At 45.9% G+C, this 57,671-nt stretch carries 41 protein-coding genes, 8 tRNA genes and 3 pseudogenes (2 of these 52 running past the window's edge); 8 read left to right on the plus strand and 44 right to left on the minus strand.

The features are described from left to right. The 18 genes and pseudogenes from GN277_RS26875 to GN277_RS26960 all read right to left on the minus strand — a co-directional run. On the minus strand, positions 1-9,944 hold the 5' portion of the coding sequence (locus tag GN277_RS26875; RefSeq protein WP_159756039.1) for a prepilin-type N-terminal cleavage/methylation domain-containing protein. It extends 118 nt beyond the left edge of the window; only the first 9,944 of its 10,062 coding nucleotides appear in the window; the start codon lies at positions 9,942-9,944; its stop codon lies off the left edge, out of view. 9 nt (positions 9,945-9,953) lie between these two features. Next, positions 9,954-11,006 carry a type IV pilus twitching motility protein PilT gene (locus tag GN277_RS26880; RefSeq protein ID WP_159756042.1) on the minus strand — a complete coding sequence of 351 codons (1,053 nt, stop codon included), beginning with the start codon at positions 11,004-11,006 and terminating at the stop codon, positions 9,954-9,956. Between the two features lie 161 nt (positions 11,007-11,167). Beyond that, positions 11,168-11,896, minus strand: a complete 729-nt coding sequence (locus GN277_RS26885) for a LytR/AlgR family response regulator transcription factor (RefSeq protein ID WP_159756045.1) — start codon at positions 11,894-11,896, stop codon at positions 11,168-11,170. Between the two features lie 193 nt (positions 11,897-12,089). Then, the gene (gene tnpA / locus GN277_RS26890; protein WP_159751301.1) at positions 12,090-12,545 is read right to left on the minus strand and encodes an IS200/IS605 family transposase; all 456 of its coding nucleotides are present in this window, start codon (positions 12,543-12,545) and stop codon (positions 12,090-12,092) included. Positions 12,546-12,777: 232 nt separating this feature from the next. Beyond that, positions 12,778-12,858, minus strand: a tRNA-Leu gene (locus GN277_RS26895). Between the two features lie 44 nt (positions 12,859-12,902). After that, positions 12,903-12,975, minus strand: a tRNA-Lys gene (locus tag GN277_RS26900). A gap of 5 nt (positions 12,976-12,980) precedes the next feature. After that, positions 12,981-13,052, minus strand: a tRNA-Gln gene (locus tag GN277_RS26905). A gap of 14 nt (positions 13,053-13,066) precedes the next feature. Continuing rightward, positions 13,067-13,140 (minus strand) — tRNA-His (locus tag GN277_RS26910). 69 nt (positions 13,141-13,209) lie between these two features. Continuing rightward, positions 13,210-13,283: transfer RNA gene (locus tag GN277_RS26915), tRNA-Arg, on the minus strand. Positions 13,284-13,349: 66 nt separating this feature from the next. Beyond that, positions 13,350-13,420, minus strand: a tRNA-Gly gene (locus GN277_RS26920). A 7-nt stretch (positions 13,421-13,427) separates the two neighbouring features. Next, positions 13,428-13,502: transfer RNA gene (locus GN277_RS26925), tRNA-Pro, on the minus strand. A 116-nt stretch (positions 13,503-13,618) separates the two neighbouring features. Continuing rightward, positions 13,619-14,099: pseudogene (locus GN277_RS32250) on the minus strand (metallophosphoesterase family protein). 16 nt (positions 14,100-14,115) lie between these two features. Beyond that, entirely contained in the window at positions 14,116-14,730 is a 615-nt protein-coding gene (gene rdgB, locus GN277_RS26935) for an RdgB/HAM1 family non-canonical purine NTP pyrophosphatase (protein ID WP_159756048.1), read from the minus strand. 17 nt (positions 14,731-14,747) lie between these two features. Further along, positions 14,748-15,905, minus strand: coding sequence for a THUMP domain-containing class I SAM-dependent RNA methyltransferase (locus GN277_RS26940; RefSeq protein WP_159756051.1), 1,158 nt, complete (start codon positions 15,903-15,905; stop codon positions 14,748-14,750). A 637-nt stretch (positions 15,906-16,542) separates the two neighbouring features. Next, positions 16,543-16,995: a DUF1700 domain-containing protein gene (locus tag GN277_RS26945; RefSeq protein ID WP_159756054.1), complete on the minus strand. Its 453-nt coding sequence runs from the start codon at positions 16,993-16,995 to the stop codon at positions 16,543-16,545. 179 nt (positions 16,996-17,174) lie between these two features. After that, the gene (locus tag GN277_RS26950) at positions 17,175-19,286 is read right to left on the minus strand and encodes a glutamine synthetase III family protein (RefSeq protein ID WP_159756057.1); all 2,112 of its coding nucleotides are present in this window, start codon (positions 19,284-19,286) and stop codon (positions 17,175-17,177) included. Positions 19,287-19,460: 174 nt separating this feature from the next. Beyond that, the gene (gene fba / locus GN277_RS26955; protein WP_159756060.1) at positions 19,461-20,324 is read right to left on the minus strand and encodes a class II fructose-1,6-bisphosphate aldolase; all 864 of its coding nucleotides are present in this window, start codon (positions 20,322-20,324) and stop codon (positions 19,461-19,463) included. Between the two features lie 225 nt (positions 20,325-20,549). Continuing rightward, positions 20,550-20,621, minus strand: a tRNA-Glu gene (locus GN277_RS26960). Positions 20,622-20,835: 214 nt separating this feature from the next. Between GN277_RS26960 and GN277_RS32255 the strand changes: the two are divergent. Further along, positions 20,836-21,252, plus strand: a pseudogene (locus tag GN277_RS32255) (flagellin N-terminal helical domain-containing protein); the annotation flags it as partial. 388 nt (positions 21,253-21,640) lie between these two features. Then, positions 21,641-22,291: a flagellin gene (locus GN277_RS26970; RefSeq protein ID WP_244324933.1), complete on the plus strand. Its 651-nt coding sequence runs from the start codon at positions 21,641-21,643 to the stop codon at positions 22,289-22,291. 81 nt (positions 22,292-22,372) lie between these two features. Here GN277_RS26970 and GN277_RS26975 read toward each other — a convergent pair whose 3' ends face one another. From GN277_RS26975 to GN277_RS26985, 3 genes are all read right to left on the minus strand, one after another. Then, positions 22,373-23,734 (minus strand): MFS transporter, encoded by a 1,362-nt coding sequence (locus GN277_RS26975; RefSeq protein WP_159756066.1) that lies wholly within the window; start codon positions 23,732-23,734, stop codon positions 22,373-22,375. Positions 23,735-23,751: 17 nt separating this feature from the next. Continuing rightward, the gene (locus tag GN277_RS26980) at positions 23,752-24,831 is read right to left on the minus strand and encodes a nucleoside hydrolase (protein WP_159756069.1); all 1,080 of its coding nucleotides are present in this window, start codon (positions 24,829-24,831) and stop codon (positions 23,752-23,754) included. A gap of 78 nt (positions 24,832-24,909) precedes the next feature. Further along, complete coding sequence (locus GN277_RS26985) at positions 24,910-25,821, minus strand: ribokinase (RefSeq protein ID WP_159756072.1); 912 nt, start codon at positions 25,819-25,821, stop codon at positions 24,910-24,912. Between the two features lie 190 nt (positions 25,822-26,011). Here GN277_RS26985 and GN277_RS26990 point away from each other — a divergent pair, with 190 nt between their 5' ends. Continuing rightward, on the plus strand, positions 26,012-27,943 hold the full coding sequence (locus GN277_RS26990) for a PfkB family carbohydrate kinase (RefSeq protein ID WP_204162803.1): 1,932 nt from the start codon (positions 26,012-26,014) through the stop codon (positions 27,941-27,943). Positions 27,944-28,013: 70 nt separating this feature from the next. Here GN277_RS26990 and GN277_RS26995 read toward each other — a convergent pair whose 3' ends face one another. From GN277_RS26995 to GN277_RS32260, 8 genes and pseudogenes are all read right to left on the minus strand, one after another. Beyond that, the gene (locus GN277_RS26995; RefSeq protein ID WP_159756078.1) at positions 28,014-28,868 is read right to left on the minus strand and encodes a DUF6179 domain-containing protein; all 855 of its coding nucleotides are present in this window, start codon (positions 28,866-28,868) and stop codon (positions 28,014-28,016) included. A 44-nt stretch (positions 28,869-28,912) separates the two neighbouring features. Next, the gene (locus GN277_RS27000) at positions 28,913-29,443 is read right to left on the minus strand and encodes a DUF6323 family protein (protein WP_244324934.1); all 531 of its coding nucleotides are present in this window, start codon (positions 29,441-29,443) and stop codon (positions 28,913-28,915) included. A gap of 17 nt (positions 29,444-29,460) precedes the next feature. Then, on the minus strand, positions 29,461-30,822 hold the full coding sequence (locus GN277_RS27005) for an MATE family efflux transporter (protein ID WP_159756081.1): 1,362 nt from the start codon (positions 30,820-30,822) through the stop codon (positions 29,461-29,463). 45 nt (positions 30,823-30,867) lie between these two features. Further along, complete coding sequence (locus GN277_RS27010; protein ID WP_159756084.1) at positions 30,868-31,377, minus strand: GAF domain-containing protein; 510 nt, start codon at positions 31,375-31,377, stop codon at positions 30,868-30,870. 13 nt (positions 31,378-31,390) lie between these two features. Continuing rightward, positions 31,391-31,618 carry an aspartate dehydrogenase gene (locus GN277_RS27015; RefSeq protein ID WP_159756087.1) on the minus strand — a complete coding sequence of 76 codons (228 nt, stop codon included), beginning with the start codon at positions 31,616-31,618 and terminating at the stop codon, positions 31,391-31,393. Next, positions 31,593-32,432 carry a DNA-3-methyladenine glycosylase family protein gene (locus GN277_RS27020; protein ID WP_159756090.1) on the minus strand — a complete coding sequence of 280 codons (840 nt, stop codon included), beginning with the start codon at positions 32,430-32,432 and terminating at the stop codon, positions 31,593-31,595. Before GN277_RS27020 ends, GN277_RS27015 begins: the two co-directional genes overlap by 26 nt. 28 nt (positions 32,433-32,460) lie before the next feature. Then, positions 32,461-33,222, minus strand: a complete 762-nt coding sequence (locus GN277_RS27025) for a biosynthetic peptidoglycan transglycosylase (RefSeq protein ID WP_322101276.1) — start codon at positions 33,220-33,222, stop codon at positions 32,461-32,463. Positions 33,223-33,300: 78 nt separating this feature from the next. Then, positions 33,301-33,492: pseudogene (locus tag GN277_RS32260) on the minus strand (sensor histidine kinase); the annotation flags it as partial. 221 nt (positions 33,493-33,713) lie between these two features. Here GN277_RS32260 and GN277_RS27035 point away from each other — a divergent pair. Beyond that, on the plus strand, positions 33,714-34,208 hold the full coding sequence (locus GN277_RS27035; protein WP_159756093.1) for a QueT transporter family protein: 495 nt from the start codon (positions 33,714-33,716) through the stop codon (positions 34,206-34,208). 47 nt (positions 34,209-34,255) lie between these two features. On the opposite strand, the gene GN277_RS27040 is transcribed toward GN277_RS27035, so the two are convergent. From GN277_RS27040 to GN277_RS27055, 4 genes are all read right to left on the minus strand, one after another. Then, entirely contained in the window at positions 34,256-36,697 is a 2,442-nt protein-coding gene (locus GN277_RS27040; protein WP_159756096.1) for a hypothetical protein, read from the minus strand. A gap of 15 nt (positions 36,698-36,712) precedes the next feature. Further along, positions 36,713-37,849: a class I SAM-dependent methyltransferase gene (locus GN277_RS27045; protein ID WP_159756099.1), complete on the minus strand. Its 1,137-nt coding sequence runs from the start codon at positions 37,847-37,849 to the stop codon at positions 36,713-36,715. Positions 37,850-37,971: 122 nt separating this feature from the next. Continuing rightward, positions 37,972-40,557, minus strand: coding sequence for a sensor histidine kinase (locus GN277_RS27050; protein WP_159756102.1), 2,586 nt, complete (start codon positions 40,555-40,557; stop codon positions 37,972-37,974). A 12-nt stretch (positions 40,558-40,569) separates the two neighbouring features. Then, positions 40,570-41,265 carry a response regulator transcription factor gene (locus GN277_RS27055; protein ID WP_204162804.1) on the minus strand — a complete coding sequence of 232 codons (696 nt, stop codon included), beginning with the start codon at positions 41,263-41,265 and terminating at the stop codon, positions 40,570-40,572. 250 nt (positions 41,266-41,515) lie between these two features. Between GN277_RS27055 and GN277_RS27060 the strand changes: the two genes are divergently transcribed. After that, the gene (locus GN277_RS27060) at positions 41,516-41,863 is read left to right on the plus strand and encodes a sporulation initiation factor Spo0A C-terminal domain-containing protein (protein WP_159756108.1); all 348 of its coding nucleotides are present in this window, start codon (positions 41,516-41,518) and stop codon (positions 41,861-41,863) included. A gap of 323 nt (positions 41,864-42,186) precedes the next feature. Here GN277_RS27060 and GN277_RS27065 read toward each other — a convergent pair whose 3' ends face one another. From GN277_RS27065 to GN277_RS27075, 3 genes are all read right to left on the minus strand, one after another. Beyond that, a complete protein-coding gene (locus GN277_RS27065) occupies positions 42,187-43,878 on the minus strand; it encodes a methyl-accepting chemotaxis protein (RefSeq protein ID WP_159756111.1) in 1,692 nt (563 codons plus the stop codon). Next, a complete protein-coding gene (locus tag GN277_RS27070; protein WP_244324935.1) occupies positions 43,871-45,286 on the minus strand; it encodes a nucleotidyltransferase family protein in 1,416 nt (471 codons plus the stop codon). Before GN277_RS27070 ends, GN277_RS27065 begins: the two co-directional genes overlap by 8 nt. A gap of 94 nt (positions 45,287-45,380) precedes the next feature. Further along, complete coding sequence (locus GN277_RS27075; RefSeq protein ID WP_159756114.1) at positions 45,381-46,154, minus strand: cell division ATP-binding protein FtsE; 774 nt, start codon at positions 46,152-46,154, stop codon at positions 45,381-45,383. A 99-nt stretch (positions 46,155-46,253) separates the two neighbouring features. On the opposite strand from GN277_RS27075, the gene GN277_RS27080 reads away from it, so the two are divergent. Next, positions 46,254-46,967 carry a C39 family peptidase gene (locus GN277_RS27080; RefSeq protein ID WP_159756117.1) on the plus strand — a complete coding sequence of 238 codons (714 nt, stop codon included), beginning with the start codon at positions 46,254-46,256 and terminating at the stop codon, positions 46,965-46,967. Positions 46,968-47,130: 163 nt separating this feature from the next. Here GN277_RS27080 and GN277_RS27085 read toward each other — a convergent pair whose 3' ends face one another. Genes GN277_RS27085 through fliD form a run of 3 tightly spaced genes read right to left on the minus strand, consistent with a single transcriptional unit; the run spans position 47,131 to position 50,454 of the window. After that, positions 47,131-47,538: a hypothetical protein gene (locus GN277_RS27085; RefSeq protein WP_159756120.1), complete on the minus strand. Its 408-nt coding sequence runs from the start codon at positions 47,536-47,538 to the stop codon at positions 47,131-47,133. 12 nt (positions 47,539-47,550) lie between these two features. After that, on the minus strand, positions 47,551-47,922 hold the full coding sequence (fliS, locus tag GN277_RS27090; RefSeq protein WP_159756123.1) for a flagellar export chaperone FliS: 372 nt from the start codon (positions 47,920-47,922) through the stop codon (positions 47,551-47,553). Between the two features lie 21 nt (positions 47,923-47,943). Beyond that, the gene (gene fliD, locus GN277_RS27095; protein ID WP_159756126.1) at positions 47,944-50,454 is read right to left on the minus strand and encodes a flagellar filament capping protein FliD; all 2,511 of its coding nucleotides are present in this window, start codon (positions 50,452-50,454) and stop codon (positions 47,944-47,946) included. A 195-nt stretch (positions 50,455-50,649) separates the two neighbouring features. On the opposite strand from fliD, the gene GN277_RS27100 reads away from it, so the two are divergent. After that, positions 50,650-51,426, plus strand: a complete 777-nt coding sequence (locus tag GN277_RS27100; protein WP_159756129.1) for a ParA family protein — start codon at positions 50,650-50,652, stop codon at positions 51,424-51,426. 13 nt (positions 51,427-51,439) lie between these two features. Then, positions 51,440-52,372, plus strand: a complete 933-nt coding sequence (locus GN277_RS27105; protein ID WP_159756132.1) for a late competence development ComFB family protein — start codon at positions 51,440-51,442, stop codon at positions 52,370-52,372. Positions 52,373-52,444: 72 nt separating this feature from the next. On the opposite strand, the gene GN277_RS27110 is transcribed toward GN277_RS27105, so the two are convergent. The 5 genes from GN277_RS27110 to GN277_RS27130 form a co-directional block, all read right to left on the minus strand. After that, positions 52,445-54,094 (minus strand): methyl-accepting chemotaxis protein, encoded by a 1,650-nt coding sequence (locus GN277_RS27110; RefSeq protein WP_159756135.1) that lies wholly within the window; start codon positions 54,092-54,094, stop codon positions 52,445-52,447. Between the two features lie 160 nt (positions 54,095-54,254). After that, the gene (locus tag GN277_RS27115; protein WP_159756138.1) at positions 54,255-55,031 is read right to left on the minus strand and encodes a hypothetical protein; all 777 of its coding nucleotides are present in this window, start codon (positions 55,029-55,031) and stop codon (positions 54,255-54,257) included. A gap of 13 nt (positions 55,032-55,044) precedes the next feature. After that, a complete protein-coding gene (locus tag GN277_RS27120) occupies positions 55,045-56,292 on the minus strand; it encodes an EAL and HDOD domain-containing protein (protein ID WP_159756141.1) in 1,248 nt (415 codons plus the stop codon). Further along, on the minus strand, positions 56,292-57,206 hold the full coding sequence (locus GN277_RS27125) for a chemotaxis protein (protein WP_159756144.1): 915 nt from the start codon (positions 57,204-57,206) through the stop codon (positions 56,292-56,294). Before GN277_RS27125 ends, GN277_RS27120 begins: the two co-directional genes overlap by 1 nt. A gap of 60 nt (positions 57,207-57,266) precedes the next feature. Further along, on the minus strand, positions 57,267-57,671 hold the 3' portion of the coding sequence (locus GN277_RS27130; RefSeq protein WP_159756147.1) for a chemotaxis protein CheD. It continues 78 nt past the right edge of the window; the window shows 405 of its 483 coding nt (coding positions 79-483); its start codon lies beyond the right edge, outside the window; its stop codon occupies positions 57,267-57,269.

A 57,671-nucleotide genomic window follows, 5' to 3' on the forward strand; every position in this document is an offset into this window, starting at 1 on the left:
ACATCAGTGAGCACCGTGCCATTTAATGTGGTCAGGTTTTCCGCATCCGGCAGAATTAGCGTATACTTAAACCCATTTTGCCCATCCCATTCTACCTCAAGGCGGGTACTTAATGTCACTCTGTAGGCGTATGGAATCTCAGCCTCCGTATAAACTCCGTTCTCGTCCTTCGCCCAATAGTCCTCTAACGCAAACACAAGGGGCTGGTCTTCTTCTGCATTTACAGGCTCCCAGTATTCCACATCCTTGCCCTGCTGTTCATCAAATACTATGGTCTTCCTGTAGACAGTCACTCTCCTATTTCCTGTATCAAGCGCCGTCTCGTCTGCTTCCTCCACAATTCGATAGGTCTGCTCCTCAGAAACCTCTATTCCATCTGTGTCCGGATTCATTGTCCTTGGCTGCAATGTAATATAGTAGGAATCCGCCCACTCCACATTCTGCCAATCCAGAGCAATCCGGCTGGATTTCCAGGTTTCCGTTCCAAGAAGGTCTGGGTTAGAACCGGCCTCCAAAGTAATCTCTCTTTCCAGATTAGCAACAGACACCTCTGGCTGATCCAGTCTTACATAGGGAAGACGCACAATCTCACTCGCCGTCCACTTAGAACTAATCTGTCCGTTTCCGGAGGATATTCTGGTATAAAGCAGCAGCCATTTGCCCGCGTGCTGCGCCGACAGTCCCCGAATCGTACCGCTGTAGGTGTTGTTGCTGTCAGCCTCCATGGCAACTGGCGTCAGCTTCTCCCCGTCTGCCACAGGATAAGTCGCCAACAATCCAGCTACCCCCGTTACCTTTCCGGCTTCAATATCTGGCTTCGATGCCTCTGCCAGTTCCGGACTATCAAACACATATCCCTTGAACAGATAACTACTGTCGCCTGTGGGAATACTGTCCGGCATTGGCGTAATCTTTACGGTTAGCTTTCCTTCCCTTAATTCATCCTCTGCCTGGAATTCCTCCACAGACACAGGGAGGGTTCGGTCATATTCCCATCCCATCTCCCAGGTTACCTCAGGTTCTTTTATCCGCTGGGGAATTGTTAAGTCGTACGTAATTCCCTCCACACTGTTGACATACTGCGTACTGTCCTGCGCCGCCTGAGCCACAATATAGATTAGCACCCTCTGTCCTGCATATTCTTCAAGGTTCAACTCCTTACGGTAAATGTCAATGCTGCCATCCGCCAGTACCGGTTCATCCGGATTCAGGAGTACAGGCTCGCCTGGCGTCAGAACTCCGTCCTGTTCTTCATAACACCGTAAATATATACCATAGGATACACATCCTGTCTCATCCCGCACTCCGTCCGTCTTAATCGGCGCCCATTCTGCCGTATAGAACAACTCGTCAGCATTCGTATTCACTACATACGGCTGTTCAGGTTGTTTCAGACGCTGTTTCACCTGATAAATCTTTGTCGAAGTCAGTCCAATAGTCTGCTGCGTGCCGGATGCGTCGCCCTTACGGGTAACGGTAAGCTCTACATAGTCATATGTCCATTCCTCCGCAACCTTTGTCAGCTCATTTCCCGTCATCTCCTGTTCTGTTAAGATGGACACCTTGCTTTCCCCGTTGATTCCAGTCAGGGATACCACATAACGATTTCCAGCCTGATACTCACCGTCACCCTGATCCCACCGGAAGGTATACTGTAATTGCTGCTGCTCGTCGTATTCCGGCTCAAGCTCCGTTTCCTCCATCAGATGAGGGGGAGGGGTAATCCAGTCAAATAATTTGCCTGAAGTCCATCTGTATTCTGCAAAATAGCCATTGTCGTTTCCATCCAGCGCCGGACTGTTTCCATACTCCCATACTGGAACAAATGTCTCCACACCATCCACGTTCTGTTTTTCCACATCCTGGATTGTATAAATATTAGCGTCCTGCTCCTGGGCCAACCGGTATGTATATACCGGACCTAAGCCAGATTGTATATACCATACTCTAACCCTCAAATCCTTTGCCATGAATATATACTCCGGCAGATTAAAGCTCGCCACAGCCTTGCCGTTTGGCGCTGTCAGCATATCCTGGCTGGCAAGCACAGCATTTTTCTCTTTCTCGTCGTTACCTTCACCCCAGGTTCCCATAAGTTCTGCCCGATATACAGGCGGAGTCGTCACATTGCCCGAAGCCGATGTATCCAAGGTTACCGTGATTCCCAGATCTGTTACGCTCTCTCCGGAAACCGTACAGGTTACTCTTGGCTTCTGGTTCTGCTCAAAGAGAGCAATCGACGGCCGATATCTGGGCATATATGCCGGAATCGGAACCTTATTGGAATCCAAAACCTCTGTGTTCCCTGATACTGCCTGAATCAGTAATTGCTGTAATTCCTGGGTGAACACAAGCTCGCCATTTCCTTCTGGTATCAGATATCCCTCCGAATCTGGCCTGGTAAGAACTGCAACCGGCTGATCCATGAATTTCACAGCTATTCGATAATTTTCTTCCTGGGTGTAATCTTCTGCATTAACCAGTTTAAAACGGTATTGATAATCAGCCGGTCCATTCTCCTGCTTTGTAAGCTCAATCCGTATTTGGGGCTCAGGCAAAAGCCTGCCAAACGCCACATCCCCGATTACCTCCTCTGACGGAAGAATCCTTGGGTCCATACTGTACGCCCGAAGCTTCATTCTAAGCGTACTTCCTTTTCGGATTTCCTGCTCTGTCAAGTCTAAATCAAACTCCTCAGAGAAAAATTCAATCCTGTCTTTCACAAGGGTCTCGCTTCCATCCTCATTCACTCTATATAATGCTCCGATATACTGAAACGGGTCTGTTCCGGCTGCCGGCGTCACCTGTATATGCAGCTTACTCTCATTCATCTTAAGCTCGACTCGTTCCGGTTTCGGCATCTGGGACAGGTTTCCGCCTGTTTCTTTAATATAGAAGGAATTTCTCACATGTGTATCAAAATTACTGCCTGCATTTACCACTTTATTAATTCCGTCATACTGAACGCCATCCGCGGTTCCGTCAATCTCGAACAAGATACGTCCTACCCATTGGTTCCCTTCGTCAAGGAGGCTTCCATCCTCCAAAACCTTAAGTTTATCCACAGAAACAGACTTACCTGCCTCAAGATATGCATAATACTGCCTGCCATCCTTTGTAATATAGTGGAGAACATTGGTTGCCGCCCGTTTTAAATCATTGGAAATATCTGGTATAGTATTTCTTTTTCCGTTATTAAATAAATAACTGTTGCTGCCCGTTCTTCCATTTAGGTAATAATTCTCTTCAGCATGAATTTGTCCCGCATTATTTCTATTGGCAGTATTTACATAGGAAATTACAGGGTAATTCGCTTTATTATATCCAGCAATATCCACCGAATAACAATCCCGCAGAATCGTATTCTGTGAGCCTGTTGTACCGTAACGTTCCCCAAAAATACCTCCTACAAACTGGACTCCGTTCAAAACTGCCGCATAATTCCGGCATCTCTCAATGCGCAGGCTTATATTTCCCGTGGAACTCACAATGGGATTGTAATCAGGCCCGTCTGAGCAGGAGAAGAAGCCCACAACACCGGATGCCATGGAAGATGAATAAACCTCAACGCCTGGTCCGTTGACACAATCCAATACTTGAATCCGATAGCTCTGTCCGTTTTGTGCATTATTCGTCTTATATGCCGTGACATTTCCCAGGATTCCCGCGCTGTCGTTGGCACAGTTTGCACTATCTTTTCCAGTCCTTCCATAAATATTTCCAAAATTCTTGCAGCTAATAATATTGTATTCATTCTCCTCATAGGCATGGTAGAGCTGGGCCACGATACCGCCTGCTGCGCCTAACCATCCCTGCTGAAAGGTGGTCTGCAAATTGCCGTAATTCTGACAGTTTTCTATGGTGCCTCCGGTTCCGGTCCACTGTCCTAAAATTCCTCCTGAATAGTGCGTCCTCAGACAGTAAATGGTTCCGTAATTAACACAATTTTCTAGCTTCCAGCCGCTTAAGGTTGTATTGTTCTGGTTTCCAATAATTCCTCCGGCGAAACGGTCTGTAGCCCCAGACGCAAGCTCACGCCCTACGAACGCCTGGTTCAGCAGAAACGACAAGTCCTGCCCTGATTCGTTCATTCCGATTATGCCTCCGGTTCCCACTCCGATGGCATTGGATTTGTTATTCAGATACCAGTCTCCTGTTGCACAGTAATCGACGCCTCCTGTATTGTAGGCTGTAATTCCACCCACATTGCCGTTGGTTGACATAATCAGGGATAACTTTCTTCCTGAACTTACCTTGTTCTGTGTCCCGTTATACTTTAAAGTTTCTATGGATACATTATTTCCACCGTTCCATTCCACATACTGAGAATCTGCGGAAATATTACTCGCCTGTGCAGCGTCCGCCAGCTCTTGTACATTTCCCACTCTGCCTGTCTCCGAAAGCATCAACCCTGCTGCCGTCTCGTCACCGGACATCTCAATACTTCCTCCATTGTATCCGGCAATACCGCCAGCCATACCGCTGCCAGTACGTATTTCGTTACTCTTTCCTCCAATCACGCAGCCTGTAATTTCACCTGAATTTCCATTCTTTCCGGCAATACCGCCCACATGGGAGGACAGCGCCTCCTTTTCTTTTGCCGAGCTGGTACTTGTAGCTGTATAGATTCCAGTAATACTAAAGGCAAAATCTTCTACCTTACAGTTGTCAAGTTTTCCGTAATTATCCCCAACAATTCCTCCGTAACAATTTCCTGCCGCAGTACTGTCAGCCGTTTCTTTCATCGATCCCTCTGAGAAAATACAGTTCAAAACGGCTGCGCCCTGCTGATTCTCTCCGGCGATTCCTCCCAGATACTTATAATTGTAGAAGCCCTCAAACTTCAAGCCCTGGGCTTTGATACCAGAAATAATTCCTCCCTCCTGGTTTTGTCCTGCCACACTTCCTATGGTGAGATTTCCGGAAGACAGTTTAATCTGGGGCATACTCGTAATATCTTCTGTTGCGGTTCCTGGTCCTGAAGCTGTCATCCCCCCAATCATTCCTCGGTTCACTCCGGCGATTCCTCCGGCAGTTTGCGCTTCCCCATTCAAAGTCACATTATCATACAATGTACTGTCCTGAATCATTGCGCTTCCATGGTTTACTGCGCATACAGCACCAATTTCCTCGGTTCCCCGACTTGTGAGGGCAACAGTCTTCGGATTTGCTCCTGCGTATCCCACCGAACAACCTGCAATCGTCCCATAATTCTCCGCCGCAATTCCTCCGGCATATCCCTGGTCACTCGTTACGCTGCCCTGATTTTCGCAGTCCGAAAGCCCAACGCCAGCTTGGTTTACTGCTACTATTCCGCCTGCAGGACCGCGGCTTGCTGTTACCTCTCCGCTGCGGTTTATTGCCCTTCTGATATCTCCCTGCGCTTCTCCTGCAATTCCTCCGGCATACCCGTTAAGCGCATGGACTCTTCCTGCCCCGCAAACCAGATACCCTTCGTTCCCGCCATCCAATGACACCGAGCGTATACTGCCTGCATTGATTCCCACAATTCCGCCCACTTTACTGCGCCCAGTGACGCTTACTCCAAAATTAACGGCTACCACTTCGTCTGCCGCCCATGGCGCCAGGGATAGAACCTCTACCTCTTTCTTATTCACACCAGCAATTCCGCCGACTCCTTCGCCTCCGGTTCCAATAATGCTGCGGCTGCCTGTAAAGTCATCCTCTGCTGCCTGTATCTTTCCTTCATTGTATCCGGCGATTCCTCCGGCATAATCTCCTGCTGCGGTTACATTCGCCCTGCTGTAATTATCCTTCACAACACCGTCTAGCATATTATAACCAACAATTCCTCCCACATAGCTGTTTCCGGCAATCGTTCTTCCTGGGCGGGTGCTGCAGTTCGCAATGGTTCCGAAGGCGTAGTCTCTCCAAATACGTCCGTTTACATCGGTATATGTTCTTACCGCCCCACCGGCTCCCCCAACGTTCAGACCCGCAATTCCCCCGATATAGTCAAGCCCTGCATTTCCAAAGTTATCAGACAGCTCGCAGTTAAAAATGCCGCCTGAATTAAAACTTACGATACCGCCAAGCCCCACGAATCCGTTCATACTTCCGGAATTGGAGCAGTAATCAATAATCTGATTTTCCTGATTGACGCTGATGATTCCGCCTGCCATGGACACCTGCTCATCCCGTTCAAGCTCTGAGGCGGCAGAATCCATACCCTTGTACATCAGATAAGCCTTCAAAGAGACGCCTTCTGCCAGCCCACTGTCTGACCCAGAGTTTTTGGTAATATTTCCTGCATTTATACAGTTTTTAAGAACCAATCGGCTGTTCTTCTCACAATAGCCCGTCACCCCTCCTGTATAAAGCCAGGACTTAATCGGGACATTATTATTCGTTCTGCCGTCCATAGACACGGTCAGGCCATAAGGATTATCAGACTCCAGAACATTGGCAGGAAGATTTTTCCCCATGCCATCTTCATTTATCTCTGGAAGTACCGGAATAAGATTATCTTCCCCATCAATACCGCATACGGTTGCCAGCAGATAATCATGGATGGTCATACCTCCCAACTGCCCCTGGCTATAGGTTCTGTGATATCCAATCACGCCTCCCACAAAGGCGTCTCCCGTGATACTGCCAAGGCGGTTATCCGTCCGAAAGCCGTCCATTTGGATATCCGACTCTGGCTGTATGTACTCAGTCGTGTGGTCAATCATATCTACCACGTTCGCGCCGATACATCCGCCCACATAGTATGTTCCTGTGACGCTGGTTGGCTTTACCTCTAACTCGTTTTTCAAAAGCCCTGCTGATGCGTTCAGTCCGATGCAGCCGCCTACGGCATTTCCAAAGCCGTGAATGCGTCCTCCAATCAGGGTGTAGTTCTCACTTAAATCCTCGCCCACATTCCCGTGTATATCGTTAAACCCTATCATGCCTCCCACAAAATGTCTGCCGACCACCAGGCTGGCAACCGACTTCACCGTAACGCTGCCGGAATCACTAAAATAAATCTTTCCGTCATTATAGCCTGCCATTCCGCCCACACAGTCGCCCGTGTTCGCTTCCCAGGTCTTTGTTACCATACGGTAGACTGACTGATCATAGTCAGACAGATAGCTTGCACAGTCCTCCAAAACTCCGTACTGACCGTTATACCCGACGATTCCTCCGATATAACGTCCGTATCCGGCCGCCACTCCCTGGTTGACACAGTTTTGCATTGTAGAAGACGCGTCCTGCTCTCCCTCATTCTTTCCCACAATACCGCCCACATAGTTATTCCCAATAATATAGCTGGCATTGGTCGTCATAGTGATGGACTCATTTCCTTTGATGGCATACCGAAGATCATTGGAAAATCCACCTGCAATCCCTCCTACAAAGTCAGAACCCAGGATATATCCTCCCTTCTTCGTACTGCATCCCACAATCTGGCTGCTGTTTCCATAACCGATTATTCCGCCCACATACTTACCCAGAAGCATCTCGTCTCTCTTACTGATATCGTAGCGTTCACTGGCTAAACGGCCGGAAGCGCTGTAGGAAGTATCAATCCGGCAATTATTTCCGTATCCCAGGATTCCTCCGAAATACCGCCCTTCCATTTCCTGCGGCTGATTTGTGGTAGAGCTGCACATTACCAGACCGTCGCTGCTTGAGTCTTTCAACTCCGCGCTCCCCGAAGAATCGGACGGTTGGTAACTTCCGTCCAGATGCCCGCCAATCCCGCCTGTAAAAAGATTACCTTTTATGTCTGCATGGTTCTCACATGCTTCTGCTTTCACACCGCCCCTCAGATGGCCATAGCCGAAAATTCCGCCAATCCCGTAAAAATAAAGCTTTGCCTCATCTTCCACGTTTGTACCGTCATTGACAGCCTCCGGCTTTGGAAGCCGGCCTGTTACAGAGCCATTCATCTCAAGCCCGCTTATCTGGGGTATGGAATCTCCCGTCCCCGAACCGGTTAAAGCTGACCAGGAGCCATCGGCCTCCTTCTTCGCAAGAACACCGACAATGCCGCCAATTCCGCAGGCCTTCCTCTTGCTGTCTGCTATTTTCTCATCCCCATCGCGGACTGCCTCACTACTCTCATTTCGATCCCCAAGGAGTACCTCTACCGTCTTCTGATTCTTCTTCCCAGTTTGAACCGTAATGTCTGTAAGGCTTCCTTCGCTTCTGCCGCAGAGGATTCCCACTCCGGACAAATGCAAAAGCTTCCCTCCTTTTTCTTTCGTATCATCCAGGCTGAGCACAGGATCTTTCAGGGTTAGCCCGCTGACACTTCCCTCTACCTCACAGAAAACTCCCAGATATTCTGCATAGGGCTTCTCCTGGCCGGCGTCTTTATAAATCTTGTTGATTACATCGTCGCCTGCTACGGATTCAGAGCCTAGCTTTAGATTTGACAAAAGGGCTCCGGCTTTGCTTCCTACCAGCGTCTGTCCTTTACCGAGTACTCCTATGGACGGGAAATCCAGTACTTTTCCATCCTCTTGACTGTTGACCTGCTTCCACCGTATAGTCTGTACTGACCTGACGTCACCGCCCACAGAGTTTAATTCTTCCAGATCAAACAATCCGGTTCCGGCTGCCGTCCAGTCCATATTCCGGCTGTCCAGCCTAAATATTGCTTCTTCACCGCAGTATCGTATATTTGACAGGTGACGGAATCGGGTGACCTTTGCCTCCAGACTGCCTCCCTCCGTCTTCGCTACACTTGCAAACATGGTATTCTCCACATTGGAGGTCACAGGGCTGCTTGCATGATACTCCCTGGCGTCCAGGTCCATATTTCGGTAGGTTGGCTGCACTTTTATCTCTGCACAAATATCCTGAGGACGGGCCAACTGCGCAAGCTCTGGTATCTCGCTTCCAGCCTTTGACAGCCCTGCATATCTTGTGATACTGGTGCTGTACTCTCTAAGCAGAGCCAGGCCGTCATCTCCCACACCCTGAGTGTCCGGCGTTTCTGCTTTTAGACTCTCCATAAGCTTTGCTGACATCATACCGTCAAGCACCAATGAAAATCTTCCGTTCTGTCCTGTTTCCTGATATGTAAGGGGAAATGCCCATTCGCCAAGGTCTTTGTTTTTCCCTGTCCCTGCATCCTCCTGTCCTTCCAGCTTCAGATGCACCATGGTATTTCCGTCTTTCCCCAATCCTTTTCCTCTAAGCTCTGACCTGTCAATCACAGTGGAAAACAGCCGCTCTCCCTTTGCCTTATCTCCTTCCTTCTTATAAAATGTAATATGGAACTCTACATCAAGATTATCATGCCTGGAATTGCTGGACCAATTCAAAGACAACGTCTCACTGTTCACCAGATTGATTGCCGTGACTTTGAGCCTGACAGGTTTTAACTCCACTACATTGGCGACATCCTCCACAGAGTAATATCCCAGAAGCCTGTCTCTGCGGTTGTCATAGCTGCGGTTATCTCCTGCTGCCGTGATATTCAGAATCTCATCATCGTTTCCGTCGTATGACAGGCCGTCACATCGGGTCGCATAAAACGCTGAATACACCTGGCCTGTCTCTATGTCAAGCTCAATGGTAATGGAAGCATTCAGGAAATCCTTATCATAGGAATTATCTTCCAAGAGCTTAAGCACCAGCTCTCCTGAACCGGCATTTTCTTCCCTGCTCTCTTTACCGCCTAAGGTAATGGCGTAAATACGTCCTTTTAACTTATCCTTCCTGGCATCGTCAAATGTATCGTTACGTTTTCCCTCACGTACCACCTCTTTGCGGAAATCTTTCCATTTTCCAGAAGTACGATACCAGGTCAGTTCCGACTCTGCCGCCAGATATATGGTTTTGGCGTTGGCTTCATTTTCCCGAAACTCTGCCAGCTTCATATATTTCATAGCAAACGGAATCGCAATCCCGCCAATGATGGCTAGAATAACCAGAACCACCACCAGCTCGGTTAATGTAAACCCCTTCCTGCTGTATTTCCTCATAAATTCACCTTACAATTTACTTTCTATGGTATCCGGCTCTTGTGCAAATGCCGCCGCCATCTCTCTTGTAATCTTTCCCTCTTGGTATAATTTAACGATTGCGTCATCCATGGCAATCATACCCAGTCTGCGGTTAGTCTGCATAATGCTCCCAATCTGGTGTGTCTTCCCCTCTCTGACCAGATTACGAATGGCCAGGTTCGCATGAAGCACCTCAAAGGCCGCAACCCTTCCTCTGCCGTCTGCCCTTGGAATCAACTGCTGTGAAATCACCGCCTCTAGTACATTTGCCAACTGGACACGAATCTGCTGCTGCTGATGGGGCGGAAATACATCAATTACACGGTCAATCGTACTTGCCGCACCAATGGTATGAAGGGTGGACAGTACCAGATGCCCTGTTTCCGCCGCGGTGACTGCCACGCTGATGGTCTCATAGTCGCGCATCTCGCCCACCAGTATGACGTCCGGATCTTCTCGGAGAGCCGCGCGCAGCGCATTGGCATAACTCTGGGTATCCAGTCCAATCTCCCGCTGATTCACCATACTCATCTTATGCTGGTGAATATACTCGATGGGATCCTCCAGTGTAATTATGTGTGCATCCCGAAAGGTATTTACCTTGTCAATAATTGCCGCCAAGGTCGTTGACTTCCCGCTGCCCGTAGGTCCGGTCACCAGAACCAGCCCTCTCTTGCGCTGATACAAATCTATAATAGAGGCTGGTACTCCCAACTCTTCCGGAGATGGAATGTTCTCTGACACCAACCGAAACACCATAGCAACATTCCCCTGCTGTCGAAATACATTGACGCGGTAACGCCCCTGACCGGAAATTGAGAAGGCCATGTCATATTCTCCCTTTTCCTCAAATATCCCCATCTGTTCATCGCTCATGATACTTCGCGCAATCTCCATGGTATCCTCTGCTGTCAGCGTCTCAAAAGGAAGCGCCGTCAGACTTCCGTTCTGCCGCATCTTTGGCGGTATCCCTGTGGTAATATGTACATCGCTTGCCTGTGCCCATGCCGCATGGGTTAATATTTCTTCTATCTTCTGCATGTGAAATCACTCCTGTTCTGACCGATTTTGCGAACATTATAGCAGATAAATGCACGATATAATAATATAAAAGAACATAATCCGCACTTTTTTCGGTATACTTCGCACTGAAAAGAGTGTTTAATCCATAAAAAAAGACCGCCCAAAACAGGCAGTCTCTTTCATCTGTCATCACAATAATACTTAAAATACCGTTCCTTCAACGGCTGATAAGAGCCTCGCGGCAGGTGGATATTCGTCTCTGGCTCAATGACTAGTTTGCGTGCATTCAAACTTACAACACAATCCAGATTCACAATATATGAAGCCCCAACCTTCACAAATTGCGGATAATCTGACAACAATCCAAAGATTTCCGTCATTGTCATATGCAGCAGCAATTCCTCCCCGTCTGCAAGATGCAGCTTCTGGTTTTTGCCCTGTGCCTCACAGAATACAATCCGGTCAATGGCCACCCGACTGACCCGTCCCTCTGTCCTCAACACCAAATATCGCAGCGTCTCCCGTCTCTCCTCTTGCAGCAGGCGATCCAATATCTGAAATAACTCCTCCTCCTTGACTGGCTTTACCAAATATTGGGCGGCCTGCACTCGATACGCTTCCAGCGCATGGTCCTGAGACGAAGTAATAAAAACAATCTGACTCTTATTCCCCATGCTGCGCAGCTCCTTCGCCGCTGCAATCCCAAACTCCTTTTGCAGATATATATCCAGCAGCAGTAAATGCGGCTCATAATCCTGTTCCCTGACTCTTATTAGTAAAGCCTCTGCACTTGCAAAACACTCTATCTCTAATTCACAGTCCGGCCGCTGCTCCTGGTACATATCCAGCATATCTCTCAGATTTTCCAGATGTACAGCTTCATCATCACAAAGCGCTACTTTATACAATATTCACCACTCCCCTACCCCAAATTGTATATACGAAATTGTATAAATCATGACCACCCGTCAAACGGGTGGTTTGCTCTGCGGCTATAAGCCGCTGTTACCGGCCAGCGCCTAAAGACGCTGGCTTTCACTTCGTTCAAGCCACTACGCCCTTGACTCGTCGCCGCCCTTCAAAGGGCGTTCGTAATACCGGCTACCCCTTGAAGGGGTCCTCGTATTCCTTCACGCTCAACTTGTCCTGCATAACGTCACTTTTCTCCTGATCCTGAATATACTTCTTTATTGTTGCCTCGTTCAGACCTACTGTGCTGACATAATATCCCTCCGCCCAGAAATGCCGGTTCCCGTATTTGTACTTCAGGTTTGCGTGTTTGTCAAATATCATCAGAGCACTTTTCCCTTTCAGATATCCCATAAAGCTTGACACGCTGTACTTGGGTGGTATACTTACCAGCATGTGGATATGGTCGGGCATCAGATGTCCTTCGATAATCTCCACTCCCTTATATCCGCAGAGCTGTTTTATAATGTCACGTATACTTTCTTTGTATTGATTATAAATCGCTTTTCGTCTATACTTGGGAGTAAAGACAATATGGTACTTGCACATCCATTTCGTATGTGCCATGCTATTCGTCTTGTTAGCCATAAAAATCACCTTTCCTTTCGTTATGTAGTAGCTTGAACAACTCTATCATAACGGAAAGGTGATTTTTGTGCTATAAGCACTTGCTACACCACCCGCATAGCAGGTGGTTTTTTGTTTCGCACGCCTCCGTTTTTCGGAACACGAAAAACTCCGCCGCACTCAACCGGCTAAAGCCGATAAAAAAATCCGAAACCGTCCCCAATCGGGCTGGTTTCGGAGCATTATTATCTAATGCGGATGACAGGACTTGAACCTGCACGGGAAGCCCACTAGATCCTAAGTCTAGCGCGTCTGCCAATTCCGCCACATCCGCATAAATGCTATCTAAGGAATCACTTCCAAAGATAGCATCTTACATGAGCGTGCGGGGATTCGAACCCCGGACAACTTGATTAAAAGTCAAGTGCTCTACCACCTGAGCTACACGCCCATAACCTGGGCTAGTTGGATTCGAACCAACGAATGCAGGAGTCAAAGTCCTGTGCCTTACCGCTTGGCGATAGCCCAATAAAAGAAAAAAGGGTGGGTAATGGGACTCGAACCCATGATATCCAGAACCACAATCTGGCGCGCTAACCAACTGCACCATACCCACCATATATATTACTTATCGAACTACTCATTGTCCAACTAAGTATCACCTTATTCAATTTTGTGGTTCTAACGAGCCTGGGGGGATTCGAACCCTCGACCTACGGCTTAGAAGGCCGTTGCTCTATCCAGCTGAGCTACAGACTCATAAGACTAGCTCACTAGAACTATCTTTCTTAAAGCCCAAAGACTTTTGCCTTATGGCTTTAAAAAAGCGGGTGATGGGAATCGAACCCACGTATCTAGCTTGGAAGGCTAGTGTTCTACCATTGAACTACACCCGCATGGATATCGGGGTGACAGGATTTGAACCTGCGACCTCCTGGTCCCAAACCAGGCGCTCTAGCCAAGCTGAGCCACACCCCGTTCCTATACATTTCATATGCCTTTGAATTCTATCTCCGTGGCACAAAAATTATTATATAGGAATATGCATTACTTGTCAACAATTTTTTTAAATTTTTTGTCAACTTTTTCATATACTATAAATACTCCTGCAAAATCTCCACATTCCCATCCTCATCCAACTCCATAACCATGTAGCTGGGCCTTCGCCCCTCCTGCCTGGGATATGCCACACTTCCCGGATTCAGCGTAATCAAATCCACATCCCGCGTCAGAGACGGCCTATGGGTATGTCCGTACATCACAATATCCGCCCCCCGCGCACGGGCCTCCTCCTTGAGCCTCTCCTCACTCATAGCCACATAGTAATAATGTCCATGGGTAATAAAAATATGATGCCCCATAACCTCAAACTCCTCCTCCTGGGGAAGCTCAGAAAAAAAAATCATTATTCCCCCTGACAATATGGGAGGGACAGTCCGCCAGCGCCGCGATATCATCCTCGCCGCCCTCCGTATCCCCAAGATGAATCAACAAATCCACCGGATGAACCTCCTTAAGAATCCTCTCAAGATTCCTGTGAGACTTATGTGTATCGCTAACAATCAATATTTTCATAAGATCCCTCTCACCCTTACCTTTTCTCCAATATCTCCCTCATCTTACGCAGCCCTTCTCCTCGGTGGCTCAGCTCATTCTTCTTCTCAGGCGTAAGCTGCGCGCTGGTACATCCAAATTCCGGCAAAAAGAAGATTGGGTCATAGCCAAATCCATTTTCCCCCACAATCTCGTATCCAATTATCCCCTCCATAGTTCCTCTAACCACCTTGCTGCTTCCATCCGGAAATGAAGCCGCAATCGCGCACACAAACCTTGCTGTGCGCTGTTCATCCGGCACTCCATATAGACGGTCGATTAGAGTCTGGTTCTTAATGTCATAAGAGGTATCCTCCCCCATATACCGCGCCGAATAAATTCCCGGCTCTTTATTCAGATAGTCGATTTCCAATCCAGAATCATCCGCCAGAACAACCGCATCCTCAAATCCGGATAATCTCCTCGCCGCCTTCCCAATCTCAGTGGCCTTAATCAGAGCATTCTCCTCAAAAGTGGTCCCATCCTCCACAACCTCCGCTTCAATCCCAGCCTCCCGCTGTGAAAAAATCTCCGCCCCAAGGTCCTCAAGAATCATCCGAATCTCTACCATCTTATGCTCGTTTCCTGTGGCAAAAATAATCTTCTTCCCCATGTCCTCCTCCTATATCACTATACCGCATCCCTCGTCCGTTTCGGCGGTTTTGGACCCTGAAACTGATAGAAATACGTTTTCAGCATCCCATTATAAATCTTACGGTTCTTGTCTGCCTTCCGTCCAAAATACTTTTCCGCTTCTTCATAAGAAGTAATCATGTATGCTGACCAGGAATCAAGCCTACAAAAGCCTTCTCCGAAGGCCCTATACAGCTCTGGCAATGCCGCCTTCTCCTCCAACCGTTCCCCGTAGGGCGGATTCGTAATCACAAAACCGAACTTTTTGGGATGGTTCAGCTCTCTAACGTCTCTCTCCTGAAAATGAATCAGATGCTCCACACCTGCTTCTTTTGCATTTCGTCTGGCAATCCTGATTACTGAGCGTTCCACATCATACCCTTGGATATCCACCTCCACATTATCACGGATTCTGTCTCCAGCCTCCTCTACTGCGTCATACCACAGCCTTTTGGGAATCAGGTTCGTCCACTTTTCCGCAGTAAAGGAACGATTCATCCCTGGTGCGATATCCGCTGCCATCATCGCCGCCTCAATGGGGAATGTACCGCTTCCACAGAAGGGGTCCACCAGTATCCTCTCCCTCCTCCATGGCGTCAGCATAATCAACGCCGCCGCCAAAGTCTCAGTAATAGGCGCTTTTCCGGAAACCTCCCTGTAGCCCCGTTTGTGAAGGGAAACTCCCGACGTGTCAATCCCCACTGTAACCTCATCCTTCATCAGAAATACCCGAACCGGATATGGCGCGCCGTCCTCAGGAAAATGCTCTATGCCATAGTGATTGGCAAGCCTCCTGACCATGGCTCTTTTCATAATGGACTGTATATCAGACGGACTAAAAAGCTTACTCTTGACAGACGCTGCTTTCGTGACCCAAAACTTCCCGTTTCGGGGAATAAATGTCTCCCAGGGCAGCTCTCTCGTTCGCTCAAACAACTCCTCAAAGGTAACAGCCCGAAAGCTTCCTACTTTCCACAGGATTCTCTCCGCTGTGCGAAGGAAAATATTGGCATAGCAAACTGCTTCTGCATCCCCGTAAAAAGTCACTCTTCCATCCTCTACTCTGGCAATCTCATATCCTAAATCCAGAATCTCTCTTTTCAGCACCGCCTCCAGCCCGAAATGGCAGGGTGCGATTAACTCTATTTTATCCATATGGCTTCTCCAACTTCTTCTGTTACTTGTTACTTCTCCATCTTACTTTTTTCCCTATCTCTTGTCAATAAAAAGAACGCCGCATAAGACGATTTCTTATGCAGCGCACTTTTTCGTTTTTCTTTCTCTCTCTAACACAGGTATCGTCCCAGGCTTTCCTAAGCCCATTGACTGAATTTCTAAAAGGTACAGCCAAGAACTGTACGCGAAACCCTCTTAGTAGTTATCGCTGTAGTTTGTGCTGTTAGAATTTGTGCTGTTTGAGTTCTTGTTCTTTGAAGTTGTGTTGGACGCATTCTTGTTAGATGCGTTCTGGTTGGATGCGTTCTGGTTGGATGCATTCTGATTAGATGCATTCTGGTTAGATGCGTTTTTGTTAGATGAACTATAATTCTTAGCCATGTCAATTCCTCCTAAATCATTTTTGTTACATGGCTATTATGTCCGCACCCTTCTAAGATTATGTATTATTTTTTTTATTTTTTTGAAAATTTTGTCTTGCAATTTCAGCCATACTATACTATACTAAGATGTGTAGAAAGGATACTTTCTACAACCCCTTATTAATTATTTATACTCCCCTCAAAAGAACGATGGCTCCCCCATCGTTCTTTTACTTTTATTATCAAACATTCTTTCATCGCCGTCTCCCTCCAATCAGACGAACAATAAACATTACAATAAGAAGCGGAACAATGACAGGCGCAAGAAGTGAGAAGATTCCTCCGACCACAGCCACCACCAGCATAATGATTCCCAATACCCCTAAGATAACCAGCAGCTTCTTCCACCAGGAATTCACGCCAATCACACGCACTCTGGAGTTCTGCCCGTTCTCATATCCCCGCTGGACGGGATCATATGTATATCCATCCTGCCCATTACCTGCATTTTCTACAGATTCTATAATCGTCCTGGCAATCGCCCACGGGTCACCCAGCTCGTCAATCACAGCCTCCTCCCTTCGTCCCTTCCTCACCTCGTCGCTGATATACCCGTCATAATAATTAATATTATCCTGTACCACAGAACCGCTCAAGTCGTTGGCCAAGGCATGTCTCATCTTTTCCAAAAATTCTTGTTTTGTCATGGTAATTCCCCCTGAGTCAGATTATTTTCACTTATTTCATATGCTTGCCATTACTGCGGGCATAAAAAACCTTGCACTTAGAATATCACATACCTGATGTTATTCCAAGTACAAGGTTCTTAAAATTTCCTAATATCTTTATGAAGGATTGTCTGTCTCAATCAGAAACGTCAGGGAAACTACACTTCAAACATCAAATCACCATAGGACGGCATTGGCCACGCTTCTTTGTCCACAATCATCTCCAGTCTGTCAACCGGTGCGCGAAGCGCCTCCATGGCAGGAACCACGTCGAAATGATAGAATCTTGCCTGCGCTTCACCCTCGCTCATTGCCGCCGCCTGGTCTGTAAGACGAATCAACTCCTCCAACGCCTGCTTCGTCTTGGACAGCAGACCCGAAATTTCACCCAGAAGCTCGGCCTGGACCCCTGCGTCCGCACCGGCCTCCTTCACGGCAATCACCGTATCTGCCAGCTCCTTCGTATACTTGATAACCGCCGGAATAAACTGCTTGCTCGCCATATCAATCATGGTGCGGGCCTCGATATTGATTGCCTTTGCATAATTCTCAAACTTTATCTCCGCACGGGACTCAAGCTCAGTCCTTGTGAATACTTTGAATTTTTCAAACATTGCTACTGCCTTATCTGTCGTCAGCGCAGGAATCGCCTCCACCATAGAGCGAATATTGGGCAGACCGCGTCTTTCAGCCTCTGCTACCCATTCGTCAGAGTAGCCGTTGCCGTTAAATACAATCCGATAGTGCTCGGTTGCATATTTCTTAATCAAATCATGCACAGCTAATCCAAAGTCCTCCGCGCTCTCCAGCACGTCGCACGCCTCTGCAAATGCCTCTGCCACAATCGTATTTAACACCACATTCGGTCCTGCAATCGAATCACGAGAGCCTACCATACGGAATTCAAATTTGTTTCCCGTAAATGCAAATGGTGACGTCCGGTTCCTGTCCGTTGCATCCTTCGCCAAATCCGGCAGGGTCCTGACACCGGTTTCCAGCTTACCGCCCTTCAGACTGTGGGTCGCCTCTCCTGTGCTGATTAGCTGTTCAAGCACATCCTCAAGCTGCTCGCCCAAAAAAACTGAGATGATTGCCGGAGGAGCCTCGTTGGCTCCAAGCCGGTGATCATTTCCCGGATCGGAGGCAGACTCACGAAGCAGGTCCGCATGCTCATCCACAGCCTTCAGCACACAGGTGAGCACCAGTAAAAACTGAATATTTTCATGAGGGGTCTTGCCCGGATCAAGAAGGTTCTTCCCATCATCCGTGGTAAGGGACCAGTTGTTATGCTTGCCGGACCCATTTACTCCGGCAAATGGCTTCTCATGAAGCAGACATTTCATTCCATGCTGGCAGGCAACCCGCTTCAATGTCTGCATCACCAGATGGTTATGGTCAACCGCCACATTGGCCTCTGCATAAATTGGAGCCAGCTCGTGTTGTGCCGGCGCGACCTCGTTATGCTGAGTCTTTGATGTTACTCCAACCCGCCAAAGCTGCTCGTTCACATCCTTCATGAAGCCTGCAATCCTTTGACGGATGGTTCCAAAGTAATGATCATCTAACTCCTGACCCTTAGGCGGCATGGCGCCGAACAAGGTACGTCCTGTATAAATCAAGTCTTTTCTCTGCTGAAACTTTGCTGCATCTACAAGGAAATATTCTTGCTCCGGACCAACCGACGGAGTTACTTTCTTTGACGTTGTATTTCCAAACAGACGAATCAGACGCAGAGACTGGGCGTTGACTGCCTCCATGGAGCGCAAAAGCGGGGTCTTCTGGTCAAGCGCCTCCCCTGTGTACGAACAGAATGCCGTAGGGATACAAAGCGTCGCGCCTGCCGCGTCATGCCTTACGAATGCCGGAGAAGTACAGTCCCATGCTGTGTATCCTCTCGCCTCGAATGTGGCGCGAAGTCCGCCCGACGGAAATGAAGACGCATCTGGCTCTCCTTTAATCAATTCCTTACCGGAAAAGCTCATCAGTACCTTGCCATTCCCCATCGGCGCAGAGATAAACGAATCATGTTTTTCGGCTGTCACTCCCGTAAGCGGCTGAAACCAGTGGGTATAATGGGTCGCCCCCTTCTCAATAGCCCACTCCTTCATCTCGTGCGCGATAACGTCGGCTGTTGCAAGCTCTAACTCCTTGCCTTCCTCAATGGTCTTTTTCAGATCCTTGTACACCTTCTTAGGCAGACGTTCCTGCATAACTGTATCATTAAAAACATCTTCCCCGAAAATATCAGCTACATTTAACAGTTCACCCATATGTTCTATAATTCCTTTCTTGAAATGTATCAACTTAAGCCCCATAATACAAACAGGAAAGCAAGTTGACATTAAGAAAAGGCACCCCGACCTCCGGTCGGAACGCCTTTGTTCTCTCTACGCCTGTTAGTATACCTCAATCAGCCAAAAAAGGCAAGTAAAATTTCTTACTTCTTACGCTTTTCCTACTGAACCGAATAATTCCATCTTCTCCTTAACCTTTGCGATGATTGCTTCATAGCCAGGCTTAAGCAGCTTACGAGGATCGAAGCCCTTGCCTTCGCGGTCTTTTCCAGCTTCAATGTACTCACGGGTAGCGTCTGCAAATACAAGCTGACACTCTGTATTAACGTTAATCTTAGCAACACCAAGGTCGATTGCCTTCTTAATCATGTCGTCCGGAATTCCTGTACCGCCATGAAGAACTAATGGCATATCGCCTGTAAGCTTCTGGATAGCATCCAGCGTCTCAAAGCTCAATCCTGCCCAATTCTCAGGATATTTGCCATGGATATTACCGATACCCGCTGCCAGCATGTCCACGCCAAGGTCAGCGATCATCTTACATTCGTTCGGGTCTGCGCACTCGCCCTGTCCGACAACGCCGTCTTCTTCTCCGCCGATTGAGCCTACCTCTGCCTCCAGGGACATTCCCTTCTCACGGCAGATAGCGATCAACTCTTTTGTCTTGGCAACATTCTCTTCGATTGGATACTTAGAGCCGTCGAACATAATAGATGTAAAGCCTGCCTCGATACATTTCTTGCATCCGTCATAGGAACCGTGGTCAAGATGTGTAGCAACCGGAACAGTAATTCCCATCTCCTCAACCATAGCGGCTACCATGTCCTGAACTGTCTTAAAGCCGGTCATATACTTTCCTGCGCCCTCAGATACGCCTAAGATTACCGGTGACTTTGTCTCCTCGGCTGCTGTCAGGATTGCTTTTGTCCACTCAAGGTTGTTGATGTTGAACTGTCCTATTGCGTAGTGGCCTGCAACTGCTTTTTCAAGCATCTCTTTTGCTGATACTAACATATTAATTCCTCCAATTCCTTCTGCCCTTCCAGATGCTTAGGCATCCCTTGGCATGTTATAATTTTCACTAAGCTTTATTATATATCATATTGGAGGAAAAAACAATGATAGAATTTATAGAAAGCTTATGGTATACTTTCGTCAAATTTCACAAAATAAAAGGAAATGCTAGCTTTTCTACAAAAAAATTCCTCTCAAAGATTACTCTTCAAGAGGAATTTCCAGTGACTCCAAGGGGAATCGAACCCCTGATTCCAGCGTGAGAGGCTAGCGTCTTAACCGCTTGACCATGGAGCCGTATTTATATTGTCTCTCTGTTTCGTACTTGCTTATTATAGCAAAGTCAATTCAAATATGCAAGCACTTTTTTCATTTTTTTACAAATTTTTTTACAGCCCAACTCACGACCAATATCTGAACTTATATAATTATATAAAGTTAGAATAATATTGAAAATCTTTAATTTTATAGTATACTATAAACTGTAGCATTACTAAGGAAGGATAATATAATGAGAATCCAACATAATATTTCATCACTAAATACATATGAAAGCTTAAAGAAATCTACCTCTCTAATAGGTAAAAACCTGGAAAAACTGGCTTCCGGCTATAGGATTAACAGAGCAGGGGACGATGCGGCAGGACTTGCAATATCAGAAAAAATGAGAGCGCAGATTACCGGTTTGGAGCAGGCAGGCGATAATGCTTTAGATGGAATTTCTCTGATTCAGACAGCCGAGGGCGCTATGGAAGAAATCCACAGCATGCTCAACCGTATGATGGAGCTGTCCGTTCAGTCATCAAACGGTACGTATTCGGATGAAAACCGCAGCAGTATGCAGGATGAAATCAACGCTATACTGGATGAAATCCAACGTATTGAAAAAAACACGAATTTTAACGACATTCCTCTATTGCAGGGCAACGACGCTAAACTGCCTCCTGTAGCAACGATTAAAGGCGGCATGCCGGTATGGGTTGACATGCCGCAAAAAGATAGTAATGGACTAACAGGCTCATATATAACGACAGAAACCTATACAGACGCCAGCGGCGCCCAGCAGCAATACCAGGTAGAGCATGCCGCAGCATATATGGATTTCAGCCAATTGAATGCCGGAAATATTAATGACTTGCTCAATGAAAATACTGGTATATACACGACCTGCTGTACATGTGAGGCACATTATAGTATTAAATTTACAACAGGAACTTCTCTCTAACACAGGTATCGTCCCAGGCTTTCCTAAGCCCATTGACTGAATTTCTAATATTTATTCTATAGGTATAGATGGTGTCAGCACAGGCGCTGAGTTGATTAACAGGATTATACAGGCTACAAAGGGCAATCCTAACAACCACTATACAATGCTTGCAGCAGATGCAGCGAACCCATCTCAACTGGTAATATATGATGACAGGGCATATCCTGGAAAGATTCCGTCAGTACCAGCCGGTGGGAAATGGGATAATTGGAAAAATCCCTACACAGCCTCCCCTTCGGTATCGCAGGGTAGAGGATTATTCGGAGAAGGCGTTGCATATAAATATGAGCCGAAACTTGTAGGTGATGTGGTGCTGCATGTCACAGAAACATCAAATGAAGACGGACAGCTTTCCCTTCTTCTTCCAGAAATGGGTTTATCCCAAATCGGAATTAGTAATCTCTCCATATCTACCGCGGAAAACGCCAAGTCGTCTATCGGCAGAATCCAGCATGGAATTGATTATGTAAGCCAAGAGAGAGGACGAATGGGCGCCTATCAGAACCGTCTTGAACATACTGTCAATAATCTAAGTGTTATGAAGGAAAATATAACCGCTTCAGAAAGTCGTATTCGAGATGTTGATATGGCAAAAGAGATGGGTGAATATACCAAAAATAATATTCTTATTCAATCTGCCCAGGCTATGCTAAGCCAAGCGAACCAAGTCCCAAATGCAGTTCTCCAACTGCTGCAATAACATATATTGACGACAAAAAACACAACAGGATTGTGGAGAGACATTACATCTTTCAACAATCCTGTTTTATAATATAACCTATTATGCGCTCTCTCCCCTGCGCGCCTTCAGTTCCTCCGTAATCTTAGCATACTCCTTCTTCGTCAGCGGATAAATCAGCATAGGGATACATGCCAATATGCCTATAACGCCTGGAATGATGGATTCCATATAGAAAAATGCTTTCAGCGTTCCCTGGGCCTGCTCCTGATTCGGAACATATCCAAGAGCCGCGATTAAAGCCAGCACACTTGAATTTGCAATCGCAACGGCAAGCTTGGAGATAAATGTCTGTGTAGAAGTGATAAACCCTTCATTTCTCTGACCAAGTTTAAGCTCTGCATATTCAATCGTTTCCGCAGTCATGGTAGACACAAGGACCATTCCCGCCCCACAGTAGAACAGGAAAAACAGGTTGTTGATGAAAAGCGCAACTGCATTATTTTCAAAAAAGAACAGAAACAGAGAGTCAACAAAAAACAAAATATTTAATCCAACCGCAACATATTTTGCCTCAAATTTTTTAACCAGCAGCGGTGCTACGGCAGAGCCGATAAGCATACCCGGCACACCCGCCAGGCCCACAATCGCAACGAGCTGGACATTTCCAAGATTATAAGTGGCATAATACATATTCAAACTGGTTTTTCCCACAGATACCAACTGCAGAATAAACCCGAAAATCATAACCATCAGAAGCGGTTTGTTCTGCCCGATTGCCTTCATGGTCATTTTAAAATTAAATTTAGGTTTATCCACAATCGTTCTTTCATGGACATGTTTTACATTGAACAGATACAGGATGCAGGATACCACGCCAAACAAAATCGCGGTGTAAAAATATCCCTTCTTCATATCCCCTTTTCCAAGCATAGTTACGCAGGGAATAATCAGGATACCCGTAACTGCCATCGTCATACCTGTGCAAAGTCTTCCGATTCCGAACATGGATGCACGCCTGTCTGGCTTGTCGGTCATAACCGTCGGCAGACTGAAATAAGATACGTCAATAGTCGTATAGATCATTCCGAACAAAATATATGTAACAACTGCATATATCAGATTCCCCGTTTTTCCAAAGGAGGGAACCGTAAAATTCAGCACCATAGCAATCGCAAGGGGTACTGGGGCAAACAATATAGCATTCTTAAATCTTCCATACCGCGTTTTCGTCCGTTCAATCAAAAGTCCGATCATAGGATCATTGACACCGTCCCAGACTCTTGCCACAAGAAACATTCCCGATATAAACATTGGCGCAAGCATAAATATATCTGTATAGAAGTACATCATCTGACCGTTCCAGAGCGTGAACATGATACACTGTGCCACGCCCAACATTCCAAAATGGAAGATTTCACTCTTTGTCACATCTGCCGTGACTTCTTTTACTTTATTATTCATAACATTTTCTCCTAATTTTATCTACTCTCTCCATTTCCTGTCAGGCAGGCAAACAGATCACCAAAAATCAAATCTCTGTAACAGTAATTTACCACACGTATCTCATGTCTTGAACCGTCAGGCTCTCCCCAGGTCAGATCGTCGTTTAAGACCGGAGAAATCTCCAATGTAGACGGTGCCCAGGTAGGATTCTTCAAAAATGCGATTGTCGCCACATCCCAAATAATCCGAGAACAGGCAACATGCTGACTCTGAAACTGCTTCAGATACTCCTCGTCCTGATCCTCCCGACGAAGCAGATAGCTTTTCCGGTACATGGCCGCCGCAAAAATGGCAGCCTGCGGATTCGTAAACGCATCCAGTACATTTTGACCAAGGTAATCTCCAATCTCAGTAGCTCCCATAAGCCGCCTCTTAACCTCATCCTCCGTCACCGCAAGCAGGGACGCTACATTCATGCATGGAATATAGACCAGCGGAACGCCGCTGTTAAAAAGCACCTGAGAAGCAGCTACATCCTGCATGAGATTGAATTCCAATGCGTGGTCGAAATATAAAGGCTGCCCGCCTAACCATACCACCACAATCTTATTGACAATCTCAGGCTCTATCAAAATGGCAGACGCAATGTTCGTAATCGCACCAAAGGCAGCCACATAGAGTAAGCCTTCCCCGTTCATCGCCCTGTCAACCAGATCTAACGCCGCTTCGCTTTCCACCGCGCCTCCCTGGTCTGCAATATAGCTGGCAGAACCGCGAAACACCTTATTTTCGTGGGAAAGCCCCAGAAGCTTGTATAATTTGCAGATTTCTTCATAACTTTCCTCCATGCCTGTCCCTGGCGCTTCGGCGTAGGTAAAGCCTGCCGCGTGCTCAATCTTCTCTCCTGTAAACATTGCTTTCAGACAGTCATGGGAAAAGGGCGCCGCATAAACCGCCTCCACCTCAAATCTATCCGTTGACTTAAGCGCCCATGCGATTGCAAACTGATCGTCAATCTCATTTTTCGCGTCCGTATCCAGCACCAGGCGAAGCTTCTCACAGGGGACAGATAATCTCTTTCTTCTCTCCCCTTTGGACATACTTGTTTTTTCCATAATTAAGTACCTCATCCTTATTCTCTCAATTCAGTTATCCTAGACTTCATCCTTATTCTCTCAATTCAGTTATAAGTCCTATTCTTTATATTCGGTTATCTTCGAGAAATCAGCCGAATGAACCTCCTTCCTGCCAGGAATAGACTGGGCCGCCCCGCTTCTCGAAACCGCTATCCCACTTGCCACCGCTGCTGTCTCCAACGCTTTTTTTATCCCCTTCCCTCGCAAATACTCGGCAAGAAAATATCCGGCAAATGTATCTCCCGCTGCGGTAGTATCAACCGCCCTGGTTTTCCAGATTCCACACACCTCCTTCCTCCCGTCGTTCGCCATACAGACTGCGCCTCTTTCACCCAATGTCAATATAATCGTCTGATTACTCCATCTGGAATGAAGCTCTTTTAGGATTCCTTCTGCGCCCTTCTGTCCCGAAAGAGCTTCTCCCTCGCCTTCATTGATGAACAAATAATCCACATGAGACAAATCACACTTTGTAATCCTGTCATTCATGGGAGACGGGTTAAATGCCACCTTCATCCCTCTCTTGTGAGCGCTTTCAATCAGGTAATCAATATGCCCAATTTCATTCTGCAGGATCAGAACATCCTCCTTCTCAAAGTGTCCCAGAACCTCATCTATGTATTGATGGGAAATGTCACCATTCGCCCCCTCCACAACCATAATACAGTTCTGCCCTGAAGCGTCTACCTGTATGACAGCGTGACCGCACATCTTCTCAGAATGCCGCAGATATGACGCATCTACCTCATATTCCGAGAAAATCTTCTCAAATTCCTGCCCATCCGGACCAACTGCGCCTGCAAAGAAAATCTTCTCTCCTGCTTTCGCCATCGCCATGGCAAGATTGAAGCCCTTTCCCCCGCAGGAATCCGAATAAGAATGAACGGCAACCGTCTCCCCTGGACGTACAAACCGGTCCAAATGATAGGTTCGATCAATATTTAGTGAACTAAACACAATTTTTCTCATACACACCTCACTTTTTTCATTCACTTTGTTGGTTTACTTGTTTACTAAAATTGTTTCATTGCGTTTATTATATATTTGTTCTAAAAATATGTCAACAAAAATCACTGACTTGATTTTTTTTTGTTTAAATAGTACAATAATGAAAATTGCTTTTTGGCGAAATCTTACAGTTTTTGAAGGGGAAATAACGATGACCATCCGTGACATAGCGAAAGCCGCAGGCGTATCTGCCGCTACCGTATCCAGAATCATCAACCATAAAGACGAAAATATCAGCGAGGAAACTCGTAGGCGTGTATTACAAATTATTGAAGAGCATGAGTATGTACCCTATGCCAAAGTCCGTGACCGGCTGCTTCAATCTAACCGTACCATCGGTGTAATCCTGCCGTCCCTTGGCTCACCTTTTTTTGCATCATTTATTGAACATATACAGACATTAGCTGCCAGCGACAACTATACCCTGTCGCTCTATCTCACTCAGAACAGGCCAAAGCTTGAAGAACAGGCAATTCTCCACTTCCTGGATATCCACGCCTTAGGAATTCTGTACTTTCCGGAATCCGACAACGGGATCGCCGCATTAAAGCACAGCCAGGACCAACTACGAAGCGCGGTCCTTATGGACTGCGAAACTCCAGAATTTCCATTCCCCCAGGTTTACCGTGATTTTTTCAACATTGCCAAAACTGGAACAACTGCTCTCTTAAAGCAAAATAACCGACGTCTGGTCCTTCTCCTCTCTGGAGAAGGTAGCTTTCGTGTACATGAGCAACTGGCAGACGGATACCGAGAGGCCATGCTTTCCTATGGAATCACTCCCGATGACAGTACAATTCTCAAAGCAGACGACAGCTTTCACACAGCATTTGAACAACTGACCGACGCCGGAATCGACGGCGTGATCTGCCAGAACGCTTACCTGACAAGCGAAGTTTACTGTATTGCCAGCAGAAAGCATTTCCTAATACCCTCCGATTTGTCGGTACTGTGTCTGGAGGACTCCATATCGCTGGAGCAACTGCTGCCTCCGGTGACTGCAATACGCACAGACATTTCCCAGATGGCGAAAACAGCATACCATACTTTGCTCAGTCAGATTAATGCCAAAAAGAATGTATTCCCATCCCAGACGGCAGCTTTTAGCCTCATACAGCGCAGAAGTATCCAAGCCCATAAGGAATTTGCCACCAAGATTATGATTGCCGGCAGTTTAAATATGGATATAACGCTGAAAGTGCCTCACCTTCCCCACATGGGAGAGACGCTGCTTGCGTCCCATCTGGATTACTGGACGGGAGGGAAGGGCGCCAACCAGGCAATCGGCGTAAGCCGTTTTGGCGCTAATGCATATATGCTTGGAAGGCTTGGCATCGACCCCTACGGCAGACAATTATATGAACAGCTTTCCAACGAAAATGTGGATATGCAGGGAGTTTCCTTTGTCAACAGCCACCCTACAGGAACCGCCTATATCACCGTACAGGGAAACGGCGGCAATACGATTGTAGTCAATCCAGGGGCTAATGCCACCCTGACTCCCTCCTACGTGGCCGAGAACCAAGCTCTGTTTTCCGGCGTCCTTTACTGTCTGGTGCAGATGGAAATCCCCTTTCCGTCTGTGGAGAAAATTTTTGAAATCTGTGGACAGATGAATATAAAGGTGATATTAAAGCCTTCTCCGGCTCAGATACTGCCTCCGGCCATCCTGCAGGAGCTCTTTCTTCTGGTTCCCAACCAGGAGGAAATGGCTGTCCTCTGCCCGAATGAGAACACACCAGAGCTGCAGGCCAGAACAATGCTTTCTAAGGGTGTACAAAATGTGATTGTAACTCTGGGAGACAAGGGATGTATCTATGTAAACCATGAAGGAACAATGCATTTTGACGCTTATCCCTATCCTTCCGTGGATTCCACAGGGGCAAGCGATATCTTTATCAGTTGTCTTGCGGCGCAGCTTGCAAATGGATGCGATATGAAAAAGGCCATTGAATTGTCTACGTTGGCGGCTTCCTTTAGTGTGTCAAAGGAAGGGGTGCAGAATGCGATTTTGAATAGGGAAATGTTGTATGACTTATATGAAAAGAAATTTTCTATTTCGGTGAACCAGTTAGAAGAATAGACGGTATAAAAAAGGCTGCTGCATTAAGCGTAAAATAATTCCGCTTAATGCAGCAGTCTTTTATCATCCGTTACAGGGAATGAATCAGCCTCACCGCAATATTGTCACATTCCCCTTTCAGATACTGCCACATCTCCCCGTCATTTCCGTAAAATTCCTCGATAAACCTCCTCACACTTTCACGAACCAGCGCCTTTGCCTCATCTTCCGAATACATACCAAGCAAAGCCCGTATCCTGCCGCGTTCATATTCCCCGATACCGTCTCCGTCGAACTGCTTCTTTAACAGAATATGCCCCGCCACATCCCCAAGAAGAATCCCACAGAGATTCTCGAACATTTCCTCATACTCCTCTGAGAAACTGCACAACGTCTGGGTCACATATGCTTCTGGAAACTTATTGAGAAACCTCTGCTCTATAGAAACACATCTTACAAATTCATATACAGCGTCAATCCCTGTGCCCACCTCCTTCAAAAGCGGATAATCCAGCGTCAGAATCGTATCCTGAGGCGCATACCGAATGTCGTACCATTTCAGAAACTCCGGAACCGCATTTACCGTATCCTTCAAGGCTATATTTCCATAAGAATGGAAATCCCGTATCAAGGCATGGTACAACTCTTTCATTGCATGAACCTTCGCCTCCACAAGCTGACACCCCAGTCTGTACGCCTCCTTTGCAGTTACTTCCTTAGCTGTCATGACATTTCCGGCAGACATTCCCTCCTTTAATAGAGAATGACCACCCACTCCACAGCCACCTGCATTGCAAGGCCCTCCATGAAGATACTCGTCAATACAGTAAATAACTGCCTCCATCAACTGATTCGCCTTCTCATAAGTAATCGACGTGCTCTCATATCCTGTGTATTTCTCCGACAATTCCGCTACAATCGGAACCAGTTCTTCCATCTCATACATAGCTTTTCCTCCGTCAGTTATACCCGTTCTATACCACACCGTTCCTACTGTAAGTCCTTTAAAGCCTCCATATAAAGCTGCGCATCCCACCTCTGAACCTCGTCGAACTGCCCATATTCCCCCCTTCCCTCTGTCCGCTTGTATCCCCGATAGCCTCTTCGCACCGCCTGGGCAAATATATCCAGACATGTCTCCTCCAGATAATCCAAATCTCCATAACAGACACTCTCAAACTGCTCCTTCATAAAATGAATTAATTCCTGGTCCGTCAGTTCATCCTGCATTTCATTTTTATAGAGGAAAAAAATCTCTTGAAGCCTGACCATGGTATCCGCATAATTATCCTGATTAATATAGTCGGAATCACAGAATTCGTAGATCAGACGGGGCAGAATACTCTCACCGAATTCTACCCGCTTCTGCTCTTTCAGCGTGTTTCTTCGCTCTGCAACAATGACCTGCGCCTCCTCCTCGCTTAACGTAAGACCATACTTCTGCGCATACTGATTTGTCTCCATCACTTTCCCAATCTGGGTCTGATTTACTACTGCTTCTAACCAGTTTCCTTTACTCAAAGCACATTCCTCCTATTTTACCCTTCTTCAAACAGACCGTCTCTCGTAATATTATTCAGCCATTTCATACTCCGGTAATGCTTCAATACCCAAGGCCATTTGGCAAATTCATCCGTACACAGTAAAAAATATACCCACAGTACAGGAAGCTTCAAGATAAAAGCTGCAAAAAAGCCAAGGGGCACAGCGTAACACCACATAGTAATGGTATCGCAGATAAATCCAAACCGGCTGTCTCCTCCTGCACGGAAAACGCCTGCAATCAATGTGGTATTCACAGCCGCCCCAAGCACATAATAAGTATTAATCAGCATCATATATTTCAGATAATGCATTGCCTGTTCCGTCAAGGTTGCATATCTTAGCACAATGGGCATTGCCCCAAGGACAATCAGACCTCCAATAATACCTGTAGCGACAGTAAGCTTCATAACCTTTCTTGCGCCGTCTTTGGCTTCCTCAAGCTTATTCATTCCGATTATATTTCCAAGGAGTATTCCGCCAGCGCTTGCGGTTCCAAAACATAGAATGGTTCCAAAATTACGCACCACAGTAACAAAGGAATTGGCCGCCACAGCATCTGTCCCCATATGTCCCATAATCACAGAATACATGGAAAACGCCACACTCCAGGCAATATCATTTCCAAGGGCAGGCAGAGACAGTCTGACAAAATCAGAAAATAACGCCTTGTTTTTCACAAACATATACCGAAAATCCAGTTTGATATCCTTACTTAAAAACGACACCACAAAGCAGGCAAAAAGCTCAATCAGCCTGGATATGGAGGTCGCCAGCGCCACACCCATGGCTCCTAGCTTCGGCGCACCCAACAGCCCGAAAATAAATACTGCATTCAGGAAAATATTCAGCGAAAATGCAAGCACATTCATCGCCGTACTGATTACCACCCTGCCGATACTGCGAAGAATGGCAAGATATACCTCCGTAATCCCCCAGCACAGATAGCTGACGCTCATGAATCTTAAATAGGAGGCTCCTATTGTAATTAGCTCTCTGTCATTGGTAAAAATCTGCATCATTGGCTCTGGCACAAGCAAGGCCAGGCAGGCAAAAAGCAGAGCAATCAACAGTGAAAACCGAAGGGCAATCCCTTCAATCACCTGAATAGCTTTCATATCCCCTTTGCCAAAATACTGGGCGCTCAGCATAGTCGCGCCTGTTCCCAAACCATAAAACACCATAAACAGGATATTTGCATACTGTGAGGCAAGGGATACAGCCGAGATGGAGGACTGCCCCACATAATTCAGCATCACCACGTCAGCCGAGCTGACCGCCGCGCTCAGAAGATTCTGAATTACAATCGGCAGCACTAATTTAAATATTTGTTTGTAAAATGTATCTTTATTTGTCATATTTGTTCTTTCCTGGAATTCATCCTTTCCTAATTTTTCTGTCCCTTAAACGGACGAAGTCCGCTTGTCAAACGTCAACAATACCTCCAATATCCGCACCAATTCAGACAGCCCTCTCTGATCCTCCTCATCAAACCTTGCAAGGTGAGGGCTGTCGATATCCAGTACGCCAATCACCTCTTTTGCATTATGTATCGGAATAACAATTTCTGACAGTGACGCGCTGTCACAGGCAATATGCCCAGGGAATTCATGGACATTCTCTACCCGCATGACTTGATCCTGGACTGCCGCCGCGCCGCACACACCCCGCCCAACCTCTATCTCTACGCAGGCAGGCTTCCCCTGGAAGGGACCCAGGATTAACCGCCCCTCCTTCATAAGATAAAATCCCATCCAGTTAATATCTGTCAATGCCTGATTCAAAAGAGCAGATACATTTGCCAGATTGGCGGTCAAATCTGTAACCCCGTCTACTAAACCTTGAAGCTGCGTTTTTAAGAGCCTGTATAACTCTTTCTTTTCTGTGGGATATGTAATAAGCGACGCCTTCATTTCATATAACCTCCTAAAATTCTTTTGTTAGTTCAGTAACGCCATATTGCTCTTTGAAAGCCTCTAAATCCTTTTCATTCCTGATTAACATTATATCGGTAAATTTACCGGTGTGCAGGTCTTTAAAGCCTGCCACCTGCTCTCCGGTGCAAATGCTGCACCGGAGGACAGGCTTCTGAATATTCGGGTCATACTTTTCTGTTACAGGATTGATTTTAGTTTTTCTGAATAAATGAAACATTGCCCTTCTCCCCCTTTAACTCCCAGTAAAACACATACTGCTGCATGACGCCCTCGTACCCCTTATACCTGTTCTTCGGGAAACCTCTCTTATAGTGCTTCTTCAAAGCCTGCAATATATGTGTATCCACAGGAAATGCTTCCAGATGATGCAATCCAAAAAGGCAGATACAGTCCGCCACCTTCTCGCCCACTCCATACAGCTTCAAAAGCTCTGCCTTAGCCTCCTTATACGGCATATTCCTAACAGCCGCCAGGTCCATCTTACCCTCCGCAATAATCCTGGCAGTCCGAACTACATATTTACTTCGGTATCCCAGATTACACTCCTTAAGTTTATCCTCCGGAAGAAACGCCAATACCTCCGGCTGCGGAAACATATAATATCTCTCTCCACGAAAATTGACCCTCTCCTCCCCGTACTGCTCACAGATGTTCTGGATACATTTACGGATTCTCACAATATTATTCTGCTGTGATATTAGAAATGACGCTGTCATCTCCCATAAATCCTGATACAAAATCCGTATTCCCTCTCCAAACCGGATGGCCTTCACCAGATACTCATCCTTGGGATTCGCCGTCTCCATATACGCCCCATAATCCCTCTCCAGGTCAAAATATCCCTTCCAGTATTCCTCGAATTCTTCCTCCCCGCAGGAAAACATACACTCTTTTCCACTCTGCTCAATCTCAAGATACCGCCCCGCCGCAATGACGCTGTATGTACGCGCATCCCTCTGAACCATCCGAAAGCATTGACCCGAATCACAAATCTGCCTTATATCGAAATAATCCATTGTTTTTCTGACCATTTATCCTACCTCATATATACCTTGTCACTCACATCATTCCATCCATCTCCGCCTGAGTAATGACTTCATTCCTCACCATACTCCGAAGTACCTGCTGCGCTCTCAGAGAAACCAGCCCTTCATCCACCCCCGGCGCATACACAGAAGGCGCATTGGGCACCCCCGCCAGCACAACCGCCTCGTAATCCGTCAGCTCTGACGGTATTTTCCCAAAATATCCCGTGGAAGCTGCATAGATTCCCTCATAGCCGCTGCCAAAGCTGGCGGTATTCACATACAATTCAAAAATCTCCTCCTTGCTGTATTCTGCCTCAATCTCCATCACGGCAAATACCTCCGCCGCCTTGCGCTCAAGGTTCTTATCCTGAGTAAACAGCAGGTTCTTGGCAAGCTGCTGCGTAATCGTGCTGCCGCCCTCCCGAAAGGACATTGACCTGATATCAGCCCAGAAGGCCCGACACAGTGCGATTAAATCAATCCCCTTATGCTCTCTGAATCTGTGGTCCTCCACGGAAATCACCGCATTAATATAGAAATCTGTCATCTCAGAATACTTTGTAAAATCTTCCTCTCCCCTTATCTTATCAACCCTGTCTTCAATAGAACTCAGGGAAATAGCGTCCTGATACATCTGATATCCCTTCACTCCATAGAAAATGCCGACTGACATAGCCGCACACAGCATAAGAATCAGCAGCACGCATATTGTTTTTCTCACAGGATGTCTTTTCTTCATTGTCCAGCCAACTCCTTTCTGCCCTTCGATTCTGCGAATCAGATATTCCTTCATTTGTTATAATTTTCGACCATATATACCTCTTTCTCAAGCCCTGGCGCATATATTTATAGAAAAGATAATATATATGGTTTATTTGGGGAAACGTATGGTAAAAACTGCACCGCCCTGGGGATGGTTCTTTGCACTGACCGTCCCCCCTTGTCTGACAATAATTCTTTTGCAGAGCGCAAGGCCGATTCCGTATCCTGCAGCAACGGAGCTCTTTCCACGATAAAACCGTTCAAACAGGTTTTGCAGGTCCTCCTTGGCAAAGCCCGCCCCATATATTCAGCTCTGATGACATTTATTATATTTCTTTCGTCACAAATATACAACCTGCTTTTTTCAGGCAATTTAATCCTACTTGCTTTTTCTCCCTCCCCATGCTATACTACTCGTTGCAAAGTCTGTCTAAAACCAAGGTCTATAGGACTTTGCTATCCGCTAAGGCGCGTGTGTTCGAGACCTTCCACACGTAAAACAAAACTAAAGGAGAAGAAACAATGAAAAAATCAAACACAGCTTTTCTAAGCCAGGCAGCCATGATTGCTGCCGTCTACGTGGTGCTCACCTATGTATTCGCACCATTTTCCTTCGGAGAGATTCAGGTAAGAATAGCCGAGGCTCTTACCATCCTCCCACTGTTTACCCCCGCCGCCATCCCCGGCTTGTTCATCGGGTGTCTGCTGGGCAATATTTTAGGGGGTGCAATCCTTCCAGACATTATCTTTGGAAGCATCGCAACCTTAATTGGAGCATTCGGTACATATATGCTGCGCAATAACCTTCCCCTACTGGCGCCCCTGCCTCCAATCCTGGCAAATACAATCGTGGTGCCCTTGGTACTGCGCTTTGGCTACAGCGTTAATCTTCCCATACCGTTCATGATGCTGACGGTAGGCATTGGAGAGATTCTTTCCTGCGGCGTACTTGGAATCATACTATATGCGGCTCTGCGAAGATATAAAAATATCATCTTCGTTCCAGCCCAGAGATAATAAGAAACTGTCTGAAAATGAAATTTGTCATTTTCAGGCAGTTTCTTTTATCCTATATATGTGTTTCCGCTTCCCGACGTCATCTGATCCACCTCTCCAATCGGGGCAGCTCTGCGTTCCCCGCTGTCTGCATCAATATAAACCACGCTGCCTTCTGTATATCCTACCAGAATGACCGCCCGCTCTGCATCTAACATCCCAATCACTGGATTATCTCTGTCAATCAAATACAGAAGCATCTCCACCGAACAGCCTGACATGTCTAAGATTCTGCCATCGTTCATCTCCTTCAGAATATCCACCGGCGCCTGCCTTTGTCTAAGCCGCTCCCCAATATTCTGTATCACCTCATCCTTTCCGGCAATGAAATGCTGCTTGCTTCGATTCCCCTGTTCCCAGACATAGGACTGATTGGAGTCCACCACACATCCACTATATGGCTCAGCCGCTCGGATTGCCTCGCCTGCACGGTCGTAAACGCCCTGCAGCTCTCCATAACCATATACAAAAAATTTCCCCCCATAGCTGATATCATCAAAATTAATGTCGCCTGTATCCTCCGTCAAAATCTGCTTAGGCTTCAATACCTTTGGTTCACGGTCTGAAATCCCGTCATTATAAACCAATCTCATCTGCGTCTCTTTCAGCTCAGTGGTATAACTCTTAAGGTCGATATTGCTGGCCTCTTTTTCTCGGTTATTCGTAATATAATCGGCAGTCGTGCTTGTATACGTCTCCCCTGACTTCGTCGCCCGATTCAGTGTAATCATATTCACGTCAAATGTGGTATCCAGCACATAAATTCCGTCCACCTGATAGGTTTTCACAATCTCTTCCTTGCCGTTCTGTATCTCAATCTTATACATGGGAACCGCCACCTCGCCAGATACAGTTCTCCCTGTATCTGCCGTCTTTGCCACCCCATATACAAAATCATTCTTAACAAATCCAAGGGGGCGTACGCACTCATCCCCTGCACTCTCTGCCTTCCTTGCCTTTCCGGTTTCAAGATTCATCACAGTAACCTTAGTGGCCTCATTCAGCTTTTCTCCTTCCTGCCACGCAACTAAATGGCCGTCCTCTGACACCACATACTGTTCATCCATAAGCCCCTCCACCAGAGTATTGCTCTTGTTCTTTGTCAAATCGAATTCATATAACGTACCTTCCAGCATAACATACAGATTATTCTGCTTCATACTGTAATAGACCATGCTGCTCAGCTCATTGATTGCGAACCCATAAGACTTATTACTGGAGATAAACGCCTTCTCCTCCACAGAATTCTTTTTGGCGCTGTATTCATAAATAGCAACCCCTACCTCGCCTTCATGGGAGCCGCGGCTCATATATCCGCTCACAGCAAACATGGTAAAGCCTGCCCCGTCGGTTCCAAGAAGTTTAATCTCATGGTGGGGAATCATGTTGCGCACATCACTGTTCTCCACATCGGTAAAACTAAATACCAGTGAAATCTCATCCGTATCCTTGCTGTAGTTCCACAGTTCATTTGCCACTACGAAAGAAACTTCACTCCCATTTTCATTGACCAGATAGGGAACATCCGGCGGCACAATTCCAAGCACAATGCCATTTTCATTGAGCATCTTCTTTGTCACGTCAAAAATCTGCTCCATCGTCCGGTCATAATCCAAAAGATACGTGGTCTGGCTTCCCGTCACATGCCTGACTCGAAAAAACTCCTCCACATGGTACACATCCGACTCATTCTCCTCCCCCTTACATCGGACGCGATACTCCAAACGCACAGAAATTGAGTCCCCGTTCATCTCTGTAATATCCCAGCGTTCCCCCATCTCCACCATTGGCTCTAACTCTCCCCAGGAAACATGATCATAATCCGAATGAATCGTCACATGCTGAAACGTGGTATTATTGGCGCTTTCGTTAGGCTCAATGGCAGCTCCGACGCCGGCTCCCTCCACCTTATTCATTGCATTCTCATGGAAACCGCGGATATAGTCCAGGCTCTCCGCCACACCCAGATCCGCTCCGTCTGCAATTCTGGTGTAGAAATAGACGTCATTTTCACCGCCGATATTCAGCACAATCTCAAGTACATGCTCTCTGCCTGCTGTTACTGCATCGCTAAGCTCTACTGTAAAGCTGTCGCCGTTTCGGCTAAGCTCTCCCTCCCCCATCTTCTCTTTTCCGTCCAGCGTGTAAATCGTATAGCTGGCTTTTTTAATCTGGTTCTCGTAAGGCTGAATGGTGCCTTCCACCATTCGGGCATTCGCAGGCGTAATGGTATCCCGCATGGCGGTAATATCCATTGCCCGCGCAAAACCGCTCAGCGTGTTTAACACATATCCGTTATAAGAAAATGAAATCTGCGGATAGGTAGCTGAGCCCATATCCGCCGTCATATTGTCGTTCCCTTTATTCGTATAATAGCTGAAGCCAATGACCGCAGCGATAAATATCAGGACCAGAATTGCCGTATCCCTTAGTTTCTTTATCCAATTCATCTATGACTCCCCTTCTTATTCTAACAGACGTCCAAGGGTGGGTGACACATGCAGGAACTCCTCGCACTTTTTAACCGCCTTCTGGTTCTCCCCCTTTTTGCCGTTTTTGACCCCGCGGATTAAAATATTCTTAGGCGTATGTTCCATATCGATAAACTCCAAAATCTGTGTATCGTACCCCGCACACTCCAGATACTCCGCCCTCAGTCCATCCGTCACAAGCGCCGCCATTCTCTCCTTAAGCAGCCCGTATTTCAAAATAGGCTTTAGAATATCATTTTCAATCTGCCCGTTTAACTCATGCTGGCAGCAGGGCACAGATAAAATCACCTTTGCCCCCCACCCAACAGCCTTAGCCAACGCATAATCCGTCGCCGTGTCACAGGCATGAAGGGTGACTACCATATCCGCATGGTCAGCCCCCGTGTAGCCTGCAATATCTCCCTCCAAAAAGGTCAGCTTCTCATAGCCATACTTCCTGCCAAGCTCGCTGCAATGTCGGATGACCTCCTTCTTTAAATCCAGGCCGATAATCCTGATGTTATACCCTTTACACTCATGTAAATAATAATACATTGCAAAAGTGAGATAGGATTTGCCGCACCCAAAATCTATAATGGTCACCTCTCGGCTCCAATCAAGCTCTGGTAAAATATCTTCGATAAACTCCAGAAAGCGATTAATCTGTCGAAATTTGTCGAATCTGGATTTTACAACCTTTCCCTCCTCGGTCATCACCCCCAGATCTAACAGAAACGGAACAGGTACGCCTTCCTCAAGGATATAATGCTTCTTCCGGTTGTGGCTTAAGTCAATCTCCTTTCTCTCGCATGCTAAAGCCTTCTTCTTTATCGTCACCTTACCCTTTTTGCTCACCAGAACGGTATACAGATGCCTCCTTGTCTCTATCTGCATCTGCCGCATATTCTCCATGGCTTTTTGAAGAAGCCGACACGCCTCCTCTGGTTCTACGTTCCTGTGAAATGCCTGGTGATTACGAAATGTCTCAATCTGGAATAATAATTTTTCCTTCTGAAGCAGGGGCCGCACCTTGATTTTCTCTGCCGCCTCTTTCTGCCGCGGGTTACTTAACACAGCAGAGCGAAGCTCTATATTCAAATTATCCTGTAGTAATTCTTTTAATTTATCCATAGTATTTACTATTGTAATGTTTTTTCCCCATAAACGCAAGTAGAGACATCAGTATTTTCTTATATATACTCCCTGAAAACAAATCAAAGCACAGAGAACTCCATGTGCTTTGATTCCATATACTAGATATTAACTTTTGGGAAAGTAATCGTAACACGGAACAAATCACCGTCCAGGTACAATTCAAAATTCCCTCCCTGCATCTGGGTAAGCGTCTTGGCAATCGACAGCCCAAGGCCGCTGCCCTCCGTTCCTCTTGAGATATCCCCCCGTATGAACCGCTCAGTCAGTTCATCCGCCGAAATATTAAGAGGCTGGTCAGAAACATTTTTCAGGCTGAAAACAGCCGCATCCCCAATGGTGTAGAGGTCTGCATATACCCTGGTCCCCTTCATAGCGTATTTGGCGGCATTATTATAGATATTTGCCAGAACCCGCCAAAGCCTTCTTCCATCGGCACGTATGATAACCTCATGCTCTGGAAGCGACATCACCTCCGTAAGCTCATTCGCCGTAAACTTCTCCTCGAATTCTCCGCTGGTCTGCTGGATGATTTCTACCAGATTAATATTCATATATTCCAGCGTAATATTTCCTGAACTTACCTTCGATGCCTCTACTACATCCTCCGTAAGCGTTTTGAGACGCTGAGATTTCTCATCCAGAATATCCAGATACCGCAGAATCTTGGGATCGTCAAATTTCTCTTGCTTTAAAAGATTCACATAGTTAATAATCGACGTCAGCGGAGTCTTAATATCATGGGAAACATTCGTTATCAAATCTGTCTTAAGGCGCTCGCTCTTAATACTCTCCTCCAGCGCCGCATCCAGCCCCTGACCGATCGAATTAATCTTCTCGGCAATATTTTTCTGCTCATCTCCCAAGCCTTCAAGAGGAATCTTATAGTCTACCTCGCCGCCTGCGATTCTGTCAACTCCAATATCAATCTTCTGCCGGCCGCTCGCCTGCCTGACCATGTAAATAAATACAACCAGTTCACCTGCCAGCATCAAAAACATTGCATATCTATTACTGTTGCTAAGAACGGCGATCCAATGAACAAATACAAACATAGCAAATATGGCAACGGCTTTCCAGACCGCGTGAATATTTGCAAAGGCCCGCCTTGTAAAACAGATCATACTCCTTAACAGGCTGTCCTTCCACAGACTCTTAGCCTTAATTCTCCTAACAAGACTCAAGTACCCCATCAAAAACATTGCGCAGGTGTATGCCGCAAGCATGCCTCCTGCTGCCAATGTGCCTGAGGCAGAAGTATATCCATAATCCGTCTCGTAATACGTGAGCTGAGATATAGAGCGGGAGGCTACTGCCAATAGCGAACCACTTCCATATATTATAACTATAACGGGTACTGCCCACGCCAGAACCACGGCTGCCGCCGCCAGCTCTGTCTTCCATCTGTCAAACCAGTTAAGCTTTGCCTCTGCTGCCGCTGTAAGCCATATCAGTATCCCCACAAACAGAAGCGCTGACGATATTCCAAGAATCAGCACACCTCTGACAAAAGGACTGTATTTTTCAAATTCGTGCGCCTCAGAATGTAGCCCATCCTTAATTGGATAATCGGTATCCACACTTATGGCATAGATAAATCCCGTCTCTTTTGCACCAACATACTTAATGCTATCTCTCCATAGCGATGCCTTTATTCCTTCAATATTTGACTCAAAATCCTTAAGCTCAGGCTCTATGATTGCATATTTTCCTGCCTTGCGAAGCTTTTCCAGATTCTCCCTTAATTTCCCATAATCCCGAAATTCATTTCGGTTCGTATACACACGCCCGTTCTCTGTATCCACATATAGATAGGTAAGATTCGTATCCCCTTCCTTATATCCGTTTTCCATCCATACATATGAGCTATATGCGTCTCTTAAACTGTAAATCGTATTGTTCAGCATCGCGTAGGCGTTGTTCAGCCGGCCGTTCCACTCAGGATTATCATTTGCCACCTGCATAATACTTTCCGCATCAATCGGCTTATACTTCTCCTCCATCCATCCGCCGTCATAACTCCAGCAGTCAATATAGACAATCTTCCCTTCAATATCCTGAAGCCCTTTGAAGGCAGTCTCGGAATTATTCGTGAAATTGCCAGCCCGCAGTTCGGCAAGAATGTCATCCTCCGATATTCCTGAATCATCATTGGCAATCACGAACCGAAGTTCACCAGTATTAATCAGCTTCTTAAATTCACTGTAATAGTAATAATGAAAGGTTTTATCAGGCCGCCTGCAAACAATAATCTTATCCTCCAGCCCGCCCTCGTCAGTATAGAGGTCATTGCCGACAAAATCCCTGTTTTCCCCCCATGCGATCAGGTCGCCCAGTGTATAGGCAAGCCCGTGAACATTTTCATTGGGAAATCTTATCTCCTCCCCGTATGTCTGAGCGTACTCCTGAATGTCTATAATCTTCTGGGGATTGTACGCGCCGTCCGACTCGAACAACTCCTGCACCCTTATGCCGTTCATAATCTCACAGTTTAAGTCCATAAGCCGATTCTTGAAAATATCCGTATCTTCATATTCCTTCGCCCCGCTGCCCGAAAACACCTCGCTCACAAGCGTCGGATAAGACATTGCCCACAGAATGCTTACCGCAGCAGCCACCACCAACACATGCTCCAGTATGATTAACAGCCCCTTCGTAAGCCTTGACCTGTACCATCGTTGCTTCATACAAACTCCCTTCTAAAATTTCTCCACCTTATACCCAACTCCCCAGACCACCTTGAGATAACGGGGCTCCTTGGGATTAATCTCAATCTTCTCCCGAATATGCCGGATATGCACTGCCACCGTGTTATCCACGCCGATTGCATCTTCATTCCAGATACTTTCATATATCTGATCTATAGAGAAAACTTTTCCCTGATTCTTTACTAATAACAGCAAGATATTATATTCAATAGGAGTGAGCTTCACAGGCTCCCCGTCTACGGTCACTTCTTTCAGGTCATCATTAATCGAAAGTCCGCCGGCCTCGTATACCTCCTGGCCTGTATGCTCTGCTGTACTGCCAAGCTGCGTATATCTGCGAAGCTGTGACTTGACCCTTGCCACCAGCTCCAACGGGTTAAATGGCTTCGTCACGTAGTCGTCAGCCCCTACATTTAACCCAAGAATCTTATCTGCATCCTCCGATTTCGCTGATAAAATAATAATAGGCATATTATTCTGTTCTCGAATCTTAAGCGTTGCACGTATCCCGTCTAACTTTGGCATCATCACATCCAGCACCAACAAATCCGCCTTTTGGGTTTTCAGCGCCCGCAGCGCCTCCTCCCCGTCATACGCCTTTAAAACCTCATACCCCTCCTGTGTCAGATAGATATCAATCGCTTCTACAATTTCTCTGTCATCATCACATACTAATATTTTAGCCATTTTCATCACCTCCCTTATACTATACAAGAATAGCAGTTATTTTTTAAGAGCTATTTGCATAAATTCTTAAGATATTATGAAAACTAGGCTTTTTGGCTCATTAGCAGCATGTCTGATAATGTCGAATTATATCTTAGTATGTCGAAAAATTACTGTCTTTGTCGCCAATGCTTAATGCCCTGATATTTTCGTTATAATGACCTTGTAGCATGCTTTCGTTTCTCAGTGTAAAGTTTTTGAGGATATTGTTATGGAGCAGAAAATTGAGTATCTTATCCGTTCTCTTGGCATTGGCGCCACATACCGCGGATACCGCTATCTAAGCTATGGAATTAAACTATGTTTGGAAAATGAAGATTATCTCTTATCTGTCAGTAAAATGTTATATCCCCAGATTGCAAAGCATTACTACACCACAAGTTATAGTGTCGAAAGGGATCTGCGAACCGTAATTAAAGTATGCTGGGACAGAGGAAACAAGAAGCTTTTACAAGAGATAGCTTTGAGGCCATTAACCACCAAGCCGCCGTCCAGTGAATTTTTCGATATACTCACTGCGCACATCAAGCAAAAATCAATATCAACACCTTTGGTTTAGGTTATCTTTTTTTAGTTCTTAAGTCCTTCTTAAGAATTTTTCTTTTTCTTTAATGGATTTAACATACTTTGGACATAATTATCTCTTATACTTTTAATCAGATAGTTGATTAACGTCACTATCTCCCCCTCAATAAAGCAAGTGCCGTATGGGGGGAACCCGTCGGCGCGAAGCTTTACTCTCATTCCTTTAGAATAACTATAACTACGACGAACCCCGCAGACTTTACAGTTTGCGGGGTTTCGCTGTACAGGAATATCTGATTCAAAAAGAGAACCCTAAACATTCGGGTTCTCTCTCTTTATTCAATAAATAATATTCTCTTAATTGGTCTCGTTTTGCCTTGCGCTTCTTAACTTAAAGTGTGCTACCAGAGACTTCAATAACTGTGACTGGCTGGACAGTTCTTCGCTTGCCGCCGCACTCTCCTGAGCCGTAGCAGAATTTGTCTGAACGACGCTGGAAATTTGATCCATTCCCATGGTTACCTGATTAACTGCCTCTGCCTGGCTAACTGCCGCAGTAGAAATCTTATCCACATATGTAACCGCGCTTCTCGTACTCTCAACCGTCTCGGAAATTGCCGCTGCAGTACGGTCTACGATATTCGTACCGTTCTCAACCGCAAGGATTGTACCTTCAATCAACGTTGTGGTATTGCTTGCCGCTTCCGCACTCTTAGAAGCAAGGTTACGCACTTCATCAGCAACTACGGCGAATCCCTTTCCGGCTTCACCTGCGCGCGCCGCCTCAACTGCCGCATTCAATGCAAGAATATTAGTCTGGAATGCAATATCCTCGATTGTCTTAATGATCTTACCAATGTCTCCGGACTTCTGGCTGATCTCGCCCATTGCCGCAATCATATCCTGCATCTGTTCATTAGAGGTTGAAAGCTTCGTCTGAGCCTCCATTACCTTTTCACTTGCTTCTCTTGCATTCTCAGCAGTATTATTAACTTCTCTTGAAATATCGTTAATCGTTGCCGCAAGTTCTTCCACAGAGCTTGCCTGCTCAGTAGCTCCCTGTGACAATGCCTGCGCGCCGGAGGACACCTGATCTGCTCCGCTTGCAACCTGATCAGAAGCATCGTTAATCTGCCTCATGGTGGTACTTAAGCTGCGATTCATCTTGCGAATTGCCGCCAGCAGTGGTTCAAAGTCTCCTCTGTAATGCTCATCATTAGCAAACAAATCGAAATTACCGCTCGACATCTCATCCAGCAGACGTGATAAATCAGAAACAACATTCTCTAAAACGCTGCAAGTCTCCTTAACGCTTCCTACCAGTGAGCCGAACTCATCCCCTGAATCATACTCAAGAGTCTGGGACATCTCACCTCTGGCCAGCCCCTGCATAGCCTCTTCTACCTGATGTACCGGATATACAATCATTCTCGTCACGATTGCACAGATAATCATTGCAAGTATAATCGCAATCACTGTAATAACAATAAGAATAATCATACTCATGTTTGTTATCTTCACGCTGTCTTCAACCGTATTGGCACGTATATTAACCGTTTCCGTATTCAATGCGTTAATCTCACTGATTACCTGGTCAAGAAGCGGCGTACATTCGGTACGCACCTTCTCTGCTGCCCCCATTGAATCGCCGGACTCCAACTGCGCCACAATTTCCTCTGCAATTCCCATCCATTCTGTCAGCGACGCTTCTAACTCTGCCACCTGCTGCTCATCCAAAATCCCCAGCTCTTTTATCTTCTGAAGGTTCGTCCGAATACTTTCTTCATTCTCCTGAATTACCTGCAGGTTCTCAGAATCTACTTTTCCGGCAATAACCATGTCCCGCATATCCTTCGCTGCTATAAACGTCGCGATACGACATGCCTTTACCGCATCGTCGGCCGCAACAGAACCATTGACAAAACCTGTGAGGTTATCACTTGCCTTCCTCAACTGTAATATGGAATAAACGGAAAGCAAGGCGGTCAATATCAGCACTATTCCAAATGCTATCAATAGTTTCATCCTAATTTTTAAATTTTTAAACATTGCGATCTCCTTCTGTCTGTTCTATATTCGCAGTCTCTTCCTCTGCATCTTCGTTCCGTGAGTCTCCCTTTTCTTCCTCTTCATCTTGAAAATCACTATCTTCCTCTGTATCTCTGCCTTGTGCTTCGCTTATGTCTCTTGCACCGTTACTTTGAGATTTAGTATTTTCTTCTGCCGAAAGCTCTGGGGAACCCCCTTCCTCTGCCTGTGATATGACATCTCCGGATGCATCTTCAGGCGCCTCTGCTACTTCATCTTTTCTTCTCCTGATCATTCCCTTCATTTTTTCCTGTATGTCTAACAATCTGACTCTAAGCCGAAAACTTGCTTTCTTGCATTTATTCCCACAGATTCTTCTGAAAAAACGCCAATTACGGATCATCCAACAAAATCCAAGCAAAATCGGATACCTCTCCAATACTGGGAAAAACTGGATCATATATTCTCTTGACGGAAACATCCATGCCTGCTTTCTCAAGGCCCATTCCTTATCCCGGTTACGCCAGTAGAAATCCAGCCGGATTTTCTCACATGGCAGCAAGGTTTCGTCCAGATGCTTATTCTCACGCCCATGGGAGATGATATACTCCTCCAGCTCTAACGCAAGTCCATATTGCTGTTCTGCGTCCTCTCCGAACCAGAGCGTTCCCAATATATCAACCTGGTTTACGAATTCCTCCCAGTCCGCCTTATCTAACAATTCCTTTACAGTTTTCCATCGGAACTGATCTCCCAGGAGCTTCCGATACTGCCACAGGTCTAAAATGTCCCGTATCTTTAATTTACCCGTAATATACAGCTCTACCAGCCTTGCAACCCTATATAGGTACTCTTCCTCATTCGACAACATATGTATGAACTTATATGGCTCCATGCACCGAAATCTCCTGAGAGGTCCGGCAAAATATCGCTGTATTATCCTGTTCTCAATGGGTATCGTGTCGTAAAACACAATCCTAATTCCCGGCACCCGCATGTATAAAATACCGCCGCAGGCAGAATCCTCTCTGTGCTCGTAGTCCATATCCAGCATAATCCTGTTAATCCATGGCAAATCCTTCTTATTGACAAGAATTTCTATCTGTCTAATCTGCGCCATCTCAGGCTTAGGATACATCTCACTTCCACTTGAATCAAGTAAAAATAACGCTTCAATATTATATCTCTCCAACTGCCACTTTATGACTTCTTCCACCTTCTCATAAGATTCATACAGCAGAAGCGACCTCTTATATTCCTGGTAGAATTGCTCATTGCAGTCTTCTGAAATATTCTTCTCAATCCCTAATAGTCCGACGTAGACAATATTAACAATCTCCTGATAGTCAGAAACGTCAAGAACCGACTCCCATCTTACATGCTTCCGCATGGATTGAATCGGTTTCTGATTAATAATTGCTGCCAGCAATATTAAAACATATCTGATCTCAAAATTAATCGTTCGTTTCCTCCCTTCCAGGCCCCATTAATTAAGCTTCGACTAATTACACCCTTTATATTAACTATCGGACATTATCAGGCAAATATAACATTTTTTCACTTTTTTTTTCTTCTTCTTCAAGGATTCTTCTTTCTGCAAAAATATCCATTGCTTTCTGATCATAAATGGACCGCCTGGCGTCCACAGCGAGTCTTCCAGCTACCAATGTGATACACCGCTTCTTCATGATTGTAACCAATTCCCTTGCATGGCTGGCTACAAGAATCGTCATTCCCCGGTAATTCAGTTCATCGAATAACTGCATCAAATCCCACGCCGAATCAGGATCCAGATTCGCCGTCGGTTCATCTGCGATCAAGATCTCTGGCTGAACAGCAAGCGCCCTGGAAAGAAGCACTCTTGCCTGTTCTCCTCCTGAAAGTTCATCTGGGTATGCATGGTATTTTCCAGCAAGCCCTACCAGCCCCAGAACCTTTATAACCTTTGACCGAATTCGTACGTCTGCATTACCAGTTGCAAGAATCGCCAATCTTATATTATCATAAATCGAGCGATCTTTCAATAGGCCAACTTCTGGTGACATAATCCCTAACCTTCGTCTGTGCAGCGGAACTCTCTTAGCATCCATGGTATCCAGCCTCCTGCCCTCGACAATGATCTGACCGGAAGTCACATCCTCCTGTTTCATGATAAGATTCAAAAGCGTACTCTTGCCGGCTCCGCTTTTCCCTACTATAAAAACGAATTCCCCCTTATCTACGGTAAAGGAAATATCCTTCAGTGCGACTTCATTCTTATACTCTTTCGTCACATGGTCGAAAATAATCTGTGCCATATACTCCCACCTTAATTTTTTTCCCATAGTTACCGATATTTATTATATACTATTATTTGCGAAAACAGTCAATATAATTTCTGAAATATGGAGACAAATATGAAAAAGAAGCTATTTTACGGAGCTGCCGCCGGAATTGTGACCATTTCCCTACTGCTGTGTATGCCATTTTCCCAGATTGATTTGGCATCCGGCACTCTGCCGACAGCGCCTTCTCTGCCAGATGCCGCCAAAGCTCCAGTGGAAGCTCCGGTCGTTACAGACGGACAATATTCTCTGACCATTGAGAGCAGCATTGGTATTCTTACATATTATAATCAATCCGACGCCCGATGGGCGGATTACCTGTACGGTGGTCAGGACCCCCTCAAGAAATATGGTTGCGGCCCTACTGCTCTTTCTATGATCGTGTCAAGCTTCACCAACCAGACCCTTCTGCCCTTTGAGATGGCAGACTGGGCGGCAGCCAATCATTATTGGTCCCCTGGCGGAGGAACAGCCCATAATTTTATTCCGGAGTGTGCCGCCGCTTTTGGTTTTCAGGTCAATTCCTTTCAGAATTTTACTGTGGACGGCATCTTGTCCGAGTTATCAAGCGGCCATATTCTGGTTGCGTTAATGGGTCCCGGACATTTTACGGGAAGCGGTCACTTTATCATTATTACTGATTATTGGACTGGTACTCAAGTACGTATTGCAGATCCCGCAAGTCTTGAGAATACCCAGACTCCATGGGAGGTTCAGACTATTCTCGACGAACTAAGTCCCTTCGCCAATTTTGGCGGCCCTCTCTGGAGCATCTCTCCAAAATAATTTTGATTTTTACATGAATGAAATCAACCGATTACTTACGAAATTAACAAGGGAGGCTGTCACATTAAGTGTAAAATATACAAGATATGGTATTTTCTAAAAGGTTAGATTTTACCATATCTTGTATTTTTACTTAGTGCGACAGCCCCTCCTGTTTTTCTTCTTATTGCGCGGATTGGTAATATGAGTCTTTACCAGTCACCTTTAAATTAATGATTTTATCAATATCGATCGTTCGATTTAATACTTGCAGCACTTGACAGCTAAGCTCCTTAATCTTTCCGGCTTCAAAATTCTCCGGCTGATGCTTATCTTCTCCTCTGAGCCATGAAATGATCTTTTCTTTATCTTCGCCTGCTGCTTCAATCAACAACCGAATCTCCTGCTTTGTCTCTCCAAATCCTTCCATCTCCTCCTGTCTCATCTTCATGAGCAGTTGGATGGATTCCTGGTCATTCCTTGACATTGCATCCCCAAGTTCCTTCGTCACTCTCTCTATCTCTACCATATGCATATAATTGCGCTGCACCCGTTTTAGGACCTCTGTAAGTAACTCTTCCTGATTTTCCATACATCCTCCTGTTTATACAGCAGCCGTCTTACTTGCTTCTTTAAATGCATCTCGAAGTTCAGCGACAAGGGGCTTCAATTCCTGGATTACAGCGCTGTTCCTGCCAGCGTGCAGCCTGCCGAGTTCAAAGAGAAAAAATTCATACATTCTCCTCAGATCATAGCTAATTCTATACTCCATATTCAGAGTTTTATTAAGATATTCTACAATCTCTCTTGACCTTTTCACTGATTTATCAAACAAATCATAGTTTTTATCATCCAATGCGATCTGAGCCCGATTAAGACGCTTGATCAGCTCATCATAAAGGAGCAGAAGCATCTCGCTTCGTGTCATCGTATTTACAGACTGCATCTTATACTGTTGATATCCATTCTGATACATATTTTTCCCCTTTATTTAATCTTAATAGCCTCCAAGCTGGCTTAACCAACTACTCTGGCTATTCATCTGGGAGATTAATGTTTCCAGACTCGTAAACTGCTTAATGTAACGGTCTCTCTCTGATTCCAGCCTTGTCTCAAGTTTCGATATCTGCTTATTAATCTCAGCCAGTTGTTTGTAGAAGGCATTCTCGGTAAGACTCATCGGTGAACTCGTGGAGCCTGCTTTTTTAATCAGGATACCTTTCGTGTCCATGGAGCCAAGCGTCTTAACATACTTATCCATTACATTCTTAAGATTCGTTGCAATTCCATCAAACGTCTTATTGCCGTCGGCATCGGTTCCTGCCTTTGACGTAAAGAGCTTCTCTACGGATTCTGGGTCTGTCTCTAATGCTGCACGAAGCTTGGATTCATCCAGAGTCAGCTTACCATTATCTGAGTAGAGGGTGGAAGTTGTAATTCCAATTGCCCTAAACGCTTCCATATTACCGCCACTTATAATAAACCGAAGGTCGCTGCTTAATGATCTTAAGTCGCTGTCACCGTATAACATACCAGATTTCGCTTTTTCTTCCCAGACTTCAATCTCGCTTTCACTCAATTCCTTCTTCTGCTCACTGGTAAGAGGTGAATAGTCGCGGTCTGGTTTGGTGGTGAGCTCTTTGTTCACCAGCTCGATAATCTTATTATATTCTTCTACCATGGACTTGATATTATCCACGATATTGTCTGTGTTTACTCTGGCGTCAATTTCAACTGGATCTGAATCAAAAAGCGGTTCGCCGTTAGCGTCTGTTTCAACATTACCGTCAGCATCTAACTTATATCCAAATGTTCCTTTTACTCCAACAGAAAGTCCGTCAACCGTGAATGAATTACTGTCACGAATCAGTTCTACTACATCGTCGGAGCCGTTATACTTGATTGCAACAACTGCATCCTGTCCGCGAACGCCGCCATTGACAACCGCATCACCGCTATCTATTCCAAACAGTTTATTTAAAAATGCACTTCCGTCGCTATCGGCGCCATTTGCCGTACCGGAGATTTTAATCGAACCGCTTGCTCCCTTCTCTGTAGATGTAAATGTAAACTTATCTCCCACCGTCTGATAACTTATCTGTACACCTGCGCCTGAGTCATTAATCTTCTTCATTAAAGAATTCACGGTATCATTCTTATTAATCGTAATCGTCTTGTCATTAATCTTAATATCCCGATTACCATTTGCATCAAAATCGGAATCTTTCAAACCAAGTCCTGCTGTTACCAGTGACTCGTTCATATTCACACGATTGGTAGCCCCAGCTTTAATCCCAAGCACTCCGTTAGCGCCGATAAGATCGCTGCTGCCGGAAACCAGCGTAAGTGTAGACGTCGTATCCACTGTATTGTTTGACGGATTATAGGTCGTAAAACTAAGCTTACCTTCATCGTCAGTTCCTGCTGCTCCCAGTTCTACTTTAATTCTTCCCTTTCCAAAAGCAGAATCTAACTGCGTCTGAATAGACTCCCTTATAGCTTCATTATCATTTGTTCCGTCCAATTCATCGGCCGTCGGCATCTTTATCGTCTTAGAAGTTCCATTATAAGAGAACGTCAGCTCTTTTCCTGCAACCTTCTCTGCAAAAGTGATGTTATGAGACAGCTTATCCGGATCAAGAGGCGTTTCTCCTATAGCCGTACTGGATAGATTCCACTCCTTGTTAGTCTTTCCGTCATCCTCTTTGCTTGGAAAGCCCAATAAATCTAAGGCTGTACGGTCGCCTCCAACTACTTTCAGTTCGTTACTTCCAGGATTACCGGTAATCTCAACATTGCCGCTGCCTCCAACCTGAAACTGAACGAGATCTGACAGCTTCGTATTATCATTCACTTCTACTTTTGATAACTGATCATTGATTGCATCAGCTATGCCCTGCGGTGTCCGATAATCATAGAGTGTGCCGTCTGACTTTGTCAGCCCCAATGTAACGGAATAACTGCTGCCGCCGTATTTGAAATCCAAGGTCTTGCCGACCAAATCCTGAACAATATACTTAGCATCGCCCGTCGCCGTTGAATCGATTGCATTCGGATCCAATGTTTTTCCAATCTCTCCAGTCTGCACCTTCATATCCGATACAGCTTTGGAAGACGACCACTTCGCATCCTTGGCCATCTGCTTCACGCCCATAATGGTAATCGCATTGGCCGCACTTGCAGTACCTGTCACGGAAACAAACTTACTGTTCGCTCCTGTAGTCGTAATATTATTCCTTCCCCAGAACATAGAGCTGAATAAGTTTCCGGATGATGTCAAGGATGCTGTATATTTATTCGCAAATGCGATCATCATATCACTGATAGCGCGGACAGCATTCTGCTTCCACTCAAGCTGCTGCTTCTTCTGCTGCTGCTGGGTAATCTTACTGGTGGTACCGTATGTCATACCTTCAATCAAAGTATCACGGTCCATTCCACTTGCCAAGCCGCCGTATCCACGGATACTGTTTGCCGTTGAATTAGTCAATCCACCTATTGTTGCCATACTAATCTCTCCTTTTCTCTTTCATTCATAAATGCTTATTGTCTGTGCGGTACGATAGCTGTCATATACCTAAACGCTTACATTTACTGCCGCACTTCTTCATAAATTCAAATTTATTCTGTACTTATTTATCGGCATATAGTATACTTTAAATAATAGTTAGATAAGCTTTAATTACGAATGGAGGAATTTATTTTGGCTACTATTATCGCACTTACCAACCAGAAAGGCGGCGTAGGCAAGACAACATCATCCAGCGCTCTGGCTGCCGGACTGTTTTCATTTTATAATAAAAAGGTACTGGCAATCGATCTTGACCCACAGGGAAGCATGGGCTTTAGCCTTGGACTGGACATTGAGAACTGCAGCACGATATATGATGTACTAAAAGGACAGGTTTCCATCAAGGATGCGATCCAGGATACGGATTACTGCGATATTATTACTTCAAATATTTTGCTGAGCAGCGCAGAACTGGAATTTACATCTTCTGATCGGGACATACTGCTTAAGAGGGCATTACTCCCTGTGATTGCAGAGTATGACTATATCATTATCGACACTCCGCCTGCTCTGAATGTTCTTACGGTGAATGCTTATGCAGCGTCTGACCATCTGATCATTCCCATGGCGCCGGAGATTTTAAGTCTGCTCGGTGTTTCCCAGTTGAAAGAAACAATAGATTCTGTCCGCCAGAGTGTGAATCCTAATCTGAATGTTCTGGGAATCCTCCTGACGAAATATAATCCACGGACTCTGCTTGCCCGTGAGGTAAAAGAGATGGCGGAGAACATTGCATCACAGATAGGGGCATGTGTATTTGGCGCCCAGATACGTACCAGCGTAGCAGTAGCCGAGGCTCCGGCCCATGGACTCAGTATATTTGACCATGCTCCGACTGCGAAGCCGTCCCTGGACTACCAGGAATTCATTCGGGAAGTCGTAGACATGACTTCCTCCGAGATAATATAAGGAGGCACAGATAATGGCAAGAAAAAGCAACAAGACAGCACATGTATTAAATCTGCTTTCTGGACATGATAACCAGCCTGCCGCAGACGAGACACAGGACACGAAACCATCTGCAGAGTCAGAAGGCGTATCTCCTGCGACATCTGGCGCCGACTCGCCTTCCCCTTCAGAGGCAGAGGTCGCTGCCAGTGCAGCTTCAATACAGAATATATCCGTAATTGATACAACAGGAGAAGATCCTGTTGCTGATCTTATACAGCAAAAATTATCCGCTCAATTTGAAGAACCAGTTGAAAATGTTTCGACTGATGTATCTGAGGATGTAGATATATCAGAGAAGATGGCTGAAGCCTCAAAAGTCGAAGCTTCTGTCTCATCGGACATCTCCTCTGATTCTTTTGATGCTTCCCAGACAATCGACCAAGCTGATGCCGACACACAAAATGTTATGGAAGCCTCTCCTGCCGCAGAGACTTTAAATCGTATGGAGGCCGCCTCCGACAATGTTAGCATACCTACGCCTGAGCCTGTTCCTGTACCTGAGCCGGTTTCAGTTCCCACGCCGACGCCTGTTACGTCTGTACCGATACCTGACCCTGAATCCATTCCAGGTCCTGGTCCAACAACGGCTCCCAAGCAAGAGACTGAAGCCATATCAGAACCTGAGGCTGAACCTGAACCCGACTTTGTTTATGTAAACATCATGGAGTCAATCGTAAAAGATAAGATTATTTATTTTATGCGTCAGTTTGATGTCTGTACCTGTGAGCGCTGTGTTGCCGACACAATCGCATTGACAATGAATGGACTAATGCCAAGATATATTGTTACTTCGCCTGCTGCCGTTGACCCGCTTATCAGTTTTTATACAAATAAACTGATTTCTGATGTGACTGTTGAGGCAACCAAAGCTTGTATAGTCGTAAAGGACAATCCAAGACATTAGTGTATTTCTGACGACAGTATGTTAGAAGCAAAAGAGCGCCATAAAAAAAGAGTGCCATTGGCACTCTTTTTCTTATTTTTTAAGTCTGAACTTTTCCGTCTGCTGCTTCAGCATCGTAACCTGGGCAAAGAGTTCTTCACTTACGGCCGCTGATTCCTCGCTGCTTGCCGAGTTTGTCTGGACAACTTCTGAAATCTGCCCGATTCCATCTGTAACCTGCTTGATGGACTCAGCCTCTCCCTGAATCACTTCTGCAATAGAGCCAATCGCGCTGTTAGACTCGACCACAAGATTCAATGTCTTCTGAAGTGTATTGGATACTTCATCCACAATCTGGCTTCCCTTCTCTGTCACATGAACAGAATTGCCAATCAAATCCTTCGTTGCCTTAGCAGCCTGGTCAGACTGTGCAGCCAGACTTCGTACTTCATCAGCAACTACTGCAAATCCTTTACCTGCATCGCCGGCTCTGGCTGCCTCTACAGCAGCATTCAGAGCCAGAATATTGGTCTGGAATGCAATATTCTCTATCGTAGCAATAATTTCTCCAATCTTATGGGACGCCTGTGTTATATCGTTCATTGCGGAAACCATTTCTTCCATCTGCTGGCTGCTAACTGTTACCTGCTCTCCGGTAAGTCTTGCATTCTCCTGTGCATTTTGCGCTGTCTCAACATTTTTAGCCGCATTCCTGGAAAGCTCCTCAAGCATGGCATATAACTGTTCAACCGCACTGGCCTGCTCGGTAGCTCCCTGTGCCAACGACTGGGCGCCGCTGGATAACTGCTCGGCGCTTCCAGATATCTGGTGCTCTACTCTGCCGATATTACCGATAGAAGCAGACAACGTATCCGTAAAGCTTTCAATCGAAATCTCAATGGATTTGAAATCTCCAATAAATGGTGTGGATGTGTGTACATTAAACTCACCTTGCGCCAGTTGATTCATAATCCGGTTGATATCTCCCACATAACCTTGAATGACTTTCAGAGAATTCTCCAGAACTCCTGACAACTCGCCAATCTCATCCTGAGATTCATAGTCCATATTAAGCTCAAGGGTCCCCTCCTGAAGCGGACGAACACTTTCACTGATATACATAATTGGTCTGATGACCTTTTTCATCACATAGGTGATAAGACTGATAAGACAGATCATCGCCACGAAAAAGCATACGCCTGCCAACACCTGTACTACATGGATTGTACGGAACATACTCTCTGAACTTTCCTCAGTCAGTTTTGCACCTTCTTTTACAATCTCATCCATCTTCCCTACCAGCACAGCAAGATTCTTTCGTATTGTGTTCTGATAATATGCACGCGCCTGCTCCGGATCTGTCTCCATAAGCTCCAGCACATAGGCCGCCGACTCATGTAATTCCTTATGAAGGGGCTCAATCTCATTTCGCTTCTCAATAACAAGAGCATCTTCTGTGTCCAGATCACTATACAGCCATTTACCCAGTACGCATGCCGTTGGGTCCATACTTCCGTCAAACTCAATCCCTGCGTACAAAGCACTGCTCAGACTGCTGGACCATTTATAATGTGCCGTCTCCGCTTTTTCGATTGTATCCAGCATCTCACTTGCATCACTGCTGGAATTCGCCGCATCTTTAATGAGAAAAACATTGAATGTTACCACCAGGCTGTACACGAGTACGGCGGCAAATGCAAAAGCTACCCGAATTCCAACCATTGTCTTTATACTTTTACGCATGGATATTTATCCCCTCTTTCTACATACTCCTCGTTATATCTGGGTACTTTATCATATTATATATATTATTGCTGTATCCCAAAACTGTGACAAAATATCTTATCCTATTTTAAAAACAGTCAATCAAATTGCCCAGCTCTACGCAGCGCCAAGGCCCTCATTATTCGTCTGCTGTTCGTTTTCTGGCTGCTCTGGCTGCGCATTTGCGGCAGTCGTAGTTCTCGTTGTCCCCCCCTGAGACATAGACTGTGCCACATTCTGGACATATTGCCGTATGCATGGTAACCGACTGACTGACTACCCGCCGATCCTCACGGTCTGCCGCTGCGCGTTCTCGAACCACATGCTCCATCTCATGACCACGTACTGCTGACGCCGCCTGTTCAGGCGCAATCCGCGTTGGTGTCTTGAACGAAACTCCGGCGTCATCAGAGCCATCCTGGTATTTTCTTTCCTTGCAGGTCTGGCATTCACCTTCTTCTGCCGCTTTCTGAACTGCCTCCACACCGGACTCTGGGCTGCTTCCTGTACTAATCTCTGAAGGCTCAACATATTTAATTCGCATACGTACTGCCAGCTCTGCCGGATCCATCCCTTCCCGCAGGAAAGGAATCATGTATCCAATTCCCCGCGGAGCATTCGATTCAACTGTTGGTACAGGACTTACTGGCTCCACAGGTGTCCCCGGACTTGCCGAACGTCCCACAGCCAGAGCCGCGCCTACGCCAATACTCGCCTGGGCTCCAAATACTGAACCTGCTCTCTGGCCACTTTGGACTCTGGCATTGGTTGATACGCTTTGATTTCCCTGGACTTTGGATATATCATTGACTCCCTGAGTATCTATATCCTGCTGCGTGTTCTTTCGCTGTCCGTATCCCGTGTATTGATAAGATGTGTTTACATATGGACTCATAGCTGATATTCCGCCTACCATAAGCCTTCACCTCCTATGCTTCCTCATTCATACCTACGACATTATCCCAAATATTATTCACTTCTTCTACACATTCCATATAGATCTGCGCCATCTCATTTGTCTTAAGCCCCAGCTCCTCTGAAATCTCCTTAATCACACTCCAGTCAGCCTTCTCATAGCTTAGCACCAGCTCATAGAGGCGTCCTGCCTTACCTTCTTTTCGGATCAGCGCATCCTTCACTTCTTCAAGGATTGGAATCTCATAAAGAATCTCAGCGATTGGCGCATCAATCATGTACTCCAACATGGAAAACATACCAAGCAAATATGCATCTGAGCTGTTGATTGGGAAATTCTTCAGCCTCTTAACCAGCGCAGACGTGAAATTCGCACGCATAAAGGATGCTTTCAACAACTCCTCAGATTCTGACTTATTCTGTTTGTCCTCAAAGCTTAACAGATAAACCCACTGCTTTAACTGGCTGATACCAACCCGTACCAACGCCTGCCTGACTGACGTAGTCTCATGATGCACGGCAAAATACGCAGAATTCGCCATCTTAAGCAATGCATATGTAAGGGATGCATCCCTGATAATCGTCTCCTCAAGAATCTCCACATCCGGCTCATCCTTTGTAATCTCCACAATAAGCTGATAGAGATTCCCCTGCATGAAGTCCATCTTACTTGCTTTTGAAGTTGTGACTCCGGCAATATAGTTGCCTTCCACATAATCCACGCCAAGCTCAACGGCGCAGTCGTATACTTCCTTGCTGTTCACACCAGTTGCAATAAACTGTTTCTGGAACCCATGAGCCATATCGATTACATTGGCAATGGAACGCCGCTGTGTTCCTTCCAGCTTATTGGAAATATCCATCTTAATATAATCCACATACTCTAACATACTAAAGTACTTAGGCGTAAACTGAAAGTCATTGATTGCAAAATGATAACCATCCTCCCGGTACTTACTGATCAGGATTGCCGCCAGAGAGTGAACAACAATATTATCCTCAATCTGGATTACGACCTTGTCTTTGTCAAAAATCTTCGGCGTATTCCGAAACAGAAGCGTCGGAGTAAACGTCATAAAGGTTTTTTTGTCTTTAAATATTCTCTCCGAATTCTCAGACAGGAAAGCAACCATTGTGTTAGCCGCCACATTGTCCGAGCTGGAATTATATAGGCTGCTCTCATCCTCCTGGATTAGCAGCTCATATCCAATGACAGTATCCTTCAGATCCTTAATAGCCTGTCTTACTACACAATTCTTCATTATCTATCCCTCCGGTCCAGTAATGCATCCATAACCTCGACCAAACGACCGATCTCTGGTTTTGACAACTGCTCATCCGCTCCGAGCTGTTTGCCTTTCACTCTCATTTCTTCGTTGATCAGGGATGAAAAGATTACAACCGGCATCTTCTTCATACTATCATCTTCCTTCACAAGCTTCGTCAGACGATGTCCATCCATCTCCGGCATCTCAATATCAGTAATCAACAATGCCGCTCTCGTATAGAAGTCTGGCTCGTTTCTAATACTCTCAAGAAATTCCCATGCTTCCCGCCCATTATTGAAGGTTGTCAGATTAGTGTATCCTGCTCTGAAAAGAGAATCTGAGATCATCTTGGTCAGCAGAATCGAATCCTCTGCAAGAATAATACTCTGGTCTCGCTGAACTCTGTCGCCCAGTTTGTCAATATCTGATACTTGAATACTCGTTTCCGGCGCAATTTCTGCAACAATCTTCTCAAAATCCAGAATTGTAACAAGATTATCTCCACACTGGGCGATACCTGTAGCAACGCCGTCTTCCCCATTTGTCAGCGCCTTATCCGGCTTCTGGATGGCCTCCCAGGAAATCCTGCTGATACCAACCACAGAATGTACACGGAATGCAATGTGCATCTTATTGAAATTCGTAATGATAAACAGATCTCTGTCCTTCTTATCTCCACATTCTCCTGTCAGGTATTTAGGAAGATTAATCACCGTCAAAAGCGTCTCTCTTGGCTTAAAGATCCCTTCAACAGCATCGTGGGAATGTGGGATTGGCTTAACTTTATCCGCCATCATAATCTCCAGCACCTTTGCCACATTAATTCCATACAACTCACCGAATATGGTAAACTGCATAACTTCAATTTCATTTGTTCCAGATTCCAATAAAATTTCTGTATTAGCCATACACTCACTCCTTTACATTCTATGTATATCTATCGACGCAATATTCATCCGAAATAAGAGCTAAAGCATCTTCTCCGGCTTTCCTGCTGACCGGACGTATACATTCCCCGTAGTCACATCCAAAAGCATGGTTCTCGCATAATTTGCCCCGACATCTTCACTGGTAACACGTAACCCCTCAGCCATCAATATCCTTTTCACATTCTGTGCATTTCTCTCGCCGATATTCCCAAGACCTCCATTGCCCTTCATCTCGAACATCTTGGCTCCACCTGCAATCTTGCATACCATCCGCGATTTTGACCCCCCAAACGCAGTAAGTTTGCGAAGTGTCTCACGGATACCTGTATCCGCGAACTTAAATACATTTCCATCCTTCGCACCGCTCTTTTCAGGAAGCATAATATGAAGAAGCGCTCCTAGCTTAATCATCGGATCATAAAAAGAAACACCGATGCAAGACCC

This window comes from Sporofaciens musculi, from assembly GCF_009830285.1.
Lineage (GTDB): Bacteria > Bacillota > Clostridia > Lachnospirales > Lachnospiraceae > Sporofaciens > Sporofaciens musculi.

What these genes read in the sequence shown, in the direction of transcription:
- GN277_RS26880 (WP_159756042.1), bottom strand. Translation starts at nt 11,006, where the DNA reads ATGCAGAAGATAGAAGAAATATTAACCCATGCGGCATGGGCACAGGCA.
- tnpA (WP_159751301.1), bottom strand. Translation starts at nt 12,545, where the DNA reads ATGGCTAACAAGACGAATAGCATGGCACATACGAAATGGATGTGCAAG.
- rdgB (WP_159756048.1), bottom strand. Translation starts at nt 14,730, where the DNA reads ATGGGGAAGAAGATTATTTTTGCCACAGGAAACGAGCATAAGATGGTA.
- GN277_RS26940 (WP_159756051.1), bottom strand. Translation starts at nt 15,905, where the DNA reads ATGGATAAAATAGAGTTAATCGCACCCTGCCATTTCGGGCTGGAGGCG.
- GN277_RS26945 (WP_159756054.1), bottom strand. Translation starts at nt 16,995, where the DNA reads ATGACAAAACAAGAATTTTTGGAAAAGATGAGACATGCCTTGGCCAAC.
- GN277_RS26950 (WP_159756057.1), bottom strand. Translation starts at nt 19,286, where the DNA reads ATGGGTGAACTGTTAAATGTAGCTGATATTTTCGGGGAAGATGTTTTT.
- fba (WP_159756060.1), bottom strand. Translation starts at nt 20,324, where the DNA reads ATGTTAGTATCAGCAAAAGAGATGCTTGAAAAAGCAGTTGCAGGCCAC.
- GN277_RS26975 (WP_159756066.1), bottom strand. Translation starts at nt 23,734, where the DNA reads ATGAATAATAAAGTAAAAGAAGTCACGGCAGATGTGACAAAGAGTGAA.
- GN277_RS26980 (WP_159756069.1), bottom strand. Translation starts at nt 24,831, where the DNA reads ATGGAAAAAACAAGTATGTCCAAAGGGGAGAGAAGAAAGAGATTATCT.
- GN277_RS26985 (WP_159756072.1), bottom strand. Translation starts at nt 25,821, where the DNA reads ATGAGAAAAATTGTGTTTAGTTCACTAAATATTGATCGAACCTATCAT.
- GN277_RS26990 (WP_204162803.1), top strand. Translation starts at nt 26,012, where the DNA reads ATGACCATCCGTGACATAGCGAAAGCCGCAGGCGTATCTGCCGCTACC.
- GN277_RS26995 (WP_159756078.1), bottom strand. Translation starts at nt 28,868, where the DNA reads ATGTATGAGATGGAAGAACTGGTTCCGATTGTAGCGGAATTGTCGGAG.
- GN277_RS27005 (WP_159756081.1), bottom strand. Translation starts at nt 30,822, where the DNA reads ATGACAAATAAAGATACATTTTACAAACAAATATTTAAATTAGTGCTG.
- GN277_RS27010 (WP_159756084.1), bottom strand. Translation starts at nt 31,377, where the DNA reads ATGAAGGCGTCGCTTATTACATATCCCACAGAAAAGAAAGAGTTATAC.
- GN277_RS27015 (WP_159756087.1), bottom strand. Translation starts at nt 31,618, where the DNA reads ATGTTTCATTTATTCAGAAAAACTAAAATCAATCCTGTAACAGAAAAG.
- GN277_RS27020 (WP_159756090.1), bottom strand. Translation starts at nt 32,432, where the DNA reads ATGGTCAGAAAAACAATGGATTATTTCGATATAAGGCAGATTTGTGAT.
- GN277_RS27025 (WP_322101276.1), bottom strand. Translation starts at nt 33,222, where the DNA reads ATGAAGGAATATCTGATTCGCAGAATCGAAGGGCAGAAAGGAGTTGGC.
- GN277_RS27035 (WP_159756093.1), top strand. Translation starts at nt 33,714, where the DNA reads ATGAAAAAATCAAACACAGCTTTTCTAAGCCAGGCAGCCATGATTGCT.
- GN277_RS27040 (WP_159756096.1), bottom strand. Translation starts at nt 36,697, where the DNA reads ATGAATTGGATAAAGAAACTAAGGGATACGGCAATTCTGGTCCTGATA.
- GN277_RS27045 (WP_159756099.1), bottom strand. Translation starts at nt 37,849, where the DNA reads ATGGATAAATTAAAAGAATTACTACAGGATAATTTGAATATAGAGCTT.
- GN277_RS27050 (WP_159756102.1), bottom strand. Translation starts at nt 40,557, where the DNA reads ATGAAGCAACGATGGTACAGGTCAAGGCTTACGAAGGGGCTGTTAATC.
- GN277_RS27055 (WP_204162804.1), bottom strand. Translation starts at nt 41,265, where the DNA reads ATGGCTAAAATATTAGTATGTGATGATGACAGAGAAATTGTAGAAGCG.
- GN277_RS27060 (WP_159756108.1), top strand. Translation starts at nt 41,516, where the DNA reads ATGGAGCAGAAAATTGAGTATCTTATCCGTTCTCTTGGCATTGGCGCC.
- GN277_RS27065 (WP_159756111.1), bottom strand. Translation starts at nt 43,878, where the DNA reads ATGTTTAAAAATTTAAAAATTAGGATGAAACTATTGATAGCATTTGGA.
- GN277_RS27075 (WP_159756114.1), bottom strand. Translation starts at nt 46,154, where the DNA reads ATGGCACAGATTATTTTCGACCATGTGACGAAAGAGTATAAGAATGAA.
- GN277_RS27080 (WP_159756117.1), top strand. Translation starts at nt 46,254, where the DNA reads ATGAAAAAGAAGCTATTTTACGGAGCTGCCGCCGGAATTGTGACCATT.
- GN277_RS27085 (WP_159756120.1), bottom strand. Translation starts at nt 47,538, where the DNA reads ATGGAAAATCAGGAAGAGTTACTTACAGAGGTCCTAAAACGGGTGCAG.
- fliS (WP_159756123.1), bottom strand. Translation starts at nt 47,922, where the DNA reads ATGTATCAGAATGGATATCAACAGTATAAGATGCAGTCTGTAAATACG.
- fliD (WP_159756126.1), bottom strand. Translation starts at nt 50,454, where the DNA reads ATGGCAACAATAGGTGGATTGACTAATTCAACGGCAAACAGTATCCGT.
- GN277_RS27105 (WP_159756132.1), top strand. Translation starts at nt 51,440, where the DNA reads ATGGCAAGAAAAAGCAACAAGACAGCACATGTATTAAATCTGCTTTCT.
- GN277_RS27110 (WP_159756135.1), bottom strand. Translation starts at nt 54,094, where the DNA reads ATGCGTAAAAGTATAAAGACAATGGTTGGAATTCGGGTAGCTTTTGCA.
- GN277_RS27115 (WP_159756138.1), bottom strand. Translation starts at nt 55,031, where the DNA reads ATGGTAGGCGGAATATCAGCTATGAGTCCATATGTAAACACATCTTAT.
- GN277_RS27120 (WP_159756141.1), bottom strand. Translation starts at nt 56,292, where the DNA reads ATGAAGAATTGTGTAGTAAGACAGGCTATTAAGGATCTGAAGGATACT.
- GN277_RS27125 (WP_159756144.1), bottom strand. Translation starts at nt 57,206, where the DNA reads ATGGCTAATACAGAAATTTTATTGGAATCTGGAACAAATGAAATTGAA.